Below are 54091 nucleotides of genomic sequence, written 5' to 3' on the forward strand. Positions count from 1 at the left end.
ACGCTCCACGTAGGACGCCGGTTCGGTCACCCCAGCACTGAAGCGCTTCCGCGTCCTCGGCGCAAGGACGTCACCGGGTGCTGGGTGCCCACGTCGCTCGAAGTCCTGATATGGATGCTGTGACACTCTTCCCGTGAACGTAACATCCGGCTAGGGTTCGGAGCATGACGATCACGCCCGACACCACGGGCTTCCGACCGGACGGCACCGACTGGGTGGACGCCCACGGCGACCGCATGTCCGTGCACACCTTCGACCTGGTGCCCAACCTGCCCGCGAGCCTGGACGACGTCCCCCGCCTGCGGCACGGGCTGGCCGTGGAGACCGCCGAGGTGGGCGGGCTGGTCGAGGCGTTCGTGGTCACCGTGGACGGCGTGCCCGCGCTGCTGCAGGTGGTGAAGCTGCCCTTCCCGGACCGGCCGGGCCAGGCGTTCGTCGCGACGATCACGGTGCCCAAGGCGACCGCGAGCGTGGTGCTGAGGCTCATCGCCGCCGAGGGTTCGATGACCGGGGCGCGGGAAGCGGCGGTGCTCTCGGACACGATCGGCGAGACCGGCAGTCCCGACGCGTTCTACGCCCCGCACCCGTACGCGCCGCAGTCCCAGCCCCGGTTGCCGTGGCACCGCGCCGACGACCCGCGGCTCGACGAGCGCTTCCCGGACCACCCGCTCAGCCGCGCCCGGCGCTGGCTGCGGTACATGCTGGCCACCGCCCGGCTGGACCCGGAGTTCGCCGCGCTGCCGCCGTTCGGGGCGCCGGTGTCGGTGTCGATCGGCCTGCCGATCGGGCCGTTCCTTCCACTGTGGACGGTAGAGGAGCGGATGACGTTCTGGCGCATGGAAGATCCGGGCGCGGTGCGGGCTCAGCTGGGTCGTGGCGGGATCACCCGGCGTCCGCTGAACTCGGCCGAGGGGTGCGAAGCCGGGTGGCTGTACCCGGCGGACGGCGTGCTGGCCTTGTCGGCGGACGGGGCGCCCGTGCGGATCTCGGCGGTCAGCGACGAGACGGCGTACACGAGCATCACCTCGGAGGAGATCGTCGCGGCGTTCGACTGGATCGGGGAGCTGTCAGTGGCGGCGGGGGATCGCGCGGAGATGTTGCTGGTGCGCACCGCCGCGGTCGCCGATGGTGCGGACAACTTCGTGCTGATGACCCTGCAGAACCACGGTGGCGACCTTTCGTGCGTGGTCGAAACCGCACCGGTGCCGGTGGGGGCGCAGTTCTGGGACACGCTGCCGCCGCTGCCCACCCCGGAGAAAGCCGGCTTCGCGCGCCCGCGCGACGCGGACCAGGCCCGCACGGACGGCAGGCTCACGATGTGGGCCGTGCAGACCTGGGACCTCCACCCGTTCCGGCTGATGCTTTCGTACAAACCGAATCCGTCGCTGGGTTGATTGTCTCGTCCCACCGCGACCGGGTCGGGCCGCGCGTGCGCCTCGCCGTGTGGCCGCTCTCGCCTTTCGAAGGAACGCCGTTGTGTGAAGGGGGTTTTGCCTGACACGGATGGGTGCTTCGGGGGAGGATCCGCCGTTGTGAGGAAGTGCCCTGAAGTTCGTGTGGTGAACGGGAAGTTGCGCGGCACCTGGGACTCGGGTGTCGCGGTGTTCCGGGGGATTCCGTTCGCCCGGCCACCGGTGGGGGAGTTGTGGTTCGCCGCACCACGGCCCCCGGAGGACTGGGACGGCGTTCGCCACCTGCGGCGACCCCGGCTGGCCCGCGTACGACCCGCGGCGACGCCTGGTGCAGATCTTCGACACCCGGCCCACCGTCACCACCTACCCCGAAGAAGTCTCCCGGCAGATCTGGCGCGACCACGCGGACCGGTGACCGTCACAGAACCATGACACAGCGCGGACAGGACGCGCACACAGACGCTCGACGATGACCCCGAAGCTGATCACGAAGAGGGGACACGAAGTCATGGCTCAGTACGGAAAATGGGACCGGCGCTCGCTGCTGCGGGGAGCCGCCGCGCTGGCCGGTGCCGCCGCGGCCGTGCCGCTGCTGGGCGGGGTGGCCGCGGCGCAGGCCGAACCGGCCGGTGACGCGGACGCGTTGTTCAAGGCGGGCCACTTCGACCAGGCCGCCCGCGCCTACGAGAACATCCTGAAGACGGACCCGAAGAACCTGAACGCCGCCCGCCAGCGCGGCTACGTTGCGTTGCTGAGCAACAAGTTCCCCGACGCCGAGAAGTACCTCACCATGGCGCTCGACCTGTCACCCGGGGACAAGGACACCAACTACCTCCTGGCCGACTGCTACCTCCGGCAGGACAAGTTCGCGCTGTCCGTGCCGCGCTGGCAGGCGACCGGCGAGGAGAGCTACGCCAAGTGGTTCGGGGCGGTCACCGGCGAGCCGTACCAGCTCCACGGCGACAGCGCCCGACTGCCGTTCCAGCAGATGGACCCGATGCCGCTGGTGGAGGCCTCGGTCAACGGCGGACCGCCGAAGCGCTTCTCGTTCTACACCGGCGCGCCGAACCTCGGCGTGTCCGCCTCGGTGGCCAAGGAAGCCGGGCTCACCCCCGTCACCAGCCAGAAGGTCGAGTACGAGAACGGCGTCATCTGGGCGCACTACGGGATCCTGGACTCCCTCAAGCTGGGCGGCCTCGAACTCCGCAACCTCCCCGTGGGCTGGTCGACGACGGAATCGGGCGAAGACACCGACTCCGACAGCGACGGCCTGATCGGCACCTGGGTCCTCTACCACCTGCGGCCCACCTTCGACTACGCCGGCCGGTCGCTGATCCTGCGCCGCCCGGCACCCGAACCGGCCGCCGGTGGTCTGCCGTTGTGGCTGGCCCGCGAGCAGTACTTGCACAGCCGGGGGAGTTTTGCCGGCTCCGGCCCGCGCGTGGTGGGGGTCAACATCGGCGGCACCGGCGAGGTGACCGCGGGCATGTTCGGCGAAACGGCCAAGCAGCTGGGGATCCGCACCGACCACGACCGCGAGATCGGCACGTTCGGCAGCAGCCACCCGGCCGTGGTCTACCCCTGCTACCCGAAGGAGATCCGCCTCGGCGACGCCGTGGCGAAGGAGGCCTACTGCTACACGAACCCGAACCGGCCGATCAACGTGCCGTTGCCGTTCGGTACCGGGTTCGACACGATGGGCTGGTTCGCCCACTGCTTCTGGAAGCCGTACCACGTCACCCTCGACTTCACCGCGATGAGCCTGCACATCGCTCGCGGCCCGGCGGCGGGCTGACCCACCCACCTGGGGGATGACTGTCCTACCTGGACGGTGGTACGGCGGAAGCGGTGAGGAAATCCCGGTAACGCCAACGCAAACAGCGGCGACTACCTGTGCACTGGGGACAGATGGTGAGGCGCCGTGGAACAGGACATCGTGGTCGACTGGATGCTCGCGGCCTGGCGGGCCGAGATCGACAGCGTGCCCATACCCGCTGGTCTGACGGTCGGTGAGGCACTGGCGATCGTGGCGTGCGCTCAACGTCACGAAGGTGGCTTTCGAGGCCTCCGGCGTCTCGAAAGCCACATTCGTGACATCTCGCGGGAGCCGCGTCCGGGTGCCGAGCGGAGGTCAGCGCCGCGTCGCGTGGAGGTGCCAGACGGGGCCGAGGATCCGGCCCTGCTCGTCGCGGCGGACGCGGGCCGGGTCGACGGAGAAGCCGACGTTCGCCAGTTCCTCGGCACCGACGCGGCCGAACGTCTCCTCGGTCAGTGAGGTGGTGTAGGAGGTGCGGCGGATTTCCTCGATCTCCCAGTGCGTTCCGAGGTTCGTCCGCAGGTTCTCCTTGCTGACGCTCATCGGGAACCGCAGGCCTTCGTCGATGTCGGCGAAGCACAGCAGGTGCAGCCGCGCGCCCGGCGCGGTCACCCGGTGCAGCGCCGCCGCGTAGCGCTGCCGTTGTTCGTCGTCGAGGCAGTGGTACAGCGCGCTGTCGAGCACGGTGTCGTACCGCTGGTCACCGAGTTCGGTGAGCGCGGTCGCGTCGGACCGCACGAAGGTGACCTCGGCACCGTGCTTCGCGGCCCGCCGGGCGGCTTCCTCCAGCGCGGTCGCCGAGCCGTCGACCCCGGTGACCCGGTGACCGCGGCTCGCCAGGAACGCGGCGTTCTCGCCGAGCCCGCAGCCGATGTCCAGCACTTCACTGCGGAACCGGCCGTCGCGCTCCAGTTCGACCACCGCGGGTTGCGGGGCCCCGATGTCCCACGGCGCCAGGTCGAAGCTGACCTCGCTGCCCTTGATCAGCGGTTTTCCTTGGTAAGCCGCGTCGAAATCGACGTCGCGCAGGGGGAAGGCCGACATGGCGAGCACCTTGCCTTTCGTGAGTTCACCACCGTTCAAAAGAGTACGGTACGGTACCGTACCGCTGCTGTCACGTAGGATCCCGCCATGACCACGGCTCCGCTGCGGGGTGGGCAGGCTCGGCAGGACGAGCTGCTGGCCGCGACCATCGACGTGCTGCGGGAGACCGGGTACGACCGGCTGACCATCGACGCCGTGGTCGCCCGCGCGCGGGCCAGCAAGGCGACGGTCTACCGGCGCTGGCCGAACAAGGCGGCGCTGGTGGTGGCCGCGTTCACCCGGGCCATCGAGATCTCGCAGGAGCCGCCGGACACCGGTTCGCTGCGGGAGGACCTGGTGGCCGTGCTCGGCGGGCTGATGACCGAGCTCGACCGGCTCGGGGACGTGATGACCGGGCTGATCGGGGAGCTGCGTCGCAGCCCGGAACTGGCGGAGGCGATGCGCGGCGGGTTCATCGCCGCCCGCCGGGAACTGATGATGCAGGTCTTCGAACGGGCCAAGGCCCGGGGCGAGTTCACCGGGGACGCCTACCTCGACACCCTCTGGTACCTGGGCCCGGCACTCGTTTTCTTCCGCACGCTGATGCTCGGCGAGCCGGTGGACAGCGCCTTCGTCGAGCACGTGGTCGACGACATCGTGCTGCCGCTGCTCCGCTAGTTCAGTCGGCGGGGCCGCGCAGGGTGAGGACCACGCGCAGCACGTGCTCCACCGCGGCCGGGAACACCGCGCCCCGCAGTTCGTCGCGGGTGCTGAGGTTCTCCGCGGCGAACTCCACCATGCGGTCCGGCCCCGCCCGCCGGACCACCAGTGCGGCGACCTCGTCGAGGTCCAGCTCCGGGTGGTCCAGGCGGGCCAGGGTGAACTCGACGAGCAGTTCCTCGTCGGTCATCGGGCTTCCAGTTGCCGCTGGACGAGGTCGAGGAACGCGTCCACCTCGTCTTCCTGGTAGCCGCGCTGCCCCGACCGCGCCTTGCCGAAGGCGACGTCACGCACTTCCGCCGCGGTGAGGCGGTCGGTGCCGCGCAGGGTCTGCTCGATGCGGGCGACGAAGGCGTCGACCGCGTGCTCGTCGTAACCACGTCTCCAGAACGGCGCCTTCGCGAAGCTGGTGTGGCGGACATCATCGGGGGTCATGGTCCCAACCTGCCACGCCGGGTCAGGGTGTGTCGACGATGGTGAACACCTGGTCCAGGCCGGTGAGCCGGATCGGGTTGAGCACCGCGTGCGTGGTGCAGACCAGCCGGAGCTCCTGGCCGGCGCGGTGGCACTGGCTGGCGACCTCGACCAGCGCGGCCAGCCCCGCCGAGTTGAGGAAGGTGACCCGCCGCAGGTCGACGACCAGGTCCAGGTCCTCCCCGTTGTCTCTCGCGGTGGCCACGGAGTCCTTCAGTCTCCGGACCGTACTGGTGTCGACCTCACCTTCCACGGTGACGACGAGCTTTGCCGGCGTGCGCTTCCATCGCACCGCGAGACCCACGATCGCTCCTGTACCTCGGTTGACATCGACAACACCGAGCGTAGCCGAGGCGGTCAGTCCCGTCGTGGGTTCGTTCTGCAGTTGGTGTGCAAGTAACCGGCGCGACCACCGGTGAACCCGTACAGCGCGACCGGCTGCACGTCCTCCAGCGCGGCCGCGGGCGGCAGCAGGAAGTGGGTCTCGCTCACCGGCAGCAGGTCGTAGGTCAGGCGATCGGGCTTGCCGAGGAAGTCGGCCTGCATCGGGTCGAGGAACAGGGTCAGGCGCAGCTTCCCGTGCTCCGCGCGCACCTCGTACCGCGTGCCGGGCCGCTCGTAAACGCCTTCGTACCGCGCCGGATCGAGCTCCAGCGACGGGTCGGGGGCGGGCAGTTCGGGCACGGTGACCAGCCCGAGTTCGGTCAGTACCTCGGTGAACACCTTGCGGTGGAAGCTTTCCCGCGGACCGCCGTTGGTCAGCAGCACCAGTGCGGTGCCGGAGTCCGGCAGCAGCCGCAGCCGGGCGTTCTGGCCGATCGTGCTGCCGTCGCTGGCGTACACGGTCTCGCCGTGCCAGTCGCACACGATCAGGCCGAGCGCCCATTCCGGGCCGAACAGGTACGGATCGGGCACCGGAACGCGGGACCGCGTCATCTCCCGGATGCCTTCGGGCGAAAGGATCCGGCGGCCGTTCGCGGCCGTCCCCTCGTTCAGCAGGACGTGCGCCATCGCCAGCACTTCGCCGGTGGTCGAGGTGATGGTGCCGCCGGGACCGTAGGCACGCGGGAGGAAGTCCATCGGCGTGACGATCGGGCCTTCCTGGAGCGACCGGAGCAGGTGCCCGGTCGCCGCCCGTTCGGGATCGACCCGGTCGTTCCTGCTGTTCGTGCTGGTCAGGCCCAGTGGTTCGAACAGGCGCGCCCGCATCACCTCGTCCCACGGCTTGCCGTCGAGCACCTCCGCGATCCGCGCCAGCACGGCGTAACCCAGTGCCGCGCTGTAGCCGTGGGTGTGGCCCAGCGGGAAGACCTGCGGCGCGCCGGCGATGTTCTCCACCATGCGCTGGTAGACGTCGTCGCCCTCACCGGGATCGCCGAAGTCCTCCTCGATCCCGCTGGTGTGCTGCAGCAGGTGCCGGGGCGTGACACGGGCGCTGACCCCGGGATCGGCCACGGCGAACTCGGGGAGGTAGGTGCGCACGGGCTCGTCCAGGTCGACCTTGCCCTCGTCGACGAACTGCAGGAAGACCAGCGCGGTCCAGGTCTTGGTCATCGAACCGCACTGGTACACGGTGCCGGTGGTCACCGGTTCGCCGGTTTCCACGCTCCGCACCCCGGTGGCGAATTCGGTGATCTGTCCATTGTGGAGCACGCCGAGCGCGGCGCTCGGGATGCCGTACTCGGCGAGCAGGTCCTCGACCACGGCTCGCAGGCGCGGTACGTCGAGGGTCATCGCGGGAGACCGACCGCGTTCGCGGCGTCCGCCTCGAAGTACTCCGTGGTGGCGTACGCGCCGGCGTGCGCTTCGAAGAACTCCCGGACGCCGGCGACGGAGTCGTGGGTGATGACGTTGACCGCTTTGTCCCCGTCGGTGCTCGCCACCGCGACCTTCCACTGGGCGCCCTTCGGCAGCCGGGCGTGGCCCTTCTTCAAGCCGTTCCAGAACTTCTCGTGGTCCGAGACGGTCGAGACGACCAGTACGTGCATGGTGATTCCCCTTTCCGAATGAGCGAAAGCTACGTTGCGTTCGCTGGAGAATCAACGAGTTAGTCATGAAAACGCCAGGTGAGCATACAGATCGTTGCAACAGGATTGCGGGTGAACGCAATTCCGGCACCCGGACGTTGCACTGTACTGTGGCTGAACGCAAAGGGAGGTGAGCGGCCGTGCCCGGACCCCGGCTGACCCACGAGGAACGGCGCCGCATCGCGCGGTGGCTGGCCGACGGGCTCGGGTACGCCGAGATCGGCAGGCGGCTCGGCCGTCCCACGTCCACGATCAGCCGGGAGATCGCGCGCAACGGCGCGTCCGGCGACTACCGGCCCGACCACGCCCAGCAGGTCGCCGGGCACCGCGCCCGCCGGAGCAAACCGGGGAAATCCGCCGAACCGGACGAACCGGGGCAGGTTCAGGACTTTGTGGACCGGTTCGCGCACCTGCTGGCCGCCACGGGCATGCCCCGGATGACCGCCCGGGTCTTTGTCTGCCTGCTCGTCGAGGAGGGCGACCTGACCTCGGCCGAGCTCGTGCGCCGGTTGCGGGTCAGCCCGGCGTCGGTGTCGAAGTCCATCGGTTACCTCGAAGCGATGGGGTTGGTGGTGCGCCAGGCGGATCCGGGCGAGCGCCGCGAGCGGTACGGCATCGACGACGAAGTCTGGCTCCGCGCCTGGCAGACCGGCACCGGCGCACACCGCGAAATCGCCACCGCCGCGCGTCAGGGCATCGACATCTTCGGCGCGGGAACGACCGCGGCGGACCGGCTCGACGAGATGGGCCGGTTCTTCGGCAGGCTCAGCGAGCAGATGGACGGAAGTACCCTTGCCGACACCGCGGTGTACGACGCGCTGACGGTGATCGCCGCGCTCGTGCACGGCGGGCGGCTGCTCACGCCGGACGCGCTGGGCGGTGCGCTCGGCTGGTCGCGGGAACGCACCACCGCGGCGATCGAGGTGCTCCGAGCGCAACCGGCCATCGCCGATCCCCTCGTGCTGACGGAGAACGGCGATGGCGCCTGCGTGCTCACCGTGCGGCCGGACCGGCTGAGCCCGGCGCAACAGCGGGCGGTCGTCAACGCAGGAAGTCGACCAGTTCCGCGGTGACGAACTCGGGGTTCTCCTCGACGAGCCAGTGCCCGGCACGCGGGACTTCGACCGCACGCGCGATCGTGGCGATCCGGGGTGCCACGGTGGCCTTGGTGGATTCGAGCAGGCCCTCGGCGCTCATCAGCAGCGTCGGCGTGGTGATGGGGGGCGCGCCGGTGTTGGCTGCGACGTCCTGGCCCAGCGTGCGGTACAGCTCGAAGCCACCGTGGAGCACCTCGGGCCGCGAGTAGGTCCGGGCGTACTCGTCGACTTCGGCGTCGTCGAACGGCGGGGGAGCGCCGGGTCCGCCGAAGGCCGTGCCGCCGAACGCGACCTGCGGGTAGAACAACGCGAGGTAGTCGCGGACGTCGTTGCCCACCACGGTTTCCGGCACCTGCGGCTGACTGTGGAAGGCGATGTGCCAGCTCAGCCCGCGGTAGGTGGTGGCGTCGATCGCCGGCCCGGGCAGCGGCAGGTCGAGGTAGGCGAGTTTGCCGACGTCACCGGGGAACTGCGCGGCGTACTGGAAGGCGACCGCGGCGCCGAGGTCGTGCCCGGCGATCCGCGCGTCCCGCCGGCCGAGGCGGTCGGCGATCAGGGTGTGCGTGTAGCGGGCGAGGGTGGCCTTGTCGTAGCTCGGCGGCGCGCCCGCGCTGTCCCCGAGTCCGGGCAGGTCGACCGCGTACACGGTGAAGTGGTCGGCCAGCGCGGGCATGATCTCGCGCCAGCTGTACCAGGTCTGCGGCCAGCCGTGGAGCAGGACGAGCGCGGGCCCGCTGCCGCCGGTGACGTAGTGCATGCGCACGCCGTCGACGTCGGCGAACTCGTGGCGGAAGCGGGCGGAGAACTCGGCGTCACCACGGGTCGCGGCCTCGTGGTCGGCTGGTCGGTCCACTGCCTCGGTGGTCGCACCACAGGCGGTGAGCAGCGCGGTCGCGGCCAGCGCGGCGGCCGCGCGGCGGAGGAATCGGTGCATCGGGACTGTCTTTCGGTGGGGGTTCATCGACCGCGGCTGCCGTCGACGAGTTCGCGGAGGATGTCGGCGTGCCCGGCGTGCCGGGCGGTTTCCTCGACCAGGTGGGTCAGCGTCCAGCGCAGCGAGGCACCGGGAGCGCCGACCGGTTCGGTCAACTTCGCGCGGGCGATCACTTCGTTGGCCCGCGCGGTGGTTTCCCGGTATTCGGCGAGGATGTTCTCGGCGGTTTCCTGTGCCGTGGGGCGGAAAGTGGCGCCCCAGTTGGTGGTGCGGACGCCGAGCAGCCAGTGCCGTTCGACGTGGGTGAGGTGCTTGACCAGGCCGAGCAGGTTGGTGCCCGAGGGCACGCCCCGCGTGCGGACCTGCGGCTCGGGCACACCCTCGGCCTTGGCGGCCACCGAAGCGCGCAGGTAGTCCAGGAACCCCGCCAGTACTTCCTTTTCCCCGGGGCCGGTTCTCGGCGGCCCCTGGTCCAAAGTGGTCATAGGGCACTGTTGCCCGGGTGTGCGCCGGATTGCACGAAAACTTGCCGAGTCGGCAAGATGGGGGCATGGCTGAGGAGATCGAGGACGCACTGGAGGCGGTCGGACCGCGGCTTCGCGCGCTGCGCAAGCAACGGGGGTTCACACTGGCCGAGTTGTCCGCGGCCACCGGTGTCTCGGAGAGCACGCTGTCCAGGCTGGAGAGCGGCCGCCGCCGGCCCAACCTGGAACTGCTGCTGCCGCTGGCCCGGTCGTACGGGGTGCCGCTCGACGATCTCGTCGGCGCGCCGCGCACCGGTGATCCGCGCATCCACCTCAAGCCGATCCACCGCCACGGCATGACCTTCGTGCCGCTGACCCGGCGGGCGGGCGGGTTGCAGGCGTTCAAGATGCTCATCCCGGCCAGGGCGGAACCGGGGGAGCCGACGCCGCAGACGCACGGCGGGTACGAGTGGCTCTACGTGCTGGACGGCCGCCTGCGGCTGGTGGTCGGCGATCGCGACCTGGTCCTGCCCGCCGGGGAGGCGGCCGAGTTCGACACCGCGCTGCCGCACTTCCTCGGCACCGCCGACGGGCGCGCGGTCGAACTGCTCGTCCTGTTCGGCCCGCAGGGCGAACGGGCCCACGTCCGCCGGTAGAGGTTTTTCGGAGGTCGTCCTCCTAGCGTGACAGTTGTTGGAAAGATGTCACAACGAGGAGGAAGTCATGGGAGTCACTGCGACGCGGACCTTCTCGGCGCTGGCGCTCGCCGCGACGGCGGTGGTCGGGACGGCGAGCCAGGCGTCGGCCGAGTACGACGACAGCAAGACCGTGTGGACCACGGACCGGTGCGGTTCGCTCGAGTTCGTCGACTACGGCGAAGGCGAGCCCGGCGGCGGTCCCGACGACGACTACATGCTGGTGCGCGACCACTGCGACGACGGCTTCCACGTCCGGGGCGACGTCTGGGTCGGCTGGTCCTGGTACGGCGTCGCCTACCAGAGAGGCGGCCCGTCGGCCGCTCCCTTGTACTGGGACCCGTTCGCCGAAGAGGAGGACGAACTGGTCGCCGGCAGCCGGTTCGGCTTCCCGGTGTGCCTGGTCGACCCGACCGCGCCCGACCCCGGCTACCTGGGCTTCAACTGCACCAACGCCGAAGTCACCATGGTCGACGGCTGAAGGTGAGGGCACAGCAACAGGAACTCGTCGACGGCGCGATCCGGACGGTGAGCGGCGCCGAGCTGGTCGACCTGAACAGCGGCTTCCACGAGGCGGTGATCGAGTGCAGTGAGAAGGGTGTTCAGGTCTGTCGTCACAAACGGATCTTGAACACCCTTCGTCCATCTCCGATCACCACCCAGACGCATTACTCGTCTAGGGGTTCCGCCCGGCGGTCGCCGCGGCCGCGAGCAGGACGGCGGTGGCCAGCCAGAGCGCGCCCGCGGCACCGAGCGGTCCGGCGACCAGTCCCGCGGCGGCGGGCACGGTGACCTGACCGAGCCGGTTCGCCCAGAGGCGGAGGGCGAGGGCGGCGTTGCGCCCGTGCCGGGGCACCGCCTGCACCACGACGGTCATCGTCAGCGGCTGCCCCATGCCGAGCAGGAAACCCCCGGCGACCAGCGCCGCGGCCATGATCGGCAGGTTCGACACCGGGAGCGCGACCACGGCCAGCGCCACCGCCGAGCCCGCCGCGCTGGTGAGGATGAGCGTGTGCCGCGGCCACCGCCGCGCCATCCGGCCGAGGCCGAGCCTGGACAGGATCGAGGCTGCGGACCGCAGCGCCAGCAGCACGCCGACGACGGCGGGGGAGATGTCGCGGTCCTCGGCGATCAGCGGCAGGTACGCGGTCAGGAGGTCGACCGCGCCGAGCAGGGCGAGGCTGATGAACAGGCCGGGGACCATGCCGCGGCTGCGCAACATGGCCGGTATGCCGGGCGCGTCCCGGGGTTCTGTGGTTCTGCGGGTTTTGCGATGGCGCAGCAGGAGCAGACCGGCCGGAATGGCGCCCGCGGCGACCGCACTGGCGACCAGTGCGGCCACCGCGGTCTGGCCGAGCGCGGCGCCGCTCCCGGTCCCCAGCACCATCCCGGCGAGCAGCGGGCCGAACATCTGGCCCGCCGACACGGCCGCGGTGAACAACCCGAAGTAGCGGTCCAAATCGGACTCGGGCGCCGCCGACGCGATATAACCTTGCGCGCCGACCATGAACACGATGTGTCCGAAACCGAGGCACGCCGCCGCGGCGGCGACCCAGGGCAGGGCTGGTGACAGCGCGAGCGCGACCGGCCCGAGCACGAGCAGGGCGGTGCCCAGCACGAGCACCGGGGCGGTGCGGCCGGTCCGGTCCGCCAGCCGCCCGAGCGGCAGCGCGACGACCAGCGACAACACGGCGTAGGCGGCGGTGACCATGCCGACCGCGAGCCCGCCGCCGCCGAGCGCGATGGTGCGGTAGGACAGCAGCGGGCGCGCGAGGTTGAGGGCGGTCTGGCTGAGAACGGTGCAGACGAGCAGCGCGGCGATACCGGCCTGCCAGCCGGTTCCGCGGATCCGGGGTGCCGTGGCCCTCAGCCGCCGATGCGGTCGACGGGTGCGGTGAATGTGGCTTTCACTGCGGAATCGGCTGTGAAAGCCACATTCACGGCATCGGATGCTGCTCGCGAGCCGGTGGTTTTGCCGCGTTCGTTGCGGGCGGGGCGTGGCATCGGACTCCTGACGGATCAGCTCCAGCGGGCGGGGCTCGGGGTCAGATTTCGTGGGGGGGTGGCGGTGGGGCGGATTCCGAGCCGGGTGGCGGCCTTGGCGCCCAGGCTGGTGTCGATGTGCTGCAGCATCAGCGCGGAGGCCGTTTCGCCGTCGCCGGCGACGATGGCGTCGACCAGGCCCTGGTGTTCGGCGTGCTTCTGGTCCCGTTCGGCCTGGTCCCGCTCCACCTGCAACCCCACACGCCGGTAGCGGTCGGCCTTGTCCCACAGGCTGTCCAGCGTCTGGATCAGCAGCTCGTTGTGCGACGCGGTGTACAACGCGACGTGGAACCGGCGGTGCGCGATCAGGTCCTCGTAGCCCGGGTTCGACCCCAGCGGTTCGACCGCCCGCATCGCCTCGCGGATCTTCCGGATGTCCTCGCGGGTCCGGCGTTCGGCGGCGAGCGCGACCGCGAGCGGGTCCAGTGACCGCCGCAGTTCGAGCAGGTCGCGTGCTTCCTCCCCGGACAACTCGGTGACGTGCGCGTCCTTGTGCGCGCCGAGTTCGACGAACCCCTCGGACTTGAGCCGCCGCAGTGCCTCGCGCAGCGGGGTGGTGCTGATGCCGATGGTCTTCGCGAGCATCGCCTGGTTGAGCACCGCGCCCGGCGCGAACTCCCCGGAAAGGATCTTCTCGCGCATGGTCTGGTACGCGTAATCGCTCTTCGTCACGTACGGCTCGGCCGGTTCGGTCATGGCACCCCTCTCTCGCTGCTTATAACGTACCCGATCGCCCTTCACCTGGGACAACCAGGCCTCGCAAGCGCCAAGACAGCTAGACCGGGACTTGACGGATGTAGGTTATAACCTTCAGAGTCTGCCGCGACAGCAGTGCCGCTATCGCCAGAACCAGAAGAGGTGCCGGGATGACTACAGCGTCGAGACTGATCGGCGGACGGATCGCACGGGGGCTGACCGCGGTGGGGTCCGCCGCCGCGCTGGGCCTGGTCGCCGCGTGCGGTGGCGGTGGTGTCGCCCCCGAGCAGGCCGCGGAGAACCCGATCGCGGTCGAGCGGGTCCCGGACTACTACCCGGCCGAGTACACCCAGCTCATCGAGGGTTCGAAGGCCGAGGGCGGCACGCTGACCATCTACTCGAACACCGATCAGGAGAACTGGGCCCCGGTCTTCCGCGACTTCCAGAAGAAGTACCCGTGGATCACCGACATCCAGGCGAACAACCTCGATTCCGACGAGGTGTTCCAGCGCGTGCTGTCCGAACAGGCCACCGGCGGTTCACCGGCGGACATCCTGGTTTCCAACGCCGCGCAGGCCTGGGCGGAGTACGCCGGGCAACCGGACCGCCTGCTCGCCTACTCCTCACCCGAACTGCCCAAGCTGACCGAGTTCGCGCAGGTCCTGCCGAACGTCTACACGATGGCGACCGATCCGATGACGATCGCCTACAACACCTCGCTGCTGGAGAAGGCCCCGGCCAGTCTGGCCGAACTCGCCGAGATGGTCCGCCAGGACCCGCAGAAGTTCCAGGGCAAGATCACCACGCGCGACGTCGGTGGCGCGTTCGGCTTCACCGTCTCCAGCGCGTTCACCGAAGCCGCCCCGGAATCCTGGCGTGACCTGGAGACGCTGCTGCCGGCGGCCCGACCGGAAACCTCGTCCGGCACGCAGACCGAGAAGATCCTCGCGGGCGAGTACCTGGCCGGGTTCTTCATCTCCGGCGCACCCGCGTACCCGGTGGTCGACAACAGCGGCGGCCTGTTCCAGGTGGCCTTCCCGAAGGACAGCACGGTCGTGCTGCCGCGCGGCATCGGCATCACGCCGAAGGCACCGCACGCGAACACCGCGAAGCTGTTCCTGGACTTCGTGCTCTCCCAGGAGGGCCAGCGCGCGGTCGCCGAGGGCGGCCTGACCGCCTACCGGCCCGACGTCACCGCCGCGCCCGGGCTGCGCACCCACCAGGAGGTGGTCGACGCCGTCGGGGCGGAGAACGTGGTGGTGGCCAAGTACGAACTGACCCCGGAGGACGAGGTCAAGGCGTTCGTCGACCGCTGGAACGGCCTGCTGGGCCGCTGACCCGACGAGCAACGGAGCCTCCCATGCCTGTCCTGACCGAACCACCGCGCCCGGCACTGCCGACCCCGCGGTACCGGCGCCCGCTCGGCGCGAAACGCGAACTGTGGGTGCAGTACGGCGTACTGGCCTTCCTGGCCGTGCTCGTGCTCGCCCCGGTGGTGCCCACGCTGATCCAGTCCGTGCTCGACCGCCCCCTGTACGAAGCGGGCGGGATCTTCACCCCGGACAACTACGTCCGGCTGTTCACCGAAGCCGGATTCGGCAAGGTGGTGCTCAACACCGCGTTGTTCGCCGTGGGCACCACCGTGCTGACCCTGCTCATCGCGGTGCCGATGGCGGTGCTGGTGGTCCGGACGAGGCTGCCGTTCGGCCGGGTCTTCGCCGGCGCCATGCAGTGGCCGTTCTTCATCTCCTCGCTCATCCTCGGCTTCGGCTGGATCACCCTCTACGGCCCGGCCGGGTTCGTCAGCACCGCGGTGCGGGACTGGATCGGCGTGGTGCCGTGGAACCTGTACTCCATTCCCGGCATGGCGATCACCGAGGCGGTGGCACTGGCCCCGATCGCCTACGTGTTCTGCGCCAACGCCCTGCGCAAGTCCGACGCCTCGCTGGAGAGCGCCGCGCAGGTCTGCGGCGCCCGTCCGCTGCGGATCCTGTTCACCGTGGTCGTGCCGATGCTGCGGCCGCCGATGGTCTACAGCTCGATCCTGGTGTTCAGCATGTCGGTGGAAACGCTGAGCGTTCCGCTGCTCTACGGCCAGCCCGTCGGCATCAGCGTGTTCTCCACCTTCCTCTACACCAACGGACTGCAGTCGATCGATCCCGACTACGGCATCCTCGGTGCGGCTTCCACGCTGATCCTGGTGGTCACCGTCGGACTGGTCGCGGTGCAGGCGAAGCTGCTGAAGAACGCGCAGCGATTCGTTTCGGTCCGCGGCAAGGCGACCCGGCCCCGGCGGCTCGAACTGGGCTGGATCAAGTGGATCGGCGTCGCCGCGATCACGCTGTACGTGGTGTTCGGCGCGCTGCTGCCGATCGGCGGGCTGATCTTCCGGTCCTTCACCCGGGTGTTCACCCCGCTGCAGAACCCCTTCCAGACGCTCACTTCCGCCAACTACGAGCGGGTGTTCGGCTTCTCGGCGTATATCCAGTCCATTGGGAACAGTCTGATCGTGGCTGGAGTCGGCGCGCTGGCGGTGAGCCTGGTGGCGGTGCTCGCGGTGCTGGTGAGCAAGCGGTCCACGTTCCGGTACCGCAAGCTCGTCGAATACCTCGCGCTGGCACCGCAGGCGATTCCGGGCATCATCATCGGTATCGGGTTGTTCTGGGCCTTCGCCTACCTGCCGCTCGGGCTCGGCGGTCTGGTCCAGGGCACGCTGGTCGCGCTGATCATCGGTTTCGGCCTGCGGGCGCTGCCCTCGGGCTTCGGCTCCATCGCGCCCTCGGTGCTGCAACTCGGGCAGGAACTCGACAACGCGGCCCGGGTCTCCGGCGCGGACTGGGTGCGCACGTTTACCTCGGTGCTGGGCCGCCTGCTCACCCCGGCGTTCGCGGGCGCGGTCATCCTGACCTTCGTCACCATGCTCAAGGAGTACTCGCCGGCGATCTTCCTCGCCTCGGCCGAGTCCAACATCATCGGCACGACCATGCTCGAACTGTGGGTGCAGGGCAACACCGGCTCGGTGGCCGCGCTGGCCACCGTCCAGATCGCCATCACCGCCGCGTTCGTCGGTCTCGCCGGGCTACTCATGAAGGGGCACACCGATGCCTGAAGTTCGCGTCCAGCGGCTGCACAAGGAGTTCGGCACCACCACCGTGCTCAAGGAGGTCGACTTCACCATCCACGACGGGGAGTTCTTCACCCTGCTCGGGCCCAGCGGCTGCGGGAAGTCCACCACGCTCAACTGCATCGCCGGGCTGGAACGGCCCACCGGCGGGCGGATCTCGGTGGGGGACACAGTTTTTGTCGACTCCGGCGTCTTCCGCGCCCCCGAGGAACGCAATCTCGGCATGGTGTTCCAGTCCTACGCGCTGTGGCCGCACCTGACCATCGCCGGGAATCTCGCGGTCCCGCTGAAGATCCGCAAGGTGGCCAAGGACGAGCAGGAACGCCGGATCACCGACGCGCTGGACAAGGTCGGGCTCGCGCACCTGGCCGGTCGTTACCCGCACCAGCTCTCCGGCGGGCAGCAGCAACGCGTGGCGCTGGCCAGGGCGCTGGTGTACTCGCCGAGCGTGCTGCTGCTCGACGAACCGCTGTCCAATCTGGACGCCAAACTGCGGGAGCAGGCCCGTGCCTGGCTCAAGCGGCTGCAGACCGATCTCGGTATCACCACCGTCTACGTCACCCACGACCAGGACGAGGCGCTGGCCCTGTCCGACCGGATCGCGGTGATGAGCGAGGGCGAGATGCTGCAGATCGGCACGCCCCACGAGATCTACGAACGCCCGGCCGCCGCCGCGGTCGCCGCCTTCGTCGGCCGCTGCAACTTCCTGCGGGGCAAGGTCGAAAGCCACACCGGCGAGCGCGCCACCATCCGGCTCGACGCCAGCGGTGACCTCGTGACCGTCGAATCGGCGACCCCGGTCACCGTCGGGCAGGAGGTCACCGTGGCCATCCGCCCCGAGAAGCTCGACGTGGTGCCGGGCGAACACCCCGGCGAAAACCTCCTGTCCACCGAGATCCTCACCCGCTCCTACGTCGGTTCGCACTACGAGTACGACGTCAAGCTCGGCGACCACGTGGTGCAGGTCGAAAGCACCCAGCCGGGCCTGTCCGGCCGGGTCGGCCTCGCCTTCGATCCCGGCGTGGCCCTGCTCTACCCGGACGCCGCGCTGCCCTCGGACGACGCCGAGGAACTGCTCACCCTCCAGGTCTGACCCGTTGAAAGGCAACCCAGTGACCAACACCCCCTACCGCCTCGGTGTGCTGCACGGCGACGGCATCGGCCCCGAGATCGTGCCCGCCGCGGTGGCGATCGTCGACGCCGCGCTCGCCGCTTCGGGCGCCGAGCCGGTCGAATGGGTCGAGCTGCCGCTCGGCGCCTCGGCCATCGAGACGCACGGCGCGCACACCCCCGAGTCCACTTTGGACGAGCTGGCCGGGCTCGACGCCTGGCTGCTCGGCCCGCACGACAGCGTCTCCTACCCGGAGCCGTTCCGGTCCCAGCTCAACCCGAGCGGCACCATCCGCAAGCACTTCGGCCTGTTCGCCAACATCCGCCCGGCGAAGGCCTTCCCCGGTGGGAACGCCGTCGTGCCGGACACCGACCTGGTCATCGTCCGGGAGAACACGGAGGGCTTCTACGCCGACCGCAACACCCACGCGGGCACGGGCGAGTTCATGCCGAGCCCCGACGTCGCGATCGCGATGGGCATCATCACCCGCGCGGCGACCGAGCGGATCGCGCGCACGGCCTTCGAACTGGCCAAGGGGCGCGGCAAGAAGCTGACCATCGTGCACAAGGCGAACGTGCTCAAGCTGACCACCGGCCTGTTCCGCCGGGTCTGCCTGGAGGTGGCCGCGGACTACCCGGACGTGACCGTGGACGACTTCCACATCGACGCGATGACCATGAAACTGGTCCGCCGGGCCGACGAGTTCGACGTGATCGTCACCGAGAACATGTTCGGCGACATCCTGTCCGACCTGGCCGGTGAGGTCGCCGGCTCACTGGGCATCGCGCCCTCGGTGAACTCCTCCGACACCCACGCGATGGCGCAGGCCGCCCACGGTTCGGCACCCGACATCGCCGGGCGGAACGTGGCGAACCCGATCGCGATGGTGCTCTCCAGCGCGATGCTGCTGGAGTGGCTGGCCGCCAAGAACGACGACGCGCGCCTGCGCGACGCTGCAGCCCGCGTGGAGAACGGCGTGACCGCAACGGTTTCCGGCGGGACCAGCACCTCTGATCTCGGTGGTTCGGCGTCGACGACCGAGTTCACCGCCGCCGTGGTCGCCGCCATCTCGGCCGGGAAGGATCCTTCGTGACGCTCGTGGCCGTCGTCCACGCCACCGCCGCCGCGATGGCACCGGCGACGGCCGCTTTCGCCGACGAGTTCCCGGAAGCGCGGGTGCGGCACCTCCTCGACGACACGCTGATCACGGACGCCGAGCGCGCCGGCGGGCTCACCCCGCCGCTGCGCGCGCGGATGCGTTCGCTGATCGGCTACGCGCTCGACAGCGGGGCGGACGCGGTCCTGCTGAGCTGCTCGATGTACGGGCCCGTCGCCGAGGAATTCGAGGCGGCGCGGCCGGTGCTGTCCTCGGACGCGGCCTTGTTCGACGAAGTCGTGCGCCGGGCACCGAAGCGGGTGCACGTGCTGGGCCCGATCGAAGCCGGCACACGCGACACCGTCGATCGTCTACAAGCGACAGTCGGCGCGGCCACGGCCGTGTACGGCTCGGTGGTCACCGGGGCCAGGGACGCACTCGCCGCGGGGGACACCGGGCGGGCGGCCCGGCTGGTCGCCGAGACCGCCGCCCGGGACGTGGATCTGGTGCTGCTCGGGCAGTTCTCGCTCGCGCCCGCCCGTGACGCGGCGCAGGAACGGCTGGCCGTGCCGTTGCTCAGCCCGCCGCACCTGGCCGCGAACGCGCTCCGGTCCGCGCTCGGTTTCCCGGAGCGGACATGAGCACGCTCGTCGTGGGGTCCGAGCGCTTCCGCTTCCACCGCATCACCGGTCTCGCCCCGGCGGAGCTGCCCTACACCCTGCGGATCGTGCTGGAGAACCTGCTCCGCCACGGCAAGGACGAGCAGGTCGAGGCGCTGCTGCGGTGGGGCGCGCCGGACGTGCACGAGAACGCGGTCGACCTGCACCCCGCGCGGATCTTCCTGCACGACACCAACGGCGTGCCCGTGCTCGCCGACATCGCCGCCATGCGGCACGCCATGGCCGGGCTCGGCGGCGACCCGGCGCGGGTCAATCCGGCGATCCCGGCGGAACTGGTGATCGACCACTCGGTGATCGCCGACTTCTTCGGCAGGCCGGACGCGCTGGCCCGCAACGTCGAGATCGAGTACGGGCGCAACGCCGAGCGGTACCGGTTCCTCAAGTGGGGTCAGCAGAACCTGGAGAACTTCGCGGTCGTGCCGCCGGGCACCGGGATCATGCACCAGGTCAACCTCGAACACCTCGCGCGCGTGGTGGTGACCGAGGACGGCTGGGCGTATCCCGACGTCTGCCTCGGCACCGACTCGCACACCACGATGGTCAACGGGCTCGGGGTGCTCGGCTGGGGCATCGGCGGCATCGAAGCCGAGGCCGCCATGCTCGGCCAGTCGCTGTCCATGCTGGTCCCGCCGGTGGTCGGGGTCCGCCTGCGGGGTGCGCTGCCCGAGGGCACGACCGCGACGGATCTGGTGCTGACCATCACCGAACTGATGCGTGCGCACGGGGTGGTCGGCAAGTTCGTCGAGTTCTCCGGTCCCGGGGTCGCGGCGATCGGGCTGGCCGACCGGGCCACCATCGCGAACATGAGCCCGGAGTTCGGCTCGACCTGCGCCTACTTCCCGATCGACGAGGAAACGCTGCGGTACCTGCGGTTCAGCGGCCGGTCCCCGGAGCGCGTGGCGCTGGTCGAGGCGTACGCGAAGGAACAGGGCCTCTGGCACGAACCGGACCGCACGCCCGCCTACTCCGAAACGATCGACCTGGACCTGGGCACCGTCGTGCCGTCGCTGGCCGGGCCTCGCCGTCCCCAGGACCGGGTCCGGGTCGACCAGGTGAAGGACAGCTTCCGGCGGGACCTGGGCGCACCACCCGGGGAAGCCGTGCCGGTGGTGCTGGACGGCCGGGAGCACCGGCTGGGGCACGGCGCGGTCGCCATCGCGGCGATCACCTCGTGCACCAACACCTCCAACCCGGCGGTGATGGTGGCGGCGGGCTTGCTGGCCCGCAACGCCGTCGAGGCCGGGCTGCGCAGCAAGCCGTGGGTCAAGACCAGCCTCTCGCCGGGGTCGCGCGTGGTCACCGAGTACCTGCGGGAGGCCGGGCTGACGCCGTACCTGGACGAACTGGGCTTCCACCTCACCGGATTCGGCTGCATGACCTGCATCGGCGCCTCCGGTCCGCTGATCGACGAGGTGACCGCGGCGGTGGACGAGCACGGCCTGGCCGTCGCCGCGGTGCTGTCCGGCAACCGCAACTTCGACGGCCGCGTCAATCCCGACGTCCGGTTGAACTACCTCGCCTCACCGCCGCTGGTGGTCGCCTACGCGCTGGCGGGCACGATGGACCTCGACCCGCTCACCGAGCCGCTGGGCACCGGGCCGCAGGGCGATCCGGTGTACCTGCGTGACATCTGGCCGTCATCGGCGCAGATCCGCGAGGTGGTGGACGGGAGCCTGCGGCGGGAGATGTTCACCGAGGTCTACCGCGACGTGTTCGCCGGGGACGAGCGCTGGCGCGCACTCGACGCACCCGCCGGGGAGACCTTCAGCTGGGACGAGGACTCCACCTACCTCCGGCGTCCGCCCTATTTGGACGCAATGAGCGCGGAACCCGCGCCGGTCGAGGACGTGCTCGGGGCGCGCGTCCTGGTCCGTCTCGGTGATTCCGTGACCACCGACCACGTCTCCCCGGCGGGCGCGATCCCGCCCGGCACGCCCGCCGGTGAGCACCTCACCGGGCTCGGGGTGACGCGGTTCGAGCTGAACACCTACGCCTCCCGCCGCGGCAACCACGAGGTGATGATGCGCGGCTGCTTCGCGAACGTGCGGTTGCGCAACCAGCTCGTCCCCGGCCGGGAAGGCGGCAGCGCGCTGGCTCCGGACGGGACGGTGACCAGCGTGTACGACGCCGCGCTCGCGCACCGGGGGACTCCGCTCATCGTGCTCGCGAGGCGTGACTACGGCACCGGTTCTTCCCGCGACTGGGCGGCGAAGGGGCCCGCGCTGCTCGGGGTGCGCGTGGTGCTGGCGGAATCCTTCGAGCGGATCCACCGGTCCAACCTCATCGGCATGGGGGTGCTGCCGTTGCAGTTCACCGCTGGGGAGTCGGCGGAGAGCCTGGGGCTGACCGGGCACGAAACCTTCGACATCCGCGGTCTCGCGGGTGCCGAACCGGGCCACTACCCGAAAACGGTGACGATCGACGCCGATGGATGCGTGTTCGAAGCGATCGTCCGGCTCGACACCGTGCGGGAGCAGGAATACCACCGCCACGGCGGCATCCTCCCGTTCGTCCTGCGTGATCTTCTGACTGCCGAAGGGAATTCCCGCCGATGATCCCGATCGCCGCGTTGAGAACCGCGGGCACGCGCATCCTGGAGGCGGTCGGCGTTCCGCACGATGACGCTTCGCTGGTGAGCGACAGCCTGGTCACCGCGGACCGCTGGGGCCACCCGTCACACGGCATGCTGCGCCTCGGCTGGTACGTCGCGCGCCTGCGCTCGGGCGCCATGCGGGTCACGGAACCGCGTCTGGTGGGCGGATTCGGTGCGGTGGCGGTGCTCGACGGCGCCGACGGGATCGGGCAGGTCGTCGCCGAACGGGCGTGCTCGCTCGCCGTCGAACGCGCGGGGGAGCACGGCGTGGGGGTGGTCGCGGTGCGCGACAGCAATCACTTCGGGACCGCCGCCTACTGGACGCGGCGGATGGCCGCGGCGGGCTGCGTCGGCATCCTGACCACCAACGGGAGTCCGGCGATGGCGCCGTGGGGTGGGCGGGAGAAGACGGTCGGCGCCAACCCGTGGTCGATCGCCACGCCCGGGGGTGCGCACGGCCCGGTGGTGCTCGACCTGGCGAACACCGGGGTGGCCAGGGGGAAGATCTACGCCGCGTTGCAGCGGGATGAGTCCATTCCGGACACCTGGGCGCTGGACGCCGGCGGGCGGCCCACCACCGACCCGCGCGCGGCGATCGACGGCCTCCTCGCGCCGATGGCCGGGCACAAGGGCTACGCGATCTCGTTCCTGATGGACGTGCTGTCCGGGGTGCTGACCGGGAGTTCGTACGGCACCGGGGTCACCGGGCCGTACGTGCCGGACGTGCGTTCCGGGTGCGGGCACCTGGTCCTCGCCCTGCGTGTCGACGCGGTGCTCGACCCGGACGAGTTCGCCACGCGGATCGACGACCTCATCAGCACGACCAAGGCGGTACCGCTCGCGCCAGGTGCCGAGGAGATCTTCTACCCCGGCGAAATCGAGAACCGCGCGGAGGCGGCCGATTCGGTCGTCCTGCCCGCGAAAACGCTGGCGGAACTGCACGAACTGGCGGCGTCGTGCGGGGTTGAGCTCGACCTGCCGGCCGGTTAGCCGTCCGCGAGATGTTCCCGGCGCAGGCGGTCCATCAGTGCTCGCACGGCATCGGGGCCGCCTGCCACCAGGGCGTCGAACCGGTCCCACTCGGGTGGGGCGTCGGCGGGCCGTCCGAAGCGGGGGGGTGTCCCTATGAGTTTGTCAAGCGGCTGCTGCGGCGTGGGTTGGTTCGGGGTGTCGGTAGCGGGCTCCGTTTCGGAGCATGGCGTAGAGGACGTCGCAGCGTCGTCGGGCGAGGCAGATGAGGGCGGCGTTGTGTTTCTTGCCCTCGGCTCTCTTGCGGTCGTAGTAGGCGCGGCTGGTCGGGTCGTGCAGTGCGGCGAAGGCGGCGAGGAAGAACGCGCGTTTGAGTTTGCGGTTGCCGGTGCGGGCGGGGTGTTCGCCTTTGATGCTGGTGCCCGAGGTGCGGGTGACCGGGGCGATGCCGGCGTAGGCGGCCAGGTGGGCGGAGCTGGCGAAGTTGGAGGCGTCGCCGATTTCGAGCAGGATGCGGGCGGCGGTCCTGATCCCGATGCCGGGCATCGAGGTCAGGACCCCGGCAAGAGGGTGCGCATCGAGAATCTCCTCGACCTCGGTGGCGAGTTGTGTGCGTTGCTGGAGCACGGTTTTGAGGCTGTCGGCGAGTCTGGGCAGCACGGTGTCCGCGGCGGTGGTTCCGGGGACGGTGACGGTTTGCTCGTCCAGTGCGTCGAGGATCGCGGTGACGAGTGTGTCGCCCATGCGCGGGGCGTGAACCTTCGCGATGGCAGTGAGTTTGCGGCGCCCGGCCTTGCGGATTCCGGTGGGGCCACCGCAACGGGACAGGATTTCCAGGACCGCCGGATGACTGATCTTCGGGCCGATCGCGCGTTCGAGGGCGGGGTGGACGCCGGTGAGCAGCCCGCGGATGCGGTTGGCGATCCGGGTGGCTTCGCCGGCCAGGTCGTCGTCGAAGCCGACCAGCACTTCCAGCTCGGCCAGGGTGTCGTCCCCGACGTCGACCGGGCGCAGCGTGTGCGGCAGCGAGCGGGCCGCGTCGGCGATGATGAACGCGTCGCGAGCATCGGTTTTGGCCTTGCCCGGGTAGAGATCGGCGATGCGGCGCATCGCCAGCCCGGGCAGATAGGCGACTTGGTGACCGGCTGCGCGGGCGACGGCGACCGGCAGCGCGCCGATCGTGGCTGGCTGATCAACCACGACCAGCAGCGGACCGAGCTGGGCGAGCTTGTCGAACAACGCGCGAAGTTTGGGTTCGCTGTTGGGCAAGGGCCCGTCATGCAGCCGCTTGCCAGCCGGATCCAGGCCCACCGCGTGGTGGCTGCCCTTGCCGACGTCAAGGCCGAGGAACACGCCGAAACTGCTGGTCATGCACGGTTCTTTCGTCCGTCGCGGGTGGTCGCCGGTCAGGCATCGATGGCCGGCACCCACGTTACGACGAGACCTGCCCTGCGGGCGGCCGTGTCCCTATTCAGCGGTCCCTCGATGCCGCCAGGCCCGGTGACACCACCCCCCGGATCATGGACTCGACTGGGGGCATCAGTCATGCCGAACCTGGCGACCACAGCTCCTTGATCAGGAACTACGAAAAAGGTAACGGGGCAATTCGACCGTGCGGTTGATGGGAAACACCCGATCGCGAGACGCTGGTACCCACCCATTCCGCTCGGGCGAGGAGCACGATGTCCCGGTTGGTCGCGCAGATGTTCATCAGCCTCGACGGTGTCGTGCAGGCACCCGGCGATCCCGGCGAGGATCGGTCCGGTGGGTTCCGGCACGGCGGCTGGCACCTGCCGTACCACGACGCGGCGGTCCACGCCTGGGTCGAGCGCAACAACGACAACGCCGCCGGGTACCTGATCGGCCGCCGGACCTACGACTTCTTCAAGGACCACTGGCCGGCCGCCACCGAGGAGTCCGTCGGCTCGCTCGCCCGGCAGATGAACGAGAAGACCAAGTGGGTGGTGTCCGCCACCCTCGACGAGCCGACCACCTGGGCTCACTGCAAGACCACCGCCATGCCCGACTCGCGGCGCGCCGTCGACGAGCTGATCGGCGCCGTCGGCGGCGACCTCCTGCTGCTGGGCAGCACCCAGCTCCTCGGCAGCCTGCTCACGGCGGGGCTGGTCGACCGGCTGCACCTGGTCCTCGACCCGATCGCGCTCGGACAGGGCGCACGGCTCTTCCCGCTCGACGGCACCACGCGGTGGAACCTGGTCGAAAACCAGTCGACGGCGAGCGGGGCGGTACTGCTCACCTACGACGCGGCGGCCTGACCCGGGACTCCCCGCAGTCCGGCGACCTGCTCCGGGCGAGCAGCAGCGCCGCTGCCCGACCGGTCGGGCACGATCACCCGCCCGTCGGCAAGTCCCTCGCGACCTCGGCGAGCCGGGTGATGCCGCGCCGGATGGCGGGTTCGTTGAGCGTGGCGTACCCGAAGATCAACCCGCCGCGTTCAGGGCGTTCGAGGTAGTACTGCGCGAGGCCCGCGATACCGACACCGTGCGCGGCGGCCGTCGCGACCACCGCCGCCTCGTCCCAGTCCGGCGGTAGCCAGGTCACCAGGTGCAGCCCGGCCGAGATGCCCGCCGGTTCGAGTTCGGGCAGGAACTCCCGCAGCGCACCCAGGAGCGCGTCGCGGCGACGCCGGTAGACCGGGCGCATGCGCCGCAGGTGGCGGTCGAACTCCCCGCGGGCGAGGAAGTCGGCGAAGGCCAGCTGGTCCATCACCGGCGAACCCCGGTCGGCGACCACCTTGGCCTCGGCGACCGGGCCGACGAGGTGCGCGGGCAGCACGAGCCAGCCGAGCCGCAACCCCGGCGCCAGCGTTTTGCTCGCCGTACCCGCATACGCGACCTGCTCGGGTGCCAGTCCTTGCAGGGCACCGATCGGCGCGCGGTCGTAGCGGTACTCGGTGTCGTAGTCGTCCTCGATCACCAGCGCGCCGGTGCGGTTAGCCCAGCGCACCACGGCCGCGCGCGCGTCCGCGGCCAGCACTCCGCCGGTCGGCCACTGGTGCGACGGGGTGAGCACGAGCGCGTCGGCGTGGGTCCGGTCCAGCTCCGCCACGTCGATGCCGTCGGGTCCAACCGGGATGCCGACCACGGACATGCCCAGTGCGGCGGCGATCGGCCGGGTGTCGTCGTCGGCCGAAGGGTCCTCCACGGCGATCCGCTTCGCACCCGCGGCGGCGAGCACCTGCAGCAGAAGCGCGAGCCCCTGGGCGTACCCGTTGCAGACGACCACGCGGTCCGGCGTGGCCGCGGTGCCCCGCACGCGGTTGAGGTAGTCGCTCAGCGCCAGGTGCAGCTCCGGCACCCCGCGCCCGTCGAGGTAACCGAAGCGGTCCGCCGGGATTTCGGTGAGCACGCGGCGGATCGAGCGCAGCCAGGCGGCGCGCGGGAAGCTCGACACGTCGGCCCGCCCGTAGCCGAAGTCGATCGCGGGCGCGGCCGGCCGGACCGCCCGCGGTGCCGGTCGTGGTGCGGTCCGCGCCCCCGCCGCGACCTCGGTGTAACCCCCGGACCGGCTCGCCAGGTACCCCTCGGCCACCAGCTGCTGGTACGCCTCGACGACCACCCCGCGCGACACGCCGAGGTCGGCGGCCAGCGCGCGGGTGGGCGGCAGGGCCGTGCCGAGCGGCAGCCGCCCGGACTGGACGCCCTCCCGGATGGCGGTGCCCAGCTGTCGGTGCAGCGGTACCTTCGCTTCGCGGTCGAGCCGGACCAGCAGCTCGGCAGCCGGCGAATTGGTCCTGGATCGCGACATGGAATTGGACGTTAGACTCCGGACCGATTCCGGTCACGCTGGTTCCATGACCACTACCGAAACCGCCTTCGACGGCCAGTTCCTCCAGCCCGGCGACGCCGGCTACGACCAGGCCAGGACCGTGTGGAACGCGATGGTCGACCGGCGGCCCCGCCTGATCCTGCGCTGCGCCACGGTGGCCGACGTGGTGCGTGCCGTGCGCCTCGCCCGCGAGCGCGACCTGGAGATCGGCGTCCGCTGCGGCGGGCACAGCGGGCTGGGCCTTGCCGTGCCCGAGGACGGGCTGATGATCGACCTGACCCCGCTGAACGGCGTGCGCGTCGAGGGCCGCCGGGCCCGCGTCGGCGGCGGCGCCCTGCTCGGCGAACTCGACCGCGCGGCGCAGCGCCACGGGCTGGCCACCACCGCGGGCAACGTGTCCCACACCGGCGTCGGCGGGCTCACCCTCGGCGGTGGCATGGGCTGGCTCGCCCGGCAGTACGGGCTCGCTTGCGACAACGTGCTGTCGTTCCAGGTGGTCACCGCCGAGGGCGCGGTCGTCCGGGCCAGCGCGACCGAGAATCCCGAGCTGTTCTGGGGTTTGCGCGGGGACGGCGGCAATTTCGGCATCGTCACCGAGTTCGAGTTCGCGCTGCACGCGGTGGGTACGCGGGCGCTGGTCGCGGAGTACGACTTCCCGGTCGAACGCGCCGCGGCGGCCATGCGGACCTGGCGCGATCTGAGCCACGAAGCGCCCCGGCAGGCGACCTTTACCGCGTCACTGGGGAAGAAGCTCGAAGTCGGGTTCGTCTGGGTCGGTGACCCGGCGGCCGCCCAGCCGCTGCTGCACCGGATGCGCGCGCTCGGGCACCCGCTGGAAAGCCGCGTTCGTGAACTGTCCTATTTGGACCTCCAGCAGCGGGACGACCAGACCGGCCGCCACGCGCTTCGCCGTTACTCGAAGGCCCACTACCTGCCCGAGCTCTCCGACGCCGCGATCGACGCGTTCCTGTCCCGTGGCGTGGACGACCCGCGGCTGCCGGGCCTGCCCAACGCGAGCCTCCAGGCCTACGGCGGTGCGATCGCCGACGTGGCCGACGAGGACACCGCATTCGGTTACCGCGGCACGAAGTTCGAGTACGGCACGGGAATCGGCTGGACCGACCCCGCCGAGGACGAGGCGCGGATGGCCGCCGCCCGGCGGAGCGCCCGCGCCCTCGAACCGTTCGCGCACGGCGTGTACTTCAACTCCCTGAGCGACGACCGGATCCAGCGCGCCTTCCCGCCGGCGAAACTCGCCCGGCTCACCGCGCTCAAGCGCGTCTACGACCCGCAGAACGTGTTCCACCTCAACCCGAACATCGATCCGCGGGGTTGACCCTGACGCAGGGTCAACCTTCCAGCCTGGTGGTATGACCATTCACCATGACGGCGTGACGATCCCGGTGTCCCGCGGCGGGCGCGGGCGTCCGCTCGTGCTGTGCCCCGGGCTGCTCACCACGCAGGACGACCTGCGCGAGCTGATCGAGCTGCTGCGCCTCGACCACGAGGTGGTGAGCTTCGACCTCCGGGGCCACGGCCGTTCTTCGCCCGGTTCCCGGTACACCTTCGACGCGTTCCTCGGCGACCTCACCGCGGTGCTCGCGACGCTGGACGAGCCGCCCCTGCTCGTGGGGCACTCGCTGGGTGCGGATCTCGCCGTGCACCACGCCACCGAGCACCCGGTCGCCGGACTCGTGCTGATCGACGGGGCGAACCCGGTGCCCTCGCCGTTCCTCGGCCCGGAGGACCTGCCGGAGTTCCGGGCGATGGCCGCGGAACTGGCCGTCGGCCAGGCACTGAGCGCGGCGGACATCCTCGACCTGAACCTGGAGATCGACGCGGTGCGGGGCAGCATCCTCGACCGGTTCCGGCGGCTGGACTGCCCGGTCACGATGATCATGTCGTCCTCGATGGCGGGCGAGGGCGGCCGTGCCGCGTGGCGGAACCAGAACTGGCGCGCGGGGATCGAGCGGCTCACGCGCGAAGTGCCGTCCGTCGTCACGCACTGGCTCGACGCCGGTCATGGGCTCGTCGTCACGCACGCACGGGAGATCGCGCGGATACTGGCCCGGTGTTGACCATCGGCGAGCTGGCGGCGTACGCGGGGGTGACGGTGCGCGCGGTCCGGCACTACCACGCGAAGGGGCTGCTGGCGGAGCCGGAACGCGACCACTCCGGCTACCGGCGGTACGGCGCCGGGGCGGCGGTCGAGCTGATCAAGATTCGGACCCTCGCCGACGCCGGGATCCCGCTGGCGCGCGTGCGGGAACTGCTCGACGCCGATCCCGGCGAGTTCGCCGTCGCGGTCGCCGACATCGACCGACGGCTCGAGGAGGAGATCGAGGAACGGAAGCGGCACCGCGAGCGGATCGCCCGGCTCACCGCCGGTGACCACCTGGTCCTGCCGCCGGAGGTGGTCGACCTGCTCGACCGGCTGCGGGCACTCGGCGTCGACGAGCGCATCGTCGGCGTCGAACGGGACGGCTGGATCCCGCTGGCCGCGCACTCGCCGAACCGGATCCCGGAGTGGGCGGCGCGCAAACGCGCCCAGCTCGGTGACCTCGTGGACTTCTACCTGATCCTGGGCCAGGCCCTCGATGGTGACGAGTCGCAGCTGCCGGGTCTGGCCGACCAGCTGGCCGCCCACCTCACACGGCTGGGCGAGGCCTACGTCGACGACACCGATCTGCCGCCGCCGTTCGCGGAACTGATGGACGCACTGGCTTTCGACGCCGCTCCACCGGCGCGCCGCCTGATCGCGTTGCTGCGCGAACGCGGCTGGACCGGCTGGACCAAGGTCGAACGCGTCACCTGACCAGCAGGCAGAAGGGACGCCATCGCCGTGAAGGCAGCATCAGGGGCGAGGTGTCCGCCCGCAGGTGGTGCCGGGTCAGGGCGAGGTGTCCGCTTGCAGGCGGCGCCGGGTGTTGCCGAGGTGGACGCGCAGGGCGGCTCGCGCGGTTTCGGCGTCGCCCGCCTGGATGGCGGCGGCGATGTTGTCGTGTTCCGAGCGCACCCGGTCGACGTGGGCGCTGTCGGTGAGCGAGTACGCGTCACCGAGACCGCTGCGCGGCAACATGATCATCATCGGCCCGAGCGCGTCCAGCAGTTCCAGATAGAAGCGGTTGCCGCTGGCAGCGGCGATCGCGCGGTGGAAGGCGAAGTCGGCCTCCACCACGGTGTCGGCGCCGGCCGAAGCGAAGGCCGCGCGGGCCTTCTCGATCGCTTTCGCGCTGCGGGCCCCGACCCGGGTGGCGGCCAGCGCCGCGGCCTCCGACTCGACGCCGATCCGGAAGTCCAGCATCGCGAGCACGTCGGAGTGGTGGCGGAGCTCGCCGCTGTCGAGCCGGAACGGGGTGGCCTCCGGCACCGCGAGCACGAAGGAACCGCGTCCCTGGTGGGTTTCGACCAGCCCTTCCGCCTGCAGCCGGGTCACCGCCTCCCGCGCGGTGCTCCGAGAGACGCCGTAGGTGTCGATGAGCTCCTTCTCCGACGGCAGCCGGGCACCGGGCGACAGGTCGCCGGAAACGATCCGCGCCTTCAGTCCGTCGACGACGCCCAGTGCGAGCGAAGCGGTCACCACGCGAACGCCATGGTCGACTCGGGTCCTTCCCGGTAGCTTGTCGGATGAGTGGGAACTTATCGCACGAGTTGGAGGTCCGCCAGTGAGCCAGCACCCGCGCCGCCGGATTCCGCGCTGGAGCGACGTCGAACCGTTCCTGCGGCGCCCGCCCCGCCCGGGCGCCCGCCCCGACGCCGTGGACCGGCGGCTGGCCCGGTGCATCACCATCAGCGACCTGGCGAAACGGGCGAAGCGCCGGGTGCCCGGCCCGGTCTGGGACTACGTGCACACCGGCGCCGAGGAGGAGGTCACGCTGCGCCGCAACCGGGAGGCCTTCGAACGGGTCGAGTTCAGCCCGCGTGCCTTCGAACAGGTCGGTGAACCCGACCTGCGCACCACCATTCTCGGCAAGCCCGCCACGTCGCCGTTGTTCATGGCGCCCACCGGGTACAGCCGCCTGAGCCACCACACCGGCGAGCTCGCGGTGGCGGCGGCCGCGGCGGCGGCCGGGGTGCCGTACACGCTGTCCACCTACGCCACCACCTCGATCGCGGACGTGGCGAAGGTCGGCGGCCGCAATTGGTTCCAGTTCTACGTGATGCGCGATCGGGCGGTGAGCCGCGAACACGCCGAGGAAGGGCGCCGGCAGGGGTTCGAGGCCGCGGTGCTCACCATCGACACGGCGCTCACCGGCCTCAAGGCGAGCGACCTGCGCAACGGGTTCTCCGTCCCGCCAAGGCTCACCGCCCGCACCCTGGCGGGCTTCGCGCGTCGCCCGGTTTGGGTGGCGAACACGCTGACCACCGATCCGCTGCGGTTCGCGACTTTCCCGGCCGGTTCGGAGTACGGCGTGTGGGGCGCGTCGAACCACCTGCGCGAACCGCACCTGCGCCCGGCGGATGTGGCCTGGCTCAAGGACTTGTGGGGCGGGCCGGTGGTGGTCAAGGGCGTGCTGTCGGTGGCGGACGCGATCGCCGCGGTCGACGCCGGTGCCGACGCGATCCAGCTGTCCAACCACGGCGGCCGCCAGCTCGACCGCTCGCCGGTGCCGCTGGAACTGCTGCCCCGCGTGGTCGACGCGGTCGGGGACCGCGCCGAGGTCTACCTCGACTCCGGGGTGCGCAGCGGTGCGGATGTGGTGGCAGCGCTGGGTTTCGGTGCTCGCGCGGTGGGCATCGGGCGCGCCTACCTGTACGGCCTGATGGTGGGTGGCCGTCGTGGTGTGGACCGCTGCCTGGACATCCTCACCTCCGACATGAAGCGGACCATGGCGCTGCTCGGCACCGCGGACGTCGGCGCGATCGGCGCGGAGCACGTCGGGTTCGTCCCTCGTGGGAGCTACGCGCAGGTGCCCCCGCTGAGGTGACGATCCCGGGCCCGCGGCTCACTAGCGTCACGGGCATCCGATCGATCGTCCACTCAGGAGGGTTTCATGATCCGCACCGGTGCGCTGGCGCTGACCTGCGCCGCGGCAGCCGTGGCGCTGGCGGGCTGTGACGAGGCGAGCGCGAACCTGCTCACCGGCACGGCGAAGATCCAGGTCGACGGCAAGGCGGTGAACGTCTCGTGCTCGGGTGCCTCCGAGCACCGGCCGACGATCATCCTCCTGCACGGTGGCGGGGACGCGCTGGACAAGTTCGCCGCGCTCCAGGGCAGGCTGGCGGAGAAGGACCGGGTCTGCTCCTACGACCGGCTCGGCGCCGGTGCCAGCGACCAGCCCGCCGGGCCGCAGACCTTCGAGAGCACCGGGAAGGTGCTGACCGGGGTGATCGACCAGGTGGCCGGGGGCGGGCCGGTGGTGCTGGCCGGGCACTCGCTGGGCGGGCTGATCGCGGGCCGGTACGCGCCGGACCACCAGGACAAGGTCGAGGGGCTGGTCCTGCTGGACGCGACGTCGCCGAGCCAGAGTGCCGATCTCGTCGAGGAGATCCCCGCCTCCGCCACCGGCATGGGACCGCAGCTGCGCGACCAGACGCTGGGCATCCTGAGCGGGCAGAACCCGGAACAGCTTTCGACGCCGGACGGCATGGTCGCCTCCGCCGGGGACATCCCGGTGGAGATCATCTCGCACGGCAAGCAGTACCTCGGTGCCGTTCCCGAATTCGGGCCCGGCCTGGAGCGCCGGTGGACGGAGGGCCAGCAGAAGTGGGCCGCGCTGTCCACCAACAGCAAGGTGAGCACCGCGGCGAACAGCGAGCACTACATCCACCTCGACGAGCCGGAGGTGGCGATCCAGGCCATCCAGCGCGTCGCCGACCAGATCGCCGAGAACATGTGAGCCGCTCAGGTGACCAGGCCGTGGCGGTAGGCGTAGACCACGGCCTGGACCCGGTCGCGGAGACCGAGTTTGGCCAGGATCCGCGAGACGAACGTCTTCACCGTCTCCTGGCTGATCACCAGTGTCCCGGCGATCTCGCTGTTCGACAGCCCGTCCGCGATCAGCCGCAGCACCTCCAGCTCGCGCGGCGTCAGCGCCTCGTGCGAGGTCGCCTCGGCGGGGCGGATCCGGGTGGCGTACGCGCCCACGAGCTGCCGGGTCACCTCCGGCGCCAGCAGCGCGGAGCCACCGGCCACGGTCCGGATCCCGTGCAGCAGCTGGGCGGGCGGCGCCTCCTTGAGCAGGAACCCGCTCGCCCCCGCGCGCAACGCCCGGTAGACGTACTCGTCCAGGTTGAACGTGGTCACCACGAGCACCTTGACCGGGTCCGCCACCCCGGCCCCGGCCAGCAGGCGGGTGGCCTCGATCCCGTCGAGCACCGGCATGCGCACGTCCATCACCACCACGTCCGGGCGCAGGCGGCCGGCCAGTTCCACCGCCGCCCGCCCGTCCCCGCACTCGCCCGCCACCTCGAGATCGGGCTGGGCGTCGATGATGGTCACCAGTCCGGTGCGGATCAGCACCTGGTCGTCGCAGACCAGGACCCGGATCGGCGCGGTCACGACGGGCTGCCCGCGGGGATCCGCGCCCGCACGTGGAAACCGCCTTCGTCGCCGTGGCCCGCGCTGAAGTCGCCGCCCAGCACGTCGACGCGTTCGCGGAGCCCGTCGAGGCCGCGCCCGCTGCCGCCGGGGGAGCCGTCCGGTGTCCCGTGGCCGTCGGTGCTGACCTCCACGGTGATCTCCTCGATCCCGTGGTGCACCTGGACCGAGGTGCGGCTGCCGTGCGCGTACTTGAGCGCGTTCGTCAGCGCCTCCTGCACCACGCGGTAGGCCACCGGACCGGCGTGGCCGGTGGCCGTCGCCGGCGTGCCCCGCTCGCTGAACTCCACCGGCTGCCCGGCCTGGCGCGTCCGCTCGACCAGCGTGCGGAGCCCGGTCGCGGACGCCGTGCCGGGGTCGAGCAGGTCGAGCAGGTGCCGCAGGTCGGTCAGCGCCTCCCGCCCGGTGTCGGTGACCGCGGTCAGGGTCTGGTCCAGGCGGTCCGGCGTGGTGGTCAGGTACCGGGCCGATTCGGCCTGCACCACCATCGCCGTCACGTGGTGGGTGACCACGTCGTGCAGTTCACGGGCGATGCGGGTGCGTTCGGCGGTGCGGGTCTCCTCGGCGACGCGGCGGCGGCGCTCGGCTTCGGCGGCCCGGTTGGCCCGCAGCCACGACCCGATGCCCCAGACCAGGCACAGCGCGAGGTAGAAGGTGACGTACCCGGCCGGCGACTCGGTCCCGCCGAGCAGGTGGAGGGCGACCGCCAGCGGCACGTAGGCCGCGGAGAACAGCGCCGCCGCGAGGTGCCGCCGCCGTTCCGACCTGGATCCCAGGTTCAGCACCGCGATGGCCAGCGCGGTGCCCGCGAACGAGTGGTACCCGCGGAGCTGGTCGACGGCGAAGCCGAGCGACACCACCACCAGCGCGGCGACCGGCCACCGGCGGCACGCCGCGAGCGGGGCGCACTGCAGCGCGATCGCCACCACGGCCAGCAGGTCGTAGGGCCGGGCGGGCAGCCCGCCGAGCACCGTGCCGTGGCTGTGCAGCGAGGGCACCAGCGAGCCGGCGAACAGCGCCAGCCCGACGACGAGGTGGCCGCGCGCCACCCCGAACCGGCGAAGGGACTCCGGGACGCGCCGAAGAGTGACCACGGGAGAACCTTAGTGGGGGCGCGGAACCCGCCCGCCTCAAGCCCCACCGCCGCCCGTCGGTAGTCCACATAGGACAGATTTACCCCCGGGTGCCGGGTTTCTGGTAGCTTGCGACTGTGCGTGTCCGATCGGCTACCCCGTGGCGCCTGCTGGTGACCGCGGTCCTCTGCGGCTTGCTGACCTTCGCGGGTCTGCACGCCGACGCCACCGACGGCGCGCACTCCCTCGGCCACGACGCGCCCGCCGCCGCGGCCACCGCGCCCGGGCCGAGCTGCGCCCACGACCCGGGCCCCGCCGAGCCCGAGCACGGGCACCCGTCGGCGGCCCAGGGCCGGGCCTCGATCCGGGACGACAACGGGCCGATCGTGCCGGTGAGCACGGTCCCGCCGGTCTCGGTGTTGTTCACCGCCGCCGAACCGGGGCCCGCCGGAACCGGCCGCACCGGCGCCGAACGCGCCGGGTGGCCCCTGCTGATCAGTCTGTGCGTGTCGCGGACGTGAGCCGGTGCCCGCGCACCGAACTCACCGGCACCACTGACTGAAAGCCGAGAAACTCCCTTGCTCACGAAGAAGAACGCGGGCGCTTTCGCGCGCCCGGAAAACGGTACGCACGGCTCGCCCGCCCTGCTCGTCGGCGACACCCCGGTGCTGTGGGTCGAAGACCTGCTCGGCACCACCGGCCGCGGGTTCTGGGCCAAGCTGGAGGGGATGAACCCCGGCGGCATGAAGGACCGCCCGGCGCTGCACATGGTCGAGAAGGCGAAGGAACGCGGGGACCTGCGGGCGGGCGCGCCCATCGTCGAATCCACCAGCGGCACCCTCGGGCTCGGCCTGGCGCTGGCCGGCGCCGCCCACGGCCACCCGGTGACCCTGGTCGCCGATCCCGGGCTGGAACCGATCGTCCGGCACCTGCTGCTCGCCTACGGTGCCGAGGTCGACCTGGTGGAGCGGCCGCACCCGGCCGGGGGCTGGCAGCAGGCCCGGCGCGACCGGGTCCAGCGGCACCTCGCCCGGTGGCCGGGCGCGTGGTGCCCGGACCAGTACCACAACCCCGACAACGTCACCGGGTACGCGTCGCTGGCCGGCGAACTGGCCGCGCAGCTGGGCGAGATCGACATCCTGGTGTGCTCGGTGGGCACCGGCGGCCACTCCGCCGGGACCTACCGCCACCTGCGCCCCCGGTACCCGGACCTGCGGCTGGTCGGGGTGGACACGATCGGCTCGACGATCTTCGGGCAGCCCGCGGCGCCGCGGCTGATGCGCGGGCTCGGGTCGAGCATCTACCCGCGCAACGTCGACTACCCCGCCTTCTCCGAGGTGCACTGGGTGGCCCCGGCCGAAGCGGTGTGGGCCTGCCGCAGGCTCGCGCTGACGCGGCACGTCTCCGGCGGCTGGAGCGTGGGCGCGGTGGCGCTGGTCGCCGGGTGGCTGGCCAGGACGGAACCGCCGGGCACCCGGATCGCCGCGGTGTTCCCGGACGGGCCGCAGCGGTACTTCGACACGATCTACAACGACGAGTACTGCCGCGCGCACGACCTGCTCGGGCACCAGCCGCGCCCGCATCCGGACACTGTGGACAGTCCGGCGACGGCCACCTTCTCGCGCTGGACGCGGTCGACGTCGGTGGCCGATCCGGTGGCGGAGGTGGCCAGGTGACCGGGTTCCTCGCCCGGTTCCGGTCGTTCGGCAGGCCGAGCCAGGTCCTGATGCTCAACCAGTTCGGCATCAACCTCGGGTTCTACTCGCTGATGCCGTACCTGGCCGCGTACCTGTCCGGGCAGCTGGCATTGGCGGCCTGGCTGGTCGGGCTGTTGCTCGGCGCGCGGAACTTCGCGCAGCAGGGCCTGTTCCTGGTCGGCGGCACGCTCGCGGACCGGTTCGGGGCCAAACCGCTGATCGTCGCGGGCTGCGTGCTGCGCACGGCCGGGTTCGCCCTGCTGGCGCTGGTGGAATCGCCGGTCACGCTGCTGATCGCGTCGGTGGCCATCGGCTTCGCCGGCGCGTTGTTCAACCCGGCCGTGCGGGCCTACCTCGCCGCGGACGCGGGGGAGCGGCGGGTCGAGGCGTTCGCCGTGTTCAACGTGTTCTACCAGGCGGGGATCCTGGCCGGCCCGGTCGCCGGGCTGGCGCTGACCGCGGTCGACTTCCGGTTGACCTGCCTGGTGGCCGCGGTGGTCTTCGCCGTGCTGGCGGTGTTCCAGTGGCGCGCGCTGCCCGCGGGGGAGGTGCGCGAGGCGCCGGTGCGGGCGCTGGCGTCGTGGCGCCGGATCGCCGGGAATCGGACCTTCGTGCGGTTCTCGCTGGTCATGGTCGGGTCGTACGTGCTGTCGTTCCAGATGTACCTGGCGCTGCCGATGGAGGCGGTGCGGGTGGCCGGTCCCGGTACCGCGGGGACCGCGCTGACCACGGTGCTGTTCGCGGTGTCCGGCGGGCTGGCGATCGTGCTGCAGCTGAAGGTGGTCGGCTGGTGCCGGGACCGGTGGTCGCCGGGCGGGTGCCTGTCGCTCGGCATGGTGGTGATGGCGGTGGCCTTCGTGCTGCCGCTGACCACCGCGCGGGCCGGGGCGTGGGTCGCCGCGGTGGCGCTGGTGGTGTCGGCCGCCCTGCTGGCGCTGGGCACGGCGGTGGTGTTCCCGTTCGAGATGGACGCCATCGTGCGGTTGTCCGGTGATTCGCTGGTGGCCACGCACTACGGCTTCTACAGCACCGTGGTCGGGGTCGGGATCCTGCTGGGCAACCTGGGCACCGGCGCGGTCTTCGACGTGGCACGGGAGGCGGGCTGGCCGGAGGCACCCTGGTTCGGCCTGGTGGTGATCGGCGCCCTGGGCGCGCTGGCCCTGCGGCGCCTGGACCTCAGGCGGGTTTCACCGGCTGCCGCAGGATCGTCCTGAGCTTCGCCGGTTCGGTGCGGCGGGGATCGCTGAGGTAGATCTCGTGGTGGTCGCCGTTGAAGGTGAAGCCGTGGGCGGGGAGGTACTCCCGGTGGAGGCGCGCCAGCGTCGGGGTTTCGTCGTCGTACGAGCCGAGGTGCAGGATCTGCACGCAGGTTCCTTCGGCGAGGGTGCGCAGTCCGACCGCCGGGAGTCCCTTCTTCGCCGCGACGGTTTCGACCGCGGAATCGACCATTTCCCCGGTCACCCACGGCGGCAGGCTGATCATCATCGTCCACTCCCACTGGTCCTTGCGGCGGGAGAGGAACACGCCGGGGTCGTCGGCTCGCCACAACCCCTCCAGCGGGCCCACCACGAAGTCCTGCCCGAGTGCCTTCTTCGCGGCGAACTTCAGCGTGTACGCCGTGCTGTACAAGGCTTCGACGGCGGTCGCGTACTCGGCCGAGGTGTTCGGGTCGCCGCTGCCGTCGATCGCGAGGTACGGCAGTTCGGGCACCTCGACCACGGTGAACTCCTTGGCGGGCGCCGAATAGAGCTGCTTGCGGGCCTTCTTGGCGTCGTACTTGTCCACCGCGGTCTCCTTCGCCAGTGCGCCCAGTGTGGATTCGGTCCAGCCCACGTCCGCCCTGAGCATGGCTTCGCTGTGGTCGAAGATCGCGGAAGCCGCGAAGGGCAAGGGTTCCTGCGCCGATCGGGCCGCCCGCACCTCGGCCAGCTGTGCCCGCAACGCCGCCAGGCGCTGCGTCAGCCCGGCCGCCACTTCCCGCTCCGCCAACGCGGGACTGTTGGCCATCCCGATCAGTACCCGCGCCCGAGCCGGGGTCAGCGACGCCAGCGCTTCGCGAGTCGCGGCGGCGCACAGTTCACGGCCCGCCGCCGTGGCGCGGAAGGTCACGCGTGCCTTGCCCTTCGCGGGCGCGCCGGTCGGTTCGATCAGGTCGCGCTTCGCCAGTTTGTCGAGCACGTAGTAGATGGAGGAGAAGCCGAGCGCCGTCCACGCGCGCACGCCCCGCTCCTCGATCACGCGTTCCAGGTCGTATCCGTGCCGGGGCTGCTCGACGAGCAACCCGAGCACGGTCAGCTCCCCATCGGTCAGCACGCCGCTATTCTAGCACTAGAATAGTTAACGCGGCCGGGTCACCCGCTCGCGAACGTGCTCCAGTGCCTCCTCCAGCGCGGCCCGGTTCTGCGCGGTGAACCACTTCGTGCGCAGAGCCTCGTTGTTGCCTCGCGGGGTCTCGTGGGCCTTGGCGAGTTCCGGCAGGGTGGTGCGGTGGTCGGCCAGTGCGGCGCTGACCCCGGTGAACATGCTCCGCACGTAGGTCTCCGCGGCCTCCGGCTCCATGCCCTGACCGGCGATCCACGCGGCGACGGTGTCCACGTAGTTCAGGTAGGTGGAGATCGACGCCGTCGCGGCGGACAGGGCGTCGAAGACGGCGGCGGACTCGGCCACCACCGTGCCCCCGAGGCGGCCGAACAACTCCTCCGCGGCCGGGTGCGCCGGGTACAGCGCGGTGACGCCCTCGCGCCGGCGCACCGCCGGGAGCGGGATCGAACGCACGATCGTCGGGTCGGTGCCGAGCCGGGTACGCAGCGCTTCGGCGGTCCAGCCCGCGACCGCGCTGACGAGGACCCGGTCGTCCGGTACGCGCAGCCCGGCGAGGGCGTCCGGCACCTGGTCGGGCCGGACGGCGAGCAGGAGCAACGGGGCCGCGTCGACGACGGCCTGGTTGTCCGCGCAGACCCGGACGTGGGCATGCCGGTCGGCCAGTGCCTGAGCGGTCCGGGCGTTGCGCGGGGAGAGGAAGACGGCCTCGGCGGTGTCGCCGAGCCCGTCGACGATGTCCTGGGCGATGGCGCCCGTGCCGATGACGCCGAGGGTGGCGGAGAACTTGATCACGGCGTGGACGCTACGCAGATCCGTGTGGCAAGCGCTTGCGTTGTTTGCGTCCCGGCGCAATATTGTTGCGCGTGAGCCCCCGGAAGCGACCGCTGGACGACCTCGACCGGCGCCTGCTGGACCTGCTGCAGGCCGACGCGGACCAGACGCTGCGCCGGCTCGGGAACGAGGTCGGCCTCTCGCCCAGCGCGGTGCAGCGGCGCATCACCGGCTACAAGTCCGCCGGGCTGCTGCGGACCGTCGCGGTCATCGATCCCGAGCACGCCCCCGCGCTGGCGCAGGCGCTCGTCATGCTGACGCTGGTCGAGGAATCCCACGAGCACCACCAGCGCATCGCGGACCGGCTGCGCGCGCGGCCGGAGGTCCAGCAGTGCTACACCCTCTCGGGCCGCTGGGACTACGCCGTGCTGGTCACCGCCGCCTCGATCCGGCACCTGCGGGACCTTTGCGACGTTCTGTTCAAAAGGGACAAGAACATCCGCCGGTACGACACGATGTTCCTGCTCGACACGGTCAAGGCCGGGACCGCGCTGCCGAGCGAACTCCTGCTGCCCTGAGCCGTTTCGCCATCGGGCACCGGGGGCGCGCTGATAGCATCCAGCCCGGGCTCGGCGAGAGGGGAATGATGGCTGGCCGGGGGTTTCGCGAAGAGCTGACCCAGTTGCTGCAGGCGCGCTACCCGCTGCTCGTGGTCGAGACGCACGAGGAACAGCGCGTGGTGCGGGAGATCCGCGCGATCGCCGAGGACGGGTCGCGGCTGCGCACCCCGCGCCGGGTGCACGTGTGGTCCTCGATCACCGGGCTGACCCCGGCCGGGGGCGGCGCGCCGGTGCCGGAGACCAGGGCCGCCTCCGCGGCACTGGAGCGGGTGCACAGCTGGAACGAGCCCGGCGTGTTCGTTTTTGTCGACCTGCACCCGTCGCTGGTGTCCGAGGGCGGGCACCGGCCCGATCCGGAGGTGGTGCGCCGGTTGCGCGAGCTGGCCGCCACGCTCAAGACGCGCCCGGTGCCGCTGACCGTCATCCTGGTCTCGCCCTCGCTGAAGGTGCCCGCCGAGCTGGAGCACGACGCGACCGTCATCGACTTCCCGCTGCCCGACCACCAGCAGATCGGCGAACTGCTCGACGGCATGGTCAACGCGCACCGCCAGCAGGTGCGCATCGGCATCACCCGTGACGACCGGGACCGGTTCATCGCCGCGGCCCGCGGGCTGACCCTGCCCGAGGCGGAGAACGCCTTCGCCCGCGCACTGGTCGAAGGCGGCGGGCTGGACCCCGGCGACCTGGAGCTGATCCTGGCCGAGAAGCGCCAGGCCGTGCGCCGCTCCGGCATGCTCGACATCGTGCCCGCCGAAGTGGGCTTCGACTCGGTCGGCGGCCTCGAACGGCTCAAGCGCTGGCTGACCAAGCGCAGCGGCACCTGGACCCCGGCCGCGGCGGCGTACAACCTGAGCGCGCCGAAGGGCCTGCTGCTCACCGGGGTGCCGGGCTGCGGCAAGAGCCTGTCCGCGGTCTGCGTGGCGAGCATGTGGCGGCTGCCGCTGCTGCGGCTCGACCTGGGCCGGGTGTTCGCCGGGCTGGTCGGTTCCAGTGAGAAGAACATGCGCGCGGTCATCCGCACCGCGGAGGGCATCGCGCCGTGCGTGCTGTGGGTCGACGAGATCGAGAAGGGCCTGGCCGGCGCGGGCGGCGGTGGCGACGGCGGCACCGCGCGCCGGGTGTTCGGCACCTTCCTGTCCTGGATGCAGGAGAAGACCGCGCCGGTGTTCGTGATGGCCACCGCGAACCAGGTCGACTCGCTGCCGCCGGAGTTCCTGCGCAAGGGCCGGTTCGACGAGATCTTCTTCGTCGACCTGCCCTCGGCCGCCGAGCGCGCGGTGATCTGGCGGATCCACCTGCGCAAGCGGGTCACCGACGAGTTCGTCGGCAGCGAGCTGCCGATGACCGACGCGCTGTTCGCCGAACTGGCCGCGTGCAGCGACGGCTACAGCGGTGCCGAGATCGAGCAGGCCGTGCTGTCCGGCCTGGTCGACGCGTTCGCCGAGCAACGGCCGCTGCGCCGGGACGACCTGGTGCACGCGGTGAAGACGACGGTGCCGCTGTCGGTCACCCAGGCCGACGAGATCCTGGCCATCCGGAACTGGGCGCAGACGCGGGCGGTGGCCGCCACCGACGACGGGACCGCCGCCGCACCCGTGCCCGAACCCGTTCCGGTGCCGCCGGAACCGGCTGAGCCACCGCGCGGAAGGACGATCGACGTATGACGCACCGGGTGACCGTGACCGTCGGGAGGGACGGCTCGATCAGCGCCGAGACGCACGGCGTGACGGGATCGAAGTGCCTCGACTACATCCCCCTGCTGGAGGACCTGCTCGACGCGGAGACGGTGTCGTCGGAGTTCACCGAGGACTACCGGCGCACCTCGGCCGGGGTGGAGAACACCGCGAACACGGCGAACCAGCAATGGAACTCCTGAACCTCCACCGGATCGTCGACGCCACGCTGGCGGAGGGGCCGGGCCTGCGCTGCGCGGTGTGGACGCAGGGCTGTTCGGTCCGGTGCCCCGGCTGCTTCAACCCGCAGACCTGGACCACCCGGGGCGGCACGCGGTTGCCGTGGCGCGAGGTGGCCGAGAAGGTGCTGCGGGCCCGCGACGAGCACGGCGTGCAGGGCATGACCCTGCTCGGCGGGGAGCCGTTCGACCAGCCGGAACCGCTCGGCGCGCTGGCCACCGCGGTCCGCGCGGAAGGGCTCTCGGTGATGACCTTCACCGGGCACCGTGTGGAGGATCTGCGCGAGCGGCCGTCCTGCGCGGAGTTGCTGGCCTCGACCGATCTGCTGGTGGACGGCCCGTACCTGGCGGACCAGCCGGAGCCGAGCCGCCCGTGGGTGGGTTCGGCGAACCAGCGCTTCCACTTCCTGAGCGACCGCTACGACGAGGCGGTGCTGGACGCGCCGAACCGGATCGAACTGCGGATCGCCCCCGACGGCTCGGTGGACCTGAACGGGTTCGCCACCACCGAGGCACTGGAGGCGCTGCTCGCGCCGGTGCACGAAAGGAACAACCGATGAGCGTCGTGCTCAAGCTGCGCAGCCAGGCGCTGGCCCAGCTCAACGCCGCCACCATCGCCGCGCACAGCCAGGCGCAGGGCCAGGGGCAGGTCACCGTGCGCACCCGGATGCGGCACCGTGATCTGCTCACCAAGGCGCTGACCGGGTTGAACGCGCAGGTCAGCGGGGACGAGAACACCGTGGTCGCGCAGTGGGCGGGCAGGCGGATCCAGTTCACCTACGGCCAGGACGGGGTCCAGCTGGCGCATGTGGACGGTCCCGCGATCAACCCGGCGGAGGCCGAGCAGCTGGTGCTCTCGGTCGACAACGCCTACGCGGCCGAGGTGCAGCGGCAGGTCTACGAGCGGTTGAAGGAGCGGGCCGCGCAGACCGGGATGCGGGTGGAGTCCGAGCGGACCAACGCCGACCAGTCGATCAGCGTCACGCTGGTCGCGTCCTCGTGACCGAGCGCAGGCTCGGGCTGATCGAGTTCGGCAAGGCGCTCAACGACTCGGTGTCCGTGCGCGGGCTGGGGGAGTTGCCGGGCGGGCAGGTGAGCGCCGGGCGGGCCACGCGGGGTGCGCGGGCGCGGCTGATCCGGAACGAGCGGGTGCTCGCGGACAACCTGCGCCTCGGGATCACGGTGCGCAAGAAGTTCTTCTCCAGCGAGGTCGAGCCGGTGACCGAGGTGGGGTTCCTGAAGGACGTCTTCGTGGTGGTGGGGCGACGCGACCTCGGCAACGGTGACGCGCTGGAGTTGTACACGGACGAGGAAGCTCCGCCGGACACGAGCAGGCAGACCGGTATGGCGCAGGTGCACGCGTCGTACTTCGACGAGATCACCGGGGTCAGCGTGCAGGTGCACCAGCGCAACGGCGTGCTGCGCGAGGGCGCGCTCGTCGGTTTGCTGCGGGGTGGCCGCGGCGGTGGTCAGCCGATGCGCGTGCTGCGGCTCTTCGGTCCGGCGGGGCCGGTGCTGGAGTTGCCGGCGGGCCAGCCGGGAACGGTGTTGCTCGGGTTCCAGTGCGAGGTGCAGCCGATGTCGGGTGACGCACTGGTGCGGTTCGACGAGCCCGAGCGGGAGTACCTGGAGCACCGGGAGGGCTGGGCGGTGGCGCACGGGGTCAGCCATCTGCCGGACGGCACGGTGGTGGCGGCGGTCGAGGTGCCGGAGGCGCAGAAGGCGAACCGCCTCAGCGTCGGCTCGATGGTGCGCGTCCTACGCCCCGCGGGGACGACTTTCAACGAACGCTCCACGGTCGCGGCGACGGGGGCGCGGATCACTTCGCTGGCCAAGGAGAACCTGGTCGTGCCGGTGGTCAGTGGCTCGGGGGTGTGCACGGTTGGTTTGTCGCACATCGACCTCCGCGAGGGGGACACGGTCGAGGCATACATCCCGGCGCCGGGTAGCGGGGGCGGGGGCGGGATGACGGGCCCGCAACACCTCGCGCCACCGCCGACCCCGGCCGGGGGCCACCCCGGCGCCCCCTTCGCCCAGGGCCCGCCGACCGCGCAAGGTGGCCCGGCTGCGCAAGGCACCCCGTTCGCCCAGGGCCCGCCGACCGGCCAGGGCTTGCCCACTGCTCCGGGCCACCCGAGCGCCCCGGGCCACCCGACCGCGCCCGGACCGCTGGCTGCTCAGGGTGCGCAGACTGCCCAGAGTGCGCAGACTGCCCAGGCGCCACTGACCGATCTGAACACCGCTCCACCACCGGAGCTCGCGCGGCTCCCCGGCATGACCCCGCCCCGGGTCGCGAAAACCATCGAGTTGCGGCAGCGACAAGGCGGCTTCGCCGACGTCGAAGCCTTCGGCGTCGCCATCGGCCTGCAGCCCCACGAAATCGTCCGCCTGCGCGCCAAGGCGACCACCAGCCGAATCCAGCACCACAACACCGGAGTCCGGCAACTGGACATCTGACCCCAGCCGGTTGCCGAGCGATTTTAAGACGCCCAGCAAACCCGCGACCCCTGCGAATTCCGCGCCATCCACAGCGACAGATAAGCCTGCCCCGCCATCACACCGATCCGCTGCTCCCGCCCGTAGTACGTATTCTCCCCCTGCGCACCATAAGTACGACCATCCGCGAACCGCGCCTGCATCGACAGTTGCTTCTCGTTGTGCAACCGCTCCCATTCACTCGCCTTGACCGACGAAGCAGAGTCCTGCCCATAAAGGTCCGCCAGCAAATCGAAATTACCGAAATAACCGGGGAACTCCGCGCCCCAGTCGTTGCCCTCGGGATAGTGGATCTCCGCGGAACCACGCGTATAAATGGTCCTGCCGTCGAAGGGCCGGTCGACCAGCGCCCGGTACACCAGCGGCATGTTGTGCAGCGCCGCCGCCGGGGCGCAGGTTCGGCCCAGCGCGGAAATCGCGCCCTGGTACAGGTTCTGGTCGTAGGAAACCATGTAGAGCGGGTGCACCCGGTTGTGGTTCCGCAGGATCCCGTCGTCGTCGATGTTGGTGCCCTGCAACCAACTCGACAACCGGATCCCGTTGATCACCGCCGGATTGCCCAGATCGGCGGGCCGCGGCGCGCTCGCCACCAGCAGTTCCGCGTTCCGCCGTTGCCACGCCCCGGCGTTCGGGTTCGCCGGCATCATCGCCGAAACCAGGCCCAGCAGGGCCGCGCTCCAGCTGTTCTCCTCGGCCTTCGTGTCCCCCGGCGTGATCACCGTGCCGTCGCGCTTGGTCTGGTACAGCTGGTCCCCGCTGGTCCCGACGAGGTAGACGTCGTTGCCGGTGGTCAGCCGGTTCGCTTCGGCGAGCAGCATGGCGGTGACCTTCGCCCGGTCCGCCGCGGCGAGCTTGTCCCACATCAGCCACGCCGCGACGCCGTCGTAGTACGCCCACAGCGCCGACTGCCAGTTCGAACCCCACGCCGTGGCCGGGTTCGGGTTGTTCGCCTCGTGCCGTGCGGCCAGCGTCCGCACGAGGTTCGTCAGCCGGATGGTCGCGTTCGCCGCGGACAGGTTCTTCGGGTCGTACACACCGAACTTGAGCGCGGTCGCGGTGGCCAGCGCGGTCATCGCGGGCAGGCGCACCGCGCGCTCGTCGGTACCGCCGAGATCCAGGTACCCGTCCGGCGCGTACCGGCGGTACGTCTGCGCGTACCAGGGGCCGATGAGATAACGGGAACTGTTCTGCAGGATCAGCTCGATCCGCTGCCCCTGCGCGTCGGCGGGTTCGTACCAGCCCAGTGTCCTGGCGTCGAGCGGCCGCACCCGTTCGGCCGAATCGCTTGCCAGCGCCGGGATTCCCGGCAGGGCCACCACGGCTGTCGCCACCGCAACCACCAGACGGCGCAATCCACGGGGAAATCTCACAGCGGCCCCTTCCCGAAGGTCTGGACCATTGAACGATCACGAAACCGCGGGTGTCAACCTCAGCGCCGCCGACAGCCACGGCCCCAGCGAAGCGAAATCCACCTCGGGTTCCGCCGCCGTCCCGTTGATCACCGCCACCAGCGCCAGGTACCGGCCGTGCGTGGCGTCGTACTCCGGATCGTCCAGCGCCTCCCGGTAGCGCTCGCCGACCACCAGGAATCCCGCGGCCATCCGCTCGCGGAGTTCCGGGGTGACCGCCGCGCCGCACGCCTCGGCGGTCTCCCGCGCCAGCCGGTCGGCCAGTTCCCTGGCGTGCGGGGATTCCGGCGGCAGGCCGCTGTGGTGCGCCGCGATGATCTGCCGCATCAGCTGCTCGCCGGTGGAGTGGATGAACTCCTGCACCGGCGTCGCGGTCATCCGCGGCCCCGGCCCCACGGCGAAGGTGTCGTGCAGGTACGACCGGACGGCGTCGCGGAACCGGCCGTCCCGCACCAGGTCGGCCAGTTCGATCCACGCCTGGAGCTGTGCGGCGCTGGGATCGTCCGGCAGGTGCGGGCGCATCGCGCTGAGCCGCGCGGCGAAGTCCGCCGGGACCACGGAACTGACGTCGGCCCAGAACTCGTCGATGAGCCGTTCGCGTTCCTCGTCGGACATCGACACGAGTTCGCGCATCAGCGCCGCCCGCGCCGCCGGATCGTGCTGCTTGGCCAGCGCCCGGAGCACGGCCCGCCGGGCCCGCAGCTCGCGCTCCTGCCGCTCGACGAGTTCCAGGTGCTCGGTGAGCAGAGCGGGCAGGGTCGTGCCACCGTCAAGGAGCCGCCGGATCTCCTCCAGCCCGGTGCCCAGCTCACGGAGCGTGTGGATGAGTTCGAGCCGGGCGATGGCCCGCAGGTCGTACCGCCGGTGGCCGGCGGCGGTCACCTCCGCGGGCGGGACGATGCCCTCGTCGGAGTAGAAGCGGATGGCGCTGACCGCCAGCCCGGTCCGGCGGGCCACGTCGCCGATCGGGTACAGGTCGTCGTTCATGGCTCCACCCTGCCGTCTCAAGTAGCTTGAGGGGCAAGGCTCCGGAAGAAGGCACGGACGTCCCCGGCCAGCAGCTCCGGCACCTCCATCGCGGCGAAGTGGCCACCGCGCTCGAACTCCGACCAGTGCCGGATGTCGTACAGCCGCTCGGCCAGCGGGCGGACCGACAGCGTGATGTCGTGCGCGAACACCGCCACGCCGACCGGCACCGGGCACGGCTCGGCCCCTCGCGGGGTGTCGTGGTGCAGCCGCGCCGACGAGGCCGCGGTCGCGGTCAGCCAGTACAACGAGATGTCGGTGAGCATCCGGTCGTCGCTGATCTGGGAGCGCGGGTCCGTCCAGTGCGCGAACCGCTCGGCGATCCAGGCCAGCTGGCCGACCGGCGAGTCGGTCAGCGCGTAACCGATGGTCTGCGGCGTGGCGGCCTGCAATGCCTGGTACGGCGGGCGATTCGCCATCAGGTGCCGGATCGTCTCCAGTCTCGCCTCGTCCGATTTGGACACTTCGACCCCCTCGACCGGGCGCGTCGGCAGGTAGTTCACGTGCGCCCCCACGACGTGTTCCGGTGCCACCGTGCCGAGCGCGGTCGAGATGCCCGCGCCGAAGTCGCCGCCCTGCGCGCCGTAGCGCTCGTACCCGAGGCGTCGCATCAACTCGGCCCAGGCACGCGCGATCCGGACGACGTCCCAGCCGCGCTCGTGGGTCGGCCCGGAGAAGCCGTAACCGGGAATGGACGGGATGACCAGGTGGAAATCACGCGACAGCGGCTCGATCAGGTCGAGGAACTCCAGGAACGAGCCGGGCCAGCCGTGGGTGAGGACCAGTGCGAGCGCATCGGGGTTCGCCGACCGGACGTGCACGAAGTGGATGTTCTGGCCTTCGATCTCGGTGGTGAAGTGCGGTAGTTCGTTGAGCTCGGCCTCCTGCGCGCGCCAGTCGAAGCCGGTGCGCCAGTACTCGGCCAGTTCCTTGAGTCGCGCGAGTGGGAAGCCGTAGTCCCAGCCGGCGTCGGCGACCTCGTTGGGCCAGCGGGTGCGGGCCAGCCGGTCGGCGAGGTCGTCGAGGTCGGCCTGGGGGATGGCGATGCGGAAGGGCTTGATCACGGTCTGCTCCCGGTTCGTTCGGAGCCCTAATGTTCGGGCGACTAACGTTCGTGCTCCGAACGATAGCAGCCAATCGTTGGTGCTGCCAACGATTGGGTAGACTGGCCGCATGGAGAACCCCGCCGACGAGCCGTCCGCCCGGTGGAAGCGCCTGCCCAGCTGGCTGCTCACCCAGACCAGCCAGCACGCGCACCGCCTGGTCGCCGACGGGTTCTCCGCCGCGGGTGCGCGGGGCTACCACTTCCGGCTGCTGGCCACGCTGGAGGAGTTCGGCCCGGCCAGCCAGGCCGCGCTGGGCCGGCGCAGCGGCATCCACGTCAGCGACATGGTCGCCACGATCAACGAACTGGCCGAGCGCGAGCTGGTGGAGCGGGCCCCGGACCCGGCGGACCGGCGGCGCAACGTCATCTCGCTGACCACCGCGGGCAAACGCCAACTGCGGCGCCTGGAGAAGCAGCTGGCCGACCGGCAGGACGAGCTGCTGGCCCCGCTCTCCCGGGACGAGCGGGCGCAGCTGACCGAACTGCTGGCGAAACTGCTGGACCACCACAATGGACGGACGGGCGCGCCCGACGAATCCTGGCGCTAGGCCAGTGCCGGGGGCACGCGCGGCGGCCACGTGTGCGGGTCCAGCGCGCCGACGGCGTACGCGCGGGCGACCAGCGCCGTGCGGTTCGGCACGCCGAACCGCCGGAGCAGGGTGTTGACGTGGTAGTCGACCCCCTGGCTGCTGAGGTGCAGCCGCGTCGCGAGCGCGGCGCTGGGCCTGCCCGCCGCGATCCCCTCCAGGATGTGGACGGCCACGTCGCTGAGGCGTTTCGCGCGCCTGGTCACCACGGCCTTCCCGTCGACCGGGAACAGCGTGATGACCACGGCCGGAGGCGTGGAGACGCAGGTCAGGGTCGCGTCGAAGGACAGGTGGCCGGTGTCGACCGAGGTGACGGGCAGGCGCGTGCAACACGTCCGGCCGTCGATGAGCTCGTCGAGCGCCCGCCGGAGGCCGGGCCGCGAGTCCGGCGTCAGCAGCTCGCCGACCCCGCGTCCCTCCAGCCGTTGCGCGGCGAACTCGTGCCAGCGGGCGAACTGGCCGCTGACGCGCTGGATCCGGTGCGCCCGGTCCACGTCGAGGACCACGTTCTCGATCAGCATCCGGTTCACGCCCGCGCCAGCCGGCGGTGCTCCAGCACGGTGGCCACGGCGTAGGCGCCACCGCCCGCGACGGCCAGCACCCAGAACAACCCCGGCGTGCCGAAGAGGAACGACGCCCCGGCGATCAGCAGCAGTCCGGTGCCGAGGTAGTAGTGCAGGGCGATGCGGCGGACCACGCCCTCGGCGAGGTAGAGCAGGCCGACCACCAGTGTCGATCCGGCGGGCCAGAGCATGGCCTGCAACTCGGGGTGGTCGATGGCCGCGGACAGCCCGGTGATGGTGAGGAACAACGCGGTGAAGCCGGTGAGCCAGGCCGCGCCGAGCAGTTTTCCGGCCAGTGCCTCGGGTTTCGCGGCACCGCGCTGGGCTTGGCCAGCGGCGATGACGCTCAGGATCGTGCCGGCCGCGAGTCCGGCGGCGAGCAGCGCGATGGGCAGCCAGCCGGGCAGCGCGAGCAGCGGGTCGGCGCCCTGGGAGAGCGCGGCGCTGCCGTGGCCGAACACGTAGGCCAGGCCGAAGGCGGCGTAGGCGGCCCGGCTGTCGATCTGGACGGGCGGAGCGGTGAGCGTGGTGGCGTACATGGTGGGGACCTCCGGAAGATTCAGAGCCGGGCCAATGCGGAAACCAGGTGTGGCACCAGATCGGCGGGCCAGGGAAAGACACTTTGGACGGTGAGCTGGTCGGCGAGGCCGTGCAGGCCCAGCCAGAGCGCGACGGCGTCGGCGGCGGGATCGGTGCTGCCGGACTGCCCCGCGGTGGCGCAGTCGGCGAGTGCGACGGCGAGCAGTCGCAGTACGGGCCTGCCGGGATCGGCGGGCCCGCGAGCCGGGTCGAACAGGATGCGGTACAGCTGCGGGTGCGTGGTGGCGAACTCGAGGTAGGCGCGGCACGCGGCGAACAGGCGCTGCCGGGTGTCCTCGCCCGCGGTGCCGATCGCGGTGCCGAGCCGGTGGGCCAGTTCGGCGGACGCGCTGACCGCGACCGCGTGCAGGATGGCGGGCTGGTCCGGGAAGTGCGGGTAGATCGACGGCGCGGTGATCCCGGCCGCGCGGGCCACCGCCCGCAGGGTCACCGCCCGCTGGTCACCCCGGTCGAGCAGGGCGATCGCCGCGGCCAGGATCTCGGTCCGCAGGCGGACGCCCTCGCCCCGCCGGTTGCGGGCGCGGCTCACGCCCCGGGAACGAGGACGACCTTGCCCAGCACGGTCCTGGACTCGGCGAGCGCCAGCGCGGCCGCGGCGTCGGCGAGCGGGATCCGCGCGGCGATCTGCGGGGTCAGCACCCCGTCGGCGACCAGTCGCAGCACCTGGGTCAGGTCCTCGCGCACCCGGGCGCGGAAGGCGTCGGGGCGGAAGCGCTTGCCCGCCCAGAAGTTGTAGAAGTGCGCGCCCTTGCCGTTGGGCAGGGCGTTCCACAGCATCAGGCGGCCGAACAGCTTGAGCACCGGCAGGTGCGAGTTGCCCGCGTCGTCCTTCGTGGCCGCGGTGCCGTAGTTGACCAGGGTGCCGCCGCGGCGCAGCAGCCGCCAGGACTGGGGCAGGCCTTCACCGCCGACGTGGTCGAAGACCGCGTCCACGCCTTCCGGCGCGAGCGCGCGGAGCTGGTCGTACAGGTCCGGGTCGCGGTAGTCGACCGGGGTCGCGCCCAGTGCGCGCACGCGGTCGTGGTGGCGGGCCGACGCGGTGCCGATCACCGTGATCCCGGCGTGCCTGGCCAGCTGCACCAGGGTGGAGCCGACCCCGCCGTTGGCGCCGAGCACCACGATCGTGCCGCCCGGGCGGACGGCGGCCGTGCGGTGCAGCATCTGCCACGCGGTGATCCCGTTGACCAGCACGGTTTCCGCGGCGTCCGCGGCCACCTCGTCCGGTACCGGCACCAGGTCCGCGGCGGTGATCAGCAGGTGGCTGGCCCACGCGCCGGTTTTGGTGACCGCGGCGACGCGGCGGCCGGTCAGCGCGGGGTCCACGCCGGGGCCGGTGGCGGTCACCGTGCCCACCACGTCGTACCCCGGCACGAACGGGAACGGCGGCTGGTCGAAGTACTTGCCCCGGCGCATCTGCTGTTCGGCGAAGGAGACGCCGGTGGCGTCCATGCGCAGGACGACCTGGCCTTCGCCGGGGTTCTCCAGGTCGCGGACGTGGACCTGGAGACCGTCCGGTTCGACCGCGCCCGGCAGCACGATCTCGGTGACGCGGGTGGCAACGGTGCTGGTCATGGACTTGCCCCTTAAGATCTCGCTCGTTTGCTTACGGACGTAAGGCTACGAGTGTAAGTCGAGGAGCGCAAGAGCTTACGGGCATAAACTTCACGGTGTATGGTTACGGCGTGGAAGAGACGGTGGACGAGGCCAAGCCCGTGCGACGGCGCAACCGCCGCGGTGAAGGGGGCAAGCTCCGCGAGGAGATCATCGCCGCCGCGGTGGAGCTGCTCGACGAACACGGCGACGAGCGCGCCATCACGCTGCGCTCGGTCGCCCGCCGGATCGGGATCGCCGCGCCGTCGATCTACCCGCACTTCCCGGACCAGCCCGCGATCATGCTGGCCGTGGTGCGCCTGGAGTTCGACCGCCTCGTGAAGGTGCTGCGCGAAGCCGCCGAGTCGGGTGGCGACGACCCCCGGCAGCGGTTGTTCGCGGTCTGCCACGCCTACCTGGACCTGGCCCGGAGCCACCCGGAGCGCTACCGCACCATGTTCGGCGGCCTGTGGGTGCCCGATCTCGGGGAAAGCTCGGTCACCGCGGAGAACCTGAGTTCACTGGGCGACGAGTCGCTGGGGCTGATGGCCCGCGTGCTCGGCGAGTGCGTGGAAGCGGGCCAGGCCACCAGCACCGACCTCGCCGCCGACGCCGTCGCCTTGTGGCTGGGCCTGCACGGTCTCGCCCACCAGCGCGCGGTGACCAGCGCCTTTCCGTGGCCGGACGACATCGCCGAGCGCATCATCGGCGCGCTGGCGCACCTCAAGGACGAATAGCAAAAAGGTGCCCGGAGCCGTCCGGCCCCGGGCACCCTCGGCCGGCGATCAGCCGGCCACGCGGTGCAGTTCGATGTTGTCGAGCCGCGTGCGGGCGTGGACCTTCAGCTGCTCACCGGACTCCTTTTCCGGCGCGGACAGGGAGTTGCGGACCTCGCCCTTGGTGCTCTCGGCGTCCACCCGGGCGGTGGTGCCCGCGCTGACGCCGAGCGTGATGCCACCGGCGGCGTTGGTCAGGTCGGCCTGCCCGCGGGTCATCCGGCCGATCCGGATGGGGCAGTTGCCCGTGCTGGCGATCACGTCGCCGTCGGCGTGCTCGATCTCGAAGCTGCCGCCGGCGCCGTTCAGCTCCACATCGGACTTGGCGTGTCCGATGTGGACGATCCCGTTCGCGCTCGAGTACTTGACCGCGCCGTCGGCCGTGCCGATCCGCACCTCGGCCGAGCCGCCTTCGATGCGGGCGGTGCCGCCGACGTGGTCGAGCTGGAGCTTGCCCGAGCCGGCGTTCAGCTCGACGTCGCCGAGCGGGCCCTCGGTGTGCACGTCGGTCCGCGCGGTGTTCAGGACCAGCTTGGAACCGGTGGGCAGTTCGACGGTGATGGCGACCGAGCCGGTCTTGTCGCCCGACTTGGTCGTCTTGACCTTCAGCGCGCCGTCTTCGAACTCGACCTTGGTGCGTTCGGCGACCTTCACGTCGGTCTTGTTCGCCTGGTCGACGGGCTCGACGTGGACCAGCGTGTCGGCCCGCTCGCTCGCGACGACCCGGATCCGGGCGCCGGCGGTGCTCAGGGTGGCGGTGATCGGCTGCGGAGTGGCGAAGGTGTTCATCGTGTGTCCCCTTGGTTCGGTGGGTGTTGTTGCTGTGTTGCGACAACATTCGCCGACCCGCCGGACACGCGGCTGACACCGCACTGACACCGGTGGAGGCCGGTGTCAGCCCGGCGACGCCGAGCCGAACGCGGCGGTGTCTTCGAAGACGGCTTCGAGTTGGGTGGACTCGACGATCTCCGCCAGCCGGGCGGCCGAGTCCGGGTGGACCAGCGAGGAGAGCAGCCCGGGGAACTCCGCCGCGGTGCAGTCCACTTCGAAGATCGAGATGATCTGCCGCTTTTCGGTGAGGTTGTGGCTGATGGTGACCCCGGACGGGTAGGAGTCCGTGGTCTGCCCCGGCGGGAGCCACGCCCACCGCGACCGCCTGCTGGACGCCGCCGCGCGGGATCTGCTCGCGCACGGCCTCCCGGGCGCGACCCTCGATCGGCTGGCCGCCGCGGCCGGGACCAGCGCCCGGATGCTGGTGCACCACTTCGGCTCACGCCAGGCCCTGCTCGACGCCGCGCCCGAGCCGCCTTACCGTCCACAGAGGACTTCGTCGACCGGTTCTCCGACGGGTTCGCCGCCCGCGGCACCCCGCCCGCCACCGCCCGGCGGCTGGCCACCGGCCTGCTCGCGCAGGTGCGCGGCCTGCTGCTGGACCTCGACGCCACCGGGGACCGGGCCCGGGTCGAACGCGCCTACCGGGACTACGTCGCGCTGCTCAGGTGACGCGCAGGCTCGACGGGGTCATCGACAACTCCTGCGTGAACGCGTGCGTGAAGGCGGCCGGCGTCGCGTAGCCCAGGTGGGTGGCGACCTCGCTGACCGTCGCGGTGCGGAGGAGGGGGACGGCGGCGAGCAAGCGCGCCCGCCGCCGCCACGCCGACGGCCCGCTCCCGACCTCGCGGTGGAACGCCCGGGTCAGCGACCGCTCACTGAGCAGCGCCGCCCGCGCCCAGTCCGCGTTGGTGACGCCCGCGCGCGGGTTCACCAGGTACTCCCGGCACAGCGACCGCAGCACCGCGGACGTCGGCAGCGGCAGGTGCAGCGGGACCGGCGTCAGCGTGGCGAGTTCGAACAGCAGCAGGTCGACGAGGGCGCCGTCGCGGCCGGACCGGCGGTGGTCGACCGGCAGCTCGGCGGCGGCGAGCAGCAGTTCCCGCAGCAGCGCCCCGACTTCGACGACCACGCAGGCCGGCGGCCACCACGGCACCGCGCCGGGTTCGAGGTAGAGGCTGGCCGTCCGCACGCCGTCCATCACCACCCGGTGCCGCGTGCGCGGCGGGATCATCACCGCCCGTTCCCGCGGGATCGTCCAGGTGCCGTCATCGGTGTCGACGACCATGGTGCCGCGGGCGGCGTACAGGAACTGCGCCCGGCGGTGCTCGTGCCAGTCGAGCACCCGGCCCGGCGGGTAGTCGGTGGCGATCGGCAGGACCGCGCGGGGGTCGTCGTCGATCGCGGCG

59 protein-coding genes and 1 pseudogene (2 of these 60 running past the window's edge) are annotated in these 54091 nt (G+C 71.2%); 32 read left to right on the forward strand and 28 right to left on the reverse strand.

Annotation, left to right across the window (positions count from 1 at the left end):
• Positions 1 to 30 carry the 5' end (the start) of a DUF6597 domain-containing transcriptional factor gene (locus tag JYK18_RS25410; protein WP_206805772.1) on the reverse strand. The gene continues 843 nt to the left of window position 1, outside the view, so the window shows 30 of its 873 coding nt (coding positions 1-30); the start codon lies at positions 28 to 30; its stop codon lies beyond the left edge, outside the window.
• Between the two features lie 134 nt (positions 31 to 164).
• On the opposite strand from JYK18_RS25410, the gene JYK18_RS25415 reads away from it, so the two are divergent.
• From JYK18_RS25415 to JYK18_RS25425, 3 genes are all read left to right on the forward strand, one after another.
• Positions 165 to 1394: a hypothetical protein gene (locus JYK18_RS25415; protein WP_206805774.1), complete on the forward strand. Its 1230-nt coding sequence runs from the start codon at positions 165 to 167 to the stop codon at positions 1392 to 1394.
• 207 nt (positions 1395 to 1601) lie between these two features.
• On the forward strand, positions 1602 to 1844 hold the full coding sequence (locus JYK18_RS25420; protein ID WP_307796220.1) for a carboxylesterase family protein: 243 nt from the start codon (positions 1602 to 1604) through the stop codon (positions 1842 to 1844).
• Between the two features lie 76 nt (positions 1845 to 1920).
• Positions 1921 to 3207, forward strand: a complete 1287-nt coding sequence (locus JYK18_RS25425; protein WP_206805785.1) for a tetratricopeptide repeat protein — start codon at positions 1921 to 1923, stop codon at positions 3205 to 3207.
• Between the two features lie 336 nt (positions 3208 to 3543).
• On the opposite strand, the gene JYK18_RS25430 is transcribed toward JYK18_RS25425, so the two are convergent.
• The gene (locus tag JYK18_RS25430) at positions 3544 to 4272 is read right to left on the reverse strand and encodes a class I SAM-dependent methyltransferase (RefSeq protein ID WP_206805787.1); all 729 of its coding nucleotides are present in this window, start codon (positions 4270 to 4272) and stop codon (positions 3544 to 3546) included.
• Positions 4273 to 4359: 87 nt separating this feature from the next.
• Between JYK18_RS25430 and JYK18_RS25435 the strand changes: the two genes are divergently transcribed.
• A complete protein-coding gene (locus JYK18_RS25435; protein ID WP_206805796.1) occupies positions 4360 to 4929 on the forward strand; it encodes a TetR/AcrR family transcriptional regulator in 570 nt (189 codons plus the stop codon).
• A gap of 1 nt (position 4930) precedes the next feature.
• Here JYK18_RS25435 and JYK18_RS25440 read toward each other — a convergent pair whose 3' ends face one another.
• From JYK18_RS25440 to JYK18_RS25460, 5 genes are read right to left on the reverse strand one after another with little or no spacing between them, the layout of a single operon-like run.
• Entirely contained in the window at positions 4931 to 5161 is a 231-nt protein-coding gene (locus JYK18_RS25440) for a hypothetical protein (protein WP_206805798.1), read from the reverse strand.
• The gene (locus JYK18_RS47600) at positions 5158 to 5406 is read right to left on the reverse strand and encodes a DivIVA domain-containing protein (RefSeq protein WP_206805801.1); all 249 of its coding nucleotides are present in this window, start codon (positions 5404 to 5406) and stop codon (positions 5158 to 5160) included. The genes JYK18_RS25440 and JYK18_RS47600 overlap by 4 nt, the downstream gene beginning before the upstream one ends.
• Before the next feature lie 22 nt (positions 5407 to 5428).
• On the reverse strand, positions 5429 to 5749 hold the full coding sequence (locus JYK18_RS25450; RefSeq protein WP_307796052.1) for an STAS domain-containing protein: 321 nt from the start codon (positions 5747 to 5749) through the stop codon (positions 5429 to 5431).
• Positions 5750 to 5802: 53 nt separating this feature from the next.
• The gene (locus JYK18_RS25455; protein WP_206805803.1) at positions 5803 to 7179 is read right to left on the reverse strand and encodes a serine hydrolase; all 1377 of its coding nucleotides are present in this window, start codon (positions 7177 to 7179) and stop codon (positions 5803 to 5805) included.
• Positions 7176 to 7433, reverse strand: coding sequence for a hypothetical protein (locus JYK18_RS25460; RefSeq protein WP_206805805.1), 258 nt, complete (start codon positions 7431 to 7433; stop codon positions 7176 to 7178). Before JYK18_RS25460 ends, JYK18_RS25455 begins: the two co-directional genes overlap by 4 nt.
• Before the next feature lie 179 nt (positions 7434 to 7612).
• On the opposite strand from JYK18_RS25460, the gene JYK18_RS25465 reads away from it, so the two are divergent.
• Positions 7613 to 8545, forward strand: coding sequence for a MarR family transcriptional regulator (locus JYK18_RS25465; protein WP_206805807.1), 933 nt, complete (start codon positions 7613 to 7615; stop codon positions 8543 to 8545).
• Here the strand turns inward: JYK18_RS25465 and JYK18_RS25470 are convergent.
• On the reverse strand, positions 8514 to 9503 hold the full coding sequence (locus JYK18_RS25470) for an alpha/beta fold hydrolase (RefSeq protein WP_206805809.1): 990 nt from the start codon (positions 9501 to 9503) through the stop codon (positions 8514 to 8516). The two genes, JYK18_RS25465 and JYK18_RS25470, sit on opposite strands and share 32 nt — an antisense overlap.
• A 23-nt stretch (positions 9504 to 9526) precedes the next feature.
• Entirely contained in the window at positions 9527 to 9988 is a 462-nt protein-coding gene (locus JYK18_RS25475; RefSeq protein WP_206805811.1) for a DinB family protein, read from the reverse strand.
• Between the two features lie 65 nt (positions 9989 to 10053).
• Between JYK18_RS25475 and JYK18_RS25480 the strand changes: the two genes are divergently transcribed.
• Positions 10054 to 10623, forward strand: a complete 570-nt coding sequence (locus JYK18_RS25480) for a helix-turn-helix domain-containing protein (protein WP_206805821.1) — start codon at positions 10054 to 10056, stop codon at positions 10621 to 10623.
• A gap of 67 nt (positions 10624 to 10690) precedes the next feature.
• The gene (locus tag JYK18_RS25485; protein ID WP_206805823.1) at positions 10691 to 11143 is read left to right on the forward strand and encodes a hypothetical protein; all 453 of its coding nucleotides are present in this window, start codon (positions 10691 to 10693) and stop codon (positions 11141 to 11143) included.
• A 195-nt stretch (positions 11144 to 11338) separates the two neighbouring features.
• Here JYK18_RS25485 and JYK18_RS25490 read toward each other — a convergent pair whose 3' ends face one another.
• The gene (locus JYK18_RS25490) at positions 11339 to 12691 is read right to left on the reverse strand and encodes an MFS transporter (RefSeq protein ID WP_307796221.1); all 1353 of its coding nucleotides are present in this window, start codon (positions 12689 to 12691) and stop codon (positions 11339 to 11341) included.
• Positions 12682 to 13401 (reverse strand): GntR family transcriptional regulator, encoded by a 720-nt coding sequence (locus JYK18_RS25495; RefSeq protein WP_206805826.1) that lies wholly within the window; start codon positions 13399 to 13401, stop codon positions 12682 to 12684. The genes JYK18_RS25490 and JYK18_RS25495 overlap by 10 nt, the downstream gene beginning before the upstream one ends.
• A 170-nt stretch (positions 13402 to 13571) precedes the next feature.
• On the opposite strand from JYK18_RS25495, the gene JYK18_RS25500 reads away from it, so the two are divergent.
• From JYK18_RS25500 to JYK18_RS25530, 7 genes are read left to right on the forward strand one after another with little or no spacing between them, the layout of a single operon-like run.
• Complete coding sequence (locus tag JYK18_RS25500; protein WP_206805829.1) at positions 13572 to 14738, forward strand: ABC transporter substrate-binding protein; 1167 nt, start codon at positions 13572 to 13574, stop codon at positions 14736 to 14738.
• Positions 14739 to 14761: 23 nt separating this feature from the next.
• Complete coding sequence (locus JYK18_RS25505; protein ID WP_206805831.1) at positions 14762 to 16510, forward strand: iron ABC transporter permease; 1749 nt, start codon at positions 14762 to 14764, stop codon at positions 16508 to 16510.
• The gene (locus tag JYK18_RS25510) at positions 16503 to 17618 is read left to right on the forward strand and encodes an ABC transporter ATP-binding protein (RefSeq protein WP_206805833.1); all 1116 of its coding nucleotides are present in this window, start codon (positions 16503 to 16505) and stop codon (positions 17616 to 17618) included. Before JYK18_RS25505 ends, JYK18_RS25510 begins: the two co-directional genes overlap by 8 nt.
• Positions 17619 to 17637: 19 nt before the next feature.
• Positions 17638 to 18729, forward strand: a complete 1092-nt coding sequence (locus JYK18_RS25515) for an isocitrate/isopropylmalate dehydrogenase family protein (protein WP_206805834.1) — start codon at positions 17638 to 17640, stop codon at positions 18727 to 18729.
• A complete protein-coding gene (locus JYK18_RS25520) occupies positions 18726 to 19373 on the forward strand; it encodes a hypothetical protein (protein WP_206805835.1) in 648 nt (215 codons plus the stop codon). Before JYK18_RS25515 ends, JYK18_RS25520 begins: the two co-directional genes overlap by 4 nt.
• Positions 19370 to 21967: an aconitate hydratase AcnA gene (gene acnA / locus JYK18_RS25525; protein ID WP_206805839.1), complete on the forward strand. Its 2598-nt coding sequence runs from the start codon at positions 19370 to 19372 to the stop codon at positions 21965 to 21967. The genes JYK18_RS25520 and acnA overlap by 4 nt, the downstream gene beginning before the upstream one ends.
• Positions 21964 to 22995, forward strand: a complete 1032-nt coding sequence (locus JYK18_RS25530) for an Ldh family oxidoreductase (RefSeq protein ID WP_206805842.1) — start codon at positions 21964 to 21966, stop codon at positions 22993 to 22995. Before acnA ends, JYK18_RS25530 begins: the two co-directional genes overlap by 4 nt.
• 144 nt (positions 22996 to 23139) lie before the next feature.
• Here JYK18_RS25530 and JYK18_RS25535 read toward each other — a convergent pair whose 3' ends face one another.
• Positions 23140 to 24345, reverse strand: coding sequence for an IS110 family transposase (locus JYK18_RS25535; protein WP_206800050.1), 1206 nt, complete (start codon positions 24343 to 24345; stop codon positions 23140 to 23142).
• A gap of 311 nt (positions 24346 to 24656) precedes the next feature.
• Between JYK18_RS25535 and JYK18_RS25540 the strand changes: the two genes are divergently transcribed.
• Positions 24657 to 25250 (forward strand): dihydrofolate reductase family protein, encoded by a 594-nt coding sequence (locus tag JYK18_RS25540; RefSeq protein ID WP_206805844.1) that lies wholly within the window; start codon positions 24657 to 24659, stop codon positions 25248 to 25250.
• Between the two features lie 73 nt (positions 25251 to 25323).
• On the opposite strand, the gene JYK18_RS25545 is transcribed toward JYK18_RS25540, so the two are convergent.
• Complete coding sequence (locus JYK18_RS25545; RefSeq protein WP_206805846.1) at positions 25324 to 26742, reverse strand: PLP-dependent aminotransferase family protein; 1419 nt, start codon at positions 26740 to 26742, stop codon at positions 25324 to 25326.
• Positions 26743 to 26788: 46 nt separating this feature from the next.
• Here JYK18_RS25545 and JYK18_RS25550 point away from each other — a divergent pair, with 46 nt between their 5' ends.
• The 3 genes from JYK18_RS25550 to JYK18_RS25560 are packed head-to-tail and all read left to right on the forward strand — an operon-like array spanning position 26789 to position 29578.
• Positions 26789 to 28099, forward strand: a complete 1311-nt coding sequence (locus tag JYK18_RS25550; RefSeq protein WP_206805848.1) for an FAD-binding oxidoreductase — start codon at positions 26789 to 26791, stop codon at positions 28097 to 28099.
• 34 nt (positions 28100 to 28133) lie between these two features.
• Positions 28134 to 28841, forward strand: a complete 708-nt coding sequence (locus tag JYK18_RS25555; protein WP_206805850.1) for an alpha/beta fold hydrolase — start codon at positions 28134 to 28136, stop codon at positions 28839 to 28841.
• Positions 28835 to 29578, forward strand: a complete 744-nt coding sequence (locus JYK18_RS25560) for a MerR family DNA-binding transcriptional regulator (RefSeq protein ID WP_206805856.1) — start codon at positions 28835 to 28837, stop codon at positions 29576 to 29578. The genes JYK18_RS25555 and JYK18_RS25560 overlap by 7 nt, the downstream gene beginning before the upstream one ends.
• Positions 29579 to 29653: 75 nt before the next feature.
• Here the strand turns inward: JYK18_RS25560 and JYK18_RS25565 are convergent, their stop codons facing one another.
• Positions 29654 to 30343, reverse strand: coding sequence for a FadR/GntR family transcriptional regulator (locus JYK18_RS25565; RefSeq protein WP_206805864.1), 690 nt, complete (start codon positions 30341 to 30343; stop codon positions 29654 to 29656).
• 85 nt (positions 30344 to 30428) lie between these two features.
• Between JYK18_RS25565 and JYK18_RS25570 the strand changes: the two genes are divergently transcribed.
• Positions 30429 to 31691 carry an alpha-hydroxy acid oxidase gene (locus tag JYK18_RS25570; RefSeq protein WP_307796053.1) on the forward strand — a complete coding sequence of 421 codons (1263 nt, stop codon included), beginning with the start codon at positions 30429 to 30431 and terminating at the stop codon, positions 31689 to 31691.
• Positions 31692 to 31757: 66 nt separating this feature from the next.
• On the forward strand, positions 31758 to 32603 hold the full coding sequence (locus JYK18_RS25575) for an alpha/beta fold hydrolase (RefSeq protein WP_206805876.1): 846 nt from the start codon (positions 31758 to 31760) through the stop codon (positions 32601 to 32603).
• A gap of 5 nt (positions 32604 to 32608) precedes the next feature.
• On the opposite strand, the gene JYK18_RS25580 is transcribed toward JYK18_RS25575, so the two are convergent.
• Both JYK18_RS25580 and JYK18_RS48055 read right to left on the reverse strand, forming a co-directional pair.
• A complete protein-coding gene (locus JYK18_RS25580; protein WP_206805879.1) occupies positions 32609 to 33265 on the reverse strand; it encodes a response regulator transcription factor in 657 nt (218 codons plus the stop codon).
• Complete coding sequence (locus JYK18_RS48055; RefSeq protein WP_206805881.1) at positions 33262 to 34398, reverse strand: sensor histidine kinase; 1137 nt, start codon at positions 34396 to 34398, stop codon at positions 33262 to 33264. Before JYK18_RS48055 ends, JYK18_RS25580 begins: the two co-directional genes overlap by 4 nt.
• Before the next feature lie 116 nt (positions 34399 to 34514).
• On the opposite strand from JYK18_RS48055, the gene JYK18_RS25590 reads away from it, so the two are divergent.
• The 3 genes from JYK18_RS25590 to JYK18_RS25600 are packed head-to-tail and all read left to right on the forward strand — an operon-like array spanning position 34515 to position 37288.
• Entirely contained in the window at positions 34515 to 34898 is a 384-nt protein-coding gene (locus tag JYK18_RS25590) for a hypothetical protein (RefSeq protein ID WP_206805883.1), read from the forward strand.
• Positions 34899 to 34955: 57 nt separating this feature from the next.
• Positions 34956 to 36053: a PLP-dependent cysteine synthase family protein gene (locus JYK18_RS25595; protein WP_206805892.1), complete on the forward strand. Its 1098-nt coding sequence runs from the start codon at positions 34956 to 34958 to the stop codon at positions 36051 to 36053.
• A complete protein-coding gene (locus JYK18_RS25600) occupies positions 36050 to 37288 on the forward strand; it encodes an MFS transporter (RefSeq protein WP_206805895.1) in 1239 nt (412 codons plus the stop codon). The genes JYK18_RS25595 and JYK18_RS25600 overlap by 4 nt, the downstream gene beginning before the upstream one ends.
• Here the strand turns inward: JYK18_RS25600 and JYK18_RS48060 are convergent.
• Positions 37251 to 38387: a GyrI-like domain-containing protein gene (locus JYK18_RS48060; RefSeq protein WP_206805903.1), complete on the reverse strand. Its 1137-nt coding sequence runs from the start codon at positions 38385 to 38387 to the stop codon at positions 37251 to 37253. The genes JYK18_RS25600 and JYK18_RS48060 overlap by 38 nt on opposite strands.
• A 24-nt stretch (positions 38388 to 38411) precedes the next feature.
• On the reverse strand, positions 38412 to 39188 hold the full coding sequence (locus JYK18_RS25610; RefSeq protein WP_206805905.1) for an NAD(P)-binding domain-containing protein: 777 nt from the start codon (positions 39186 to 39188) through the stop codon (positions 38412 to 38414).
• Positions 39189 to 39259: 71 nt separating this feature from the next.
• On the opposite strand from JYK18_RS25610, the gene JYK18_RS25615 reads away from it, so the two are divergent.
• The 6 genes from JYK18_RS25615 (at position 39260) to JYK18_RS46900 (ending at position 44156) form a co-directional block, all read left to right on the forward strand.
• A complete protein-coding gene (locus JYK18_RS25615) occupies positions 39260 to 39745 on the forward strand; it encodes an Lrp/AsnC family transcriptional regulator (RefSeq protein ID WP_307796054.1) in 486 nt (161 codons plus the stop codon).
• Between the two features lie 65 nt (positions 39746 to 39810).
• Entirely contained in the window at positions 39811 to 41451 is a 1641-nt protein-coding gene (locus JYK18_RS25620; protein WP_242582070.1) for an AAA family ATPase, read from the forward strand.
• Positions 41448 to 41663 carry a DUF2997 domain-containing protein gene (locus tag JYK18_RS25625; protein WP_206805908.1) on the forward strand — a complete coding sequence of 72 codons (216 nt, stop codon included), beginning with the start codon at positions 41448 to 41450 and terminating at the stop codon, positions 41661 to 41663. The genes JYK18_RS25620 and JYK18_RS25625 overlap by 4 nt, the downstream gene beginning before the upstream one ends.
• A complete protein-coding gene (locus JYK18_RS25630) occupies positions 41651 to 42259 on the forward strand; it encodes a 4Fe-4S single cluster domain-containing protein (RefSeq protein ID WP_206805910.1) in 609 nt (202 codons plus the stop codon). The genes JYK18_RS25625 and JYK18_RS25630 overlap by 13 nt, the downstream gene beginning before the upstream one ends.
• A complete protein-coding gene (locus JYK18_RS25635) occupies positions 42256 to 42702 on the forward strand; it encodes a hypothetical protein (protein ID WP_206805912.1) in 447 nt (148 codons plus the stop codon). The genes JYK18_RS25630 and JYK18_RS25635 overlap by 4 nt, the downstream gene beginning before the upstream one ends.
• Positions 42699 to 44156 carry a helix-hairpin-helix domain-containing protein gene (locus JYK18_RS46900; protein ID WP_307796055.1) on the forward strand — a complete coding sequence of 486 codons (1458 nt, stop codon included), beginning with the start codon at positions 42699 to 42701 and terminating at the stop codon, positions 44154 to 44156. The genes JYK18_RS25635 and JYK18_RS46900 overlap by 4 nt, the downstream gene beginning before the upstream one ends.
• A 23-nt stretch (positions 44157 to 44179) precedes the next feature.
• Here JYK18_RS46900 and JYK18_RS25645 read toward each other — a convergent pair whose 3' ends face one another.
• From JYK18_RS25645 to JYK18_RS25655, 3 genes are all read right to left on the reverse strand, one after another.
• On the reverse strand, positions 44180 to 45526 hold the full coding sequence (locus JYK18_RS25645) for a hypothetical protein (protein ID WP_206805913.1): 1347 nt from the start codon (positions 45524 to 45526) through the stop codon (positions 44180 to 44182).
• A 75-nt stretch (positions 45527 to 45601) separates the two neighbouring features.
• Positions 45602 to 46591, reverse strand: a complete 990-nt coding sequence (locus JYK18_RS25650) for a MerR family transcriptional regulator (protein WP_206805923.1) — start codon at positions 46589 to 46591, stop codon at positions 45602 to 45604.
• Between the two features lie 17 nt (positions 46592 to 46608).
• Positions 46609 to 47694 (reverse strand): epoxide hydrolase family protein, encoded by a 1086-nt coding sequence (locus tag JYK18_RS25655; protein ID WP_206805925.1) that lies wholly within the window; start codon positions 47692 to 47694, stop codon positions 46609 to 46611.
• 109 nt (positions 47695 to 47803) lie between these two features.
• Here JYK18_RS25655 and JYK18_RS25660 point away from each other — a divergent pair, with 109 nt between their 5' ends.
• On the forward strand, positions 47804 to 48283 hold the full coding sequence (locus JYK18_RS25660; RefSeq protein WP_206805927.1) for a MarR family winged helix-turn-helix transcriptional regulator: 480 nt from the start codon (positions 47804 to 47806) through the stop codon (positions 48281 to 48283).
• Here the strand turns inward: JYK18_RS25660 and JYK18_RS25665 are convergent.
• The 4 genes from JYK18_RS25665 to JYK18_RS25680 are packed head-to-tail and all read right to left on the reverse strand — an operon-like array spanning position 48280 to position 51057.
• Positions 48280 to 48843, reverse strand: coding sequence for a LuxR C-terminal-related transcriptional regulator (locus JYK18_RS25665; protein ID WP_242582762.1), 564 nt, complete (start codon positions 48841 to 48843; stop codon positions 48280 to 48282). The two genes, JYK18_RS25660 and JYK18_RS25665, sit on opposite strands and share 4 nt — an antisense overlap.
• Positions 48844 to 48848: 5 nt before the next feature.
• Positions 48849 to 49424: an ABC transporter permease gene (locus JYK18_RS25670; protein ID WP_206805939.1), complete on the reverse strand. Its 576-nt coding sequence runs from the start codon at positions 49422 to 49424 to the stop codon at positions 48849 to 48851.
• 20 nt (positions 49425 to 49444) lie between these two features.
• On the reverse strand, positions 49445 to 50014 hold the full coding sequence (locus tag JYK18_RS25675) for a TetR/AcrR family transcriptional regulator (RefSeq protein ID WP_206805941.1): 570 nt from the start codon (positions 50012 to 50014) through the stop codon (positions 49445 to 49447).
• The gene (locus tag JYK18_RS25680; protein ID WP_206805943.1) at positions 50011 to 51057 is read right to left on the reverse strand and encodes a medium chain dehydrogenase/reductase family protein; all 1047 of its coding nucleotides are present in this window, start codon (positions 51055 to 51057) and stop codon (positions 50011 to 50013) included. Before JYK18_RS25680 ends, JYK18_RS25675 begins: the two co-directional genes overlap by 4 nt.
• Positions 51058 to 51167: 110 nt before the next feature.
• On the opposite strand from JYK18_RS25680, the gene JYK18_RS25685 reads away from it, so the two are divergent.
• Positions 51168 to 51812 carry a TetR/AcrR family transcriptional regulator gene (locus tag JYK18_RS25685; RefSeq protein ID WP_206805946.1) on the forward strand — a complete coding sequence of 215 codons (645 nt, stop codon included), beginning with the start codon at positions 51168 to 51170 and terminating at the stop codon, positions 51810 to 51812.
• Between the two features lie 48 nt (positions 51813 to 51860).
• Here JYK18_RS25685 and JYK18_RS25690 read toward each other — a convergent pair whose 3' ends face one another.
• A complete protein-coding gene (locus tag JYK18_RS25690; protein WP_206805948.1) occupies positions 51861 to 52640 on the reverse strand; it encodes a DUF4097 family beta strand repeat-containing protein in 780 nt (259 codons plus the stop codon).
• A gap of 105 nt (positions 52641 to 52745) precedes the next feature.
• Positions 52746 to 52895, reverse strand: a complete 150-nt coding sequence (locus tag JYK18_RS25695; protein WP_206805951.1) for a hypothetical protein — start codon at positions 52893 to 52895, stop codon at positions 52746 to 52748.
• Between the two features lie 73 nt (positions 52896 to 52968).
• Here JYK18_RS25695 and JYK18_RS48310 point away from each other — a divergent pair.
• A pseudogene (locus JYK18_RS48310) lies at positions 52969 to 53136 on the forward strand (helix-turn-helix domain-containing protein); the annotation flags it as partial.
• 210 nt (positions 53137 to 53346) lie between these two features.
• On the opposite strand, the gene JYK18_RS25705 reads toward JYK18_RS48310, so the two are convergent.
• Positions 53347 to 54091, reverse strand: the 3' portion of a protein-coding gene (locus JYK18_RS25705) for a helix-turn-helix transcriptional regulator (protein WP_206805953.1). It continues 17 nt past the right edge of the window; 745 of the gene's 762 nt are visible here — the last part of the coding sequence; its start codon lies off the right edge, out of view; it ends in the stop codon at positions 53347 to 53349.

Source organism: Amycolatopsis sp. 195334CR (assembly GCF_017309385.1).
GTDB lineage: Bacteria > Actinomycetota > Actinomycetes > Mycobacteriales > Pseudonocardiaceae > Amycolatopsis.

What these genes read in the sequence shown, in the direction of transcription:
- JYK18_RS25425 (WP_206805785.1), top strand. Translation starts at nt 1,921, where the DNA reads ATGGCTCAGTACGGAAAATGGGACCGGCGCTCGCTGCTGCGGGGAGCC.
- JYK18_RS25415 (WP_206805774.1), top strand. Translation starts at nt 165, where the DNA reads ATGACGATCACGCCCGACACCACGGGCTTCCGACCGGACGGCACCGAC.
- JYK18_RS25660 (WP_206805927.1), top strand. Translation starts at nt 47,804, where the DNA reads ATGGAGAACCCCGCCGACGAGCCGTCCGCCCGGTGGAAGCGCCTGCCC.
- JYK18_RS25650 (WP_206805923.1), bottom strand. Translation starts at nt 46,591, where the DNA reads ATGAACGACGACCTGTACCCGATCGGCGACGTGGCCCGCCGGACCGGG.
- JYK18_RS25625 (WP_206805908.1), top strand. Translation starts at nt 41,448, where the DNA reads ATGACGCACCGGGTGACCGTGACCGTCGGGAGGGACGGCTCGATCAGC.
- JYK18_RS25670 (WP_206805939.1), bottom strand. Translation starts at nt 49,424, where the DNA reads ATGTACGCCACCACGCTCACCGCTCCGCCCGTCCAGATCGACAGCCGG.
- JYK18_RS25495 (WP_206805826.1), bottom strand. Translation starts at nt 13,401, where the DNA reads ATGACCGAACCGGCCGAGCCGTACGTGACGAAGAGCGATTACGCGTAC.
- JYK18_RS25430 (WP_206805787.1), bottom strand. Translation starts at nt 4,272, where the DNA reads ATGTCGGCCTTCCCCCTGCGCGACGTCGATTTCGACGCGGCTTACCAA.
- JYK18_RS25540 (WP_206805844.1), top strand. Translation starts at nt 24,657, where the DNA reads ATGTCCCGGTTGGTCGCGCAGATGTTCATCAGCCTCGACGGTGTCGTG.
- JYK18_RS25545 (WP_206805846.1), bottom strand. Translation starts at nt 26,742, where the DNA reads ATGTCGCGATCCAGGACCAATTCGCCGGCTGCCGAGCTGCTGGTCCGG.
- JYK18_RS25635 (WP_206805912.1), top strand. Translation starts at nt 42,256, where the DNA reads ATGAGCGTCGTGCTCAAGCTGCGCAGCCAGGCGCTGGCCCAGCTCAAC.
- JYK18_RS25690 (WP_206805948.1), bottom strand. Translation starts at nt 52,640, where the DNA reads ATGAACACCTTCGCCACTCCGCAGCCGATCACCGCCACCCTGAGCACC.
- JYK18_RS25680 (WP_206805943.1), bottom strand. Translation starts at nt 51,057, where the DNA reads ATGACCAGCACCGTTGCCACCCGCGTCACCGAGATCGTGCTGCCGGGC.
- JYK18_RS25500 (WP_206805829.1), top strand. Translation starts at nt 13,572, where the DNA reads ATGACTACAGCGTCGAGACTGATCGGCGGACGGATCGCACGGGGGCTG.
- JYK18_RS25555 (WP_206805850.1), top strand. Translation starts at nt 28,134, where the DNA reads ATGACCATTCACCATGACGGCGTGACGATCCCGGTGTCCCGCGGCGGG.
- JYK18_RS25530 (WP_206805842.1), top strand. Translation starts at nt 21,964, where the DNA reads ATGATCCCGATCGCCGCGTTGAGAACCGCGGGCACGCGCATCCTGGAG.
- JYK18_RS25665 (WP_242582762.1), bottom strand. Translation starts at nt 48,843, where the DNA reads ATGCTGATCGAGAACGTGGTCCTCGACGTGGACCGGGCGCACCGGATC.
- JYK18_RS25505 (WP_206805831.1), top strand. Translation starts at nt 14,762, where the DNA reads ATGCCTGTCCTGACCGAACCACCGCGCCCGGCACTGCCGACCCCGCGG.
- JYK18_RS25480 (WP_206805821.1), top strand. Translation starts at nt 10,054, where the DNA reads ATGGCTGAGGAGATCGAGGACGCACTGGAGGCGGTCGGACCGCGGCTT.
- JYK18_RS25575 (WP_206805876.1), top strand. Translation starts at nt 31,758, where the DNA reads ATGATCCGCACCGGTGCGCTGGCGCTGACCTGCGCCGCGGCAGCCGTG.
- JYK18_RS25435 (WP_206805796.1), top strand. Translation starts at nt 4,360, where the DNA reads ATGACCACGGCTCCGCTGCGGGGTGGGCAGGCTCGGCAGGACGAGCTG.
- JYK18_RS25535 (WP_206800050.1), bottom strand. Translation starts at nt 24,345, where the DNA reads ATGACCAGCAGTTTCGGCGTGTTCCTCGGCCTTGACGTCGGCAAGGGC.
- JYK18_RS25485 (WP_206805823.1), top strand. Translation starts at nt 10,691, where the DNA reads ATGGGAGTCACTGCGACGCGGACCTTCTCGGCGCTGGCGCTCGCCGCG.
- acnA (WP_206805839.1), top strand. Translation starts at nt 19,370, where the DNA reads ATGAGCACGCTCGTCGTGGGGTCCGAGCGCTTCCGCTTCCACCGCATC.
- JYK18_RS25475 (WP_206805811.1), bottom strand. Translation starts at nt 9,988, where the DNA reads ATGACCACTTTGGACCAGGGGCCGCCGAGAACCGGCCCCGGGGAAAAG.
- JYK18_RS47600 (WP_206805801.1), bottom strand. Translation starts at nt 5,406, where the DNA reads ATGACCCCCGATGATGTCCGCCACACCAGCTTCGCGAAGGCGCCGTTC.
- JYK18_RS25630 (WP_206805910.1), top strand. Translation starts at nt 41,651, where the DNA reads ATGGAACTCCTGAACCTCCACCGGATCGTCGACGCCACGCTGGCGGAG.
- JYK18_RS25470 (WP_206805809.1), bottom strand. Translation starts at nt 9,503, where the DNA reads ATGCACCGATTCCTCCGCCGCGCGGCCGCCGCGCTGGCCGCGACCGCG.
- JYK18_RS25455 (WP_206805803.1), bottom strand. Translation starts at nt 7,179, where the DNA reads ATGACCCTCGACGTACCGCGCCTGCGAGCCGTGGTCGAGGACCTGCTC.
- JYK18_RS25460 (WP_206805805.1), bottom strand. Translation starts at nt 7,433, where the DNA reads ATGCACGTACTGGTCGTCTCGACCGTCTCGGACCACGAGAAGTTCTGG.
- JYK18_RS25440 (WP_206805798.1), bottom strand. Translation starts at nt 5,161, where the DNA reads ATGACCGACGAGGAACTGCTCGTCGAGTTCACCCTGGCCCGCCTGGAC.
- JYK18_RS25550 (WP_206805848.1), top strand. Translation starts at nt 26,789, where the DNA reads ATGACCACTACCGAAACCGCCTTCGACGGCCAGTTCCTCCAGCCCGGC.
- JYK18_RS25510 (WP_206805833.1), top strand. Translation starts at nt 16,503, where the DNA reads ATGCCTGAAGTTCGCGTCCAGCGGCTGCACAAGGAGTTCGGCACCACC.
- JYK18_RS25620 (WP_242582070.1), top strand. Translation starts at nt 39,811, where the DNA reads ATGATGGCTGGCCGGGGGTTTCGCGAAGAGCTGACCCAGTTGCTGCAG.